Below are 56,869 nucleotides of genomic sequence, written 5' to 3'. Positions count from 1 at the left end.
GGTGATGCTCTACGACATCCCCGGCCGCTCCTCCATCCAGATTGCTCCCGAGACCATGATTGCCCTGGCCAAGCACCAGAACATCGTGGCCGTCAAGGACGCCAAGGCCGACTTCGCCGCCGCCACCCGCGTGATGGCCGAGACCGACCTCGTCTTCTACTCCGGGGACGACGGGCTGACGCTGCAGTGGATGGCGCTCGGTGCCGCAGGCCTGGTGGGGGTCACCACGCACGTGGCGACGCGCCGCTTCCGCGAGCTGATCGACGCGGTCAACGCGAACGACCTCGCCACGGCAAGGGCCATCAACTTTGAATTGGAGCCCGTGGTTCGCGCAACCATGACCCGGGTCCAGGGCGCAGTAGCCGCCAAGCAGATTCTCAAGTGGCAGGGAGTCCTGCCCAACTCGGTTGTCCGTTTGCCTCTCGTGGAGCCGGACCAGGCCGAGATCGACACCATCCGCGGGGACTTGGCGGAAGCTGGAATGGACTTCAACGTCTAGGACGGTTCCGCCGGAAAGTAGCTGAATATGACCCAAACCGCCCTTCCTGGACTGGTTACTCCGCCGAAGCTGCCGCAAGGCACGTTGCGGATTGTTCCGCTCGGTGGGCTGGGGGAGATCGGCCGCAACATGGCGGTCTTCGAGATCAACGGCAAATTGCTGGTTGTGGACTGCGGCGTGCTCTTCCCGGAAGAGACGCAGCCCGGAGTGGACCTGATCCTGCCTGACTTCTCGTACATCGAGGACAGATTGGACGACGTCGTGGGCGTGGTGCTGACGCACGGCCATGAGGACCACATCGGTGCTGTACCGTACCTGCTGCGCCTCAAGGCAGACATCCCGCTGATCGGTTCCCAACTCACCCTTGCCCTGGTGGAAGCCAAGCTGCAGGAACATCGGATCAAGCCGTACACGCTGACCGTGACCGAAGGGCAGGTTGAGCAGTTCGGCCCCTTCGAGTGCGAGTTCGTTGCCGTCAACCACTCCATCCCCGATGCCCTGGCCGTGTTCCTCCGTACTGAGGGCGGAACGGTCCTCCACACCGGCGACTTCAAGATGGACCAGTTGCCGCTCGATGGCCGGATCACCGACCTTCGGCACTTTGCCCGCTTGGGCGAAGAAGGCGTGGATCTTTTCATGGCCGACTCCACCAACGCCGATGTTCCCGGCTTCACCACGGCGGAGAAGGAGATCGGTCCCACGCTGGACAACCTCTTTGCCCAGGCGAAGAAGCGCATCATTGTGGCGTCCTTCTCTTCGCATGTGCACCGTGTCCAGCAAGTCCTGGATGCCGCGGCCAAGCATGGCCGCAACGTCGCCTTCGTGGGCCGCTCCATGGTCCGGAACATGGCGATTGCCGCCAAGCTCGGATACCTGGACGTACCGCCGGGCATCCTGGTGGACATCAAGAACATTGACGACCTCCCGGACAACCGGGTGGTCCTGATGTCCACCGGTTCCCAGGGCGAGCCGATGGCCGCGTTGTCCCGCATGGCCAACGGAGACCACCGCGTGGTGGTGGGGCAGGGCGATACCGTCATCCTTGCTTCCAGCTTGATTCCGGGCAACGAGAATGCCGTGTTCCGCATCATCAACGGACTCTTGAAGCTCGGCGCAGCGGTGATCCATAAGGGAACAGCGAAGGTCCACGTGTCCGGCCACGCTGCTGCCGGAGAATTGCTCTACTGCTACAACATCCTGGAACCGCTTAACGCGATGCCCGTGCACGGCGAAACCAGGCACCTGATCGCCAACGGCAGGATCGCCGAGGAATCCGGCGTTCCCACCGAGGGCATCATCCTCAGCGACAACGGCACGGTCATCGACCTCAAGGACCACAAAGCAGACATCGTGGGCCAGGTGGAAGTGGGCTTCGTCTACGTGGACGGCTCCAGCGTCGGGGAGATCACGGACGCGGACCTCAAGGACCGCCGCATCCTTGGTGATGAGGGCTTCATTTCCGTCATCACGGTCATCAACCGCACCACGGGCAAGATCGTCTCCGGCCCGGAGATCCACGCCCGCGGCGTGGCGGAGGACGATTCCGTGTTCGACGAGATCATTCCCAAGATCAATGCCGCCCTCGAGGAAGCCGTGCTGAGCCACGCCGACCACACCAACCACCAGTTGCAGCAAGTGGTGCGCAGGGTCATTGGCACCTGGGTCAACCGCAAGCTGCGTCGCCGCCCCATGATCATCCCGGTGGTCCTGGAGGCCTGACGTGCCGGCAACATGCACCCCGAAGAGGGCCTGAAATCCGCGGATTTCGGGCCCTCTTCGGGTAGCGTTGCGACTATGGCGACCCGTACTTCCTCCACGCCACGAGGCAGCTCCAGCAATAAATCCGGCACCGGCCGAGGCGGAGCTGCAAGCAAAAGCACCGCAGCCCGGAACAGCCGCGGCAGTTCCGCGCGGGGAAAGCAGGCCGCCGTCGAGCCCCATGCGCCGCTGCCGGTCCGGATGCTTTCCGGTGCCTGGCAGGGCATCGGCCACGTGGTGGGCGCCGGCGTGCGCCGCATCGGTTCGGACGTCAGCGATCTTGATCCCGGGGACCGCCGTGATGGCGCCGCGCTCTTCAACCTTGTCCTTGGCATAGCAATCGCCACCTTCGCGTGGTGGGGCTGGACAGGTTGGCTTCCGGACGTCGTTTACAGCGTGGTCAACGGCACCTTTGGCTGGATGTCATTGCTGCTTCCCTTCATGCTTTTTGTCTGCGCCTTCCGGCTGTTCCGCAAGCCGCAGGACGGGCGGGGCAACAACCGCGTAGGCATCGGCTTCATGGTCATGACATTGGCCGGTTCGGCCCTGGCCCACATCATAGGCGGCCAGCCCACGGTGGCGGACGGCTTTGACGGCCTGCGACGGGCAGGCGGAATGCTTGGTTTCCTCGCCGCGGCTCCGCTGGCGGCGATCCACGTGGCTGTTCCGGTCCTCATTTACAGCCTGCTGGCCTTCATTTCCTTGCTTATCGTCACGGCAACACCTTTTGGTGCCATTCCTTCACGGATCCGTACCGGGTACGAGCACCTCATGGGTGTGGACCTGGAAGAGGCCCGTGCCGGCCAGGACGCGCACGACCGCAGCTACCTCTATGGCGAGGAGCCGGCGGCGAAGCCCAGGAAGAAACGCACCCGGCTCTTTGGCAAGGATGACGAGTCCGAGGCCAAGCTTGAAGGCTACGTCGGAGACGAGGCCTTCGAACACGCAATAGTGGACGACGACGAGAATCCAGCGCCGTCCGCACCGCGCGTACCGCCGGGGGTGCGCCGCCCGACGCAGGCGGAGATCGCCGTCGGGAAGATCAAGGCAGCCCAGGGACTCGGCGCGGCACCTGGCCTGGACAATCCCACCGAAGCCATCCCGGTCCTGACACCGGAAATGACCACCCCCGTGGCCCAGGTACCGGCCAAGCCCGCCGGCGCGCCTTTGCCGCAGGCGCCCATCCCGCAGCGCACGGAACAGCTGTCGCTGGCAGGGGATGTGACGTACACCTTGCCTGCCTCGGATTTCCTGACGCCGGGGTCCATTCCGAAGGAGCGCACGGAGGCGAACGACGCCGTCGTGGCAGCCCTGACCGACACCCTGACGCAGTTCAATGTGGACGCCTCGGTGACCGGCTTCAGCCGCGGACCCACCGTCACCCGGTACGAGATCGAACTGTCTCCGGGAACCAAGGTGGAACGCGTCACGGCGCTGTCCAAGAACATCTCCTACGCCGTGGCGTCCAGCGATGTGCGCATCCTGAGCCCCATCCCGGGGAAGTCGGCCATCGGCATCGAGATTCCCAACTCGGACCGTGAGACCGTTTCCTTGGGCGACGTCCTGCGGAGCCAGAACGCCCGCCGAACGGACCACCCGATGGTCATGGGCGTCGGCAAGGACGTGGAGGGTGGCTACGTAGTGGCCAACCTCGCCAAGATGCCCCACCTTCTGGTGGCCGGCGCCACCGGTGCCGGTAAGTCGAGCTTCGTGAACTCCATGATCACCTCGCTCCTGATGCGCGCTACGCCGGACGAGGTCCGCATGGTCATGGTGGACCCCAAGCGCGTGGAGTTGACCGCATATGAGGGCGTCCCGCACCTTATTACGCCCATCATTACCAATCCCAAGAAGGCGGCCGAGGCCCTGCAGTGGGTAGTCCGGGAAATGGACGCCCGCTACGACGACCTCGCCAATTACGGCTACAAGCACATTGACGACTTCAACAAGGCCGTCCGTGCCGGCAAGGTCACACCGCCGGTGGATTCCAAACGGGTCATCAAGCCCTACCCGTACCTCCTGGTGATCGTGGACGAACTCGCGGACCTCATGATGGTTGCTCCGCGCGACGTCGAAGATTCGATTGTCCGCATCACGCAGCTGGCCCGTGCCGCCGGTATCCACCTGGTCCTGGCCACCCAGCGTCCGTCCGTGGACGTGGTCACGGGCCTCATCAAAGCCAACGTGCCCTCCCGCATGGCCTTTGCCACTTCCTCCGTCACGGACTCCCGCGTTGTGCTGGACCAGCCGGGTGCCGAAAAGCTCATCGGCCAAGGTGATGCCCTCTTCCTGCCGATGGGTGCTTCCAAGGCCATGCGCGTGCAGGGTGCCTGGGTATCCGAGTCGGAAATCCATAAAGTGGTGGAGCACGTCAAGGGGCAACTCCAGGCCGTCTACCGGGACGACGTCGCGGCCGACGCGCCCAAGAAACAGATCGACGACGACATCGGAGACGATCTCGAGGTCCTGCTCCAGGCCACCGAACTGGTGGTCACCACGCAATTCGGTTCCACCTCGATGCTCCAACGCAAGCTCCGTGTTGGCTTCGCCAAGGCGGGCCGGCTGATGGACCTGCTGGAATCACGGGGCGTCGTGGGTCCGTCCGAAGGATCCAAAGCCCGCGATGTCCTGGTCAAGCCGGACGATCTCGCTGCCGTCCTGGCGGCGATGAAGGGCCAGGAAGCACCTGCCGCGCCGGACGCGCAGACGGCGGCACTGAGCGATAACGCGAACGCGAACATCGCCGCGGGCGGGTACGCAGAGGACCTGGTAGCGGCGGACCTCGACAACCGGACGCAGGCGGTCGACTATTACGACGGCGCCGATGGTTCCGATGACGATGAAGGCGGCGAAGACGCCTGGTCGCTCACTGGCCGCTGATCTCCAGACGGTAGCCTAGAGGGGTGACTACAGCCGAGGGCGACAACGCCACGTCGAGCAGTTCCGATGTTTGGAACCTGCCTAACATCCTGACGATGCTCCGCATTGTCCTGGTTCCTTTCTTTGTCTGGTTCCTGCTTGCCGACGACGGTCAGCACGGATGGTGGCGCTGGGCGGCGGTGGCCGCGTTCGCCGTCGCGATCTACACGGACAAGCTCGACGGCGACATCGCCCGGGCGCGCGGCCTGATCACCAACTTCGGCAAGATCGCCGATCCCATCGCGGACAAGCTGCTCATTGGCTCCGCCCTGGTTCTGCTCTCCGTGCTGGGCGAGTTGCCCTGGTGGGTGACCATCCTGATCCTGGTGCGTGAGTGGGGGATTACCGCGCTGCGTTTCGTCGTGATCCGCTACGGCGTGATGCCTGCCTCCCGCGGCGGAAAGCTGAAGACGGTGGTCCAGACAGTGGCGATCTTCCTCTACACCCTTCCACTCAAGGCCATTGCGCCGTGGCTCGTCGATGTTGCCTTCTGGGTGATGATGGTCGCCTTGGCCATCACGTTGTGGACCGGCGTCGAGTACGTGGTCCAGGCACTGAAGCTCCGCGCCGCCGGACGCCGCGCATGAGTTCGGTCCCCACCGCGGCTGAAACCGCGACGGCGGCAGTCGCCGAAGCGATCGAACGGCACCTGACGGTGGCCACTGCCGAGTCCTTGACGGCTGGGATGGTGGCGGCCACGTTGGCAAACACGCCCGGTGCTTCCGGGATGCTCCAGGGCGGTGTGGTGGCTTACCAGAACACCGTCAAGGCGGGCGTGCTCGGTGTATCCCGGGAGTTGCTGGACGCAGCAGGTTCGGTGGACGGCGATGTTGCCGTGGCCATGGCCGAAGGAGCCCGCCGGGCTTGTGGCGCCGATGTGGGAATTTCCACCACGGGGGTGGCCGGGCCGGAACCGCACGACGGCAAGGCCGTCGGCACCGTCTTCATCGGGGTTGCCACGGAGACTGGCAGCCGATGGTTTGAATACTCCTTTTCGGGGGACAGGCAAGATATCAGGGAACAAGCGTGCGCGGGTGCCCTGGAGCGGCTGCTTGCGGCCGTACGTGGGCTTGGTTACCGTTCGTAAAGTAGCCGGGAACAAAAACTGATTGCCAATAGTTGTGTCATTGTGTCGCTTCGGAATGGCCGGGGCGCCTAGGATGTAGAAACCAACCCGGTCCGCCAGCCAGCGGACCGGAAGAACGAGGGAGCAAGGCGATACAGATGGTAAAGCAGCCCGTATCCGTGAACGGCGTTGTCCGCTGGAAGGATGTGGGCTTGGCTGATCAGGCACAGAGCGAACAGAAGGAGCGCAAAATGGTTGTACTACGCCACGAGATCGGTGATGTACTGCGCGATGTCCGCCAGCGTCAAGGCCGTACCCTTCGTGAGGTCTCACACAGCGCCCGCGTTTCACTGGGCTACCTGAGCGAGGTTGAACGTGGCCAAAAGGAGGCTTCTTCCGAGCTCCTGTCCTCGATCTGCACCGCATTGGACGTTCCGTTGTCCAGCATGCTCCGCGAAGTCAGCGACCGCGTTGCAGTTGCAGAGGGCGTCGCTGTTCCGGACACCGTTCCGCAGGAGTTCTCCCAGCGCTACGGCCGCGATCTCGATCTCACCGACGATTTCGGCCAGGGCATGCTCTCCGGAGCCCGGTAACCAAGCACCAAAGTCATTGGAAAAGGTCCCCAGCCGTTTGGCCGGGGACCTTTTCTTCGTCCTAGTCCGTGGCTTCGCCCGGCTCGTTGTCCTTGAGGGGAACCTCCCTGAGGAGGGGATCGCTGTAGACGGCGTTGAGGCGGCCCATGTAATCGGCCAAGGTCTTGACGTCTTCCAGCGGCCATTCGCCAAGCCTTTCGCGGAAGACCTGCCGGCGCGCGTCCTGCACCTGGTGCATTTTCTCTTCGCCCTTGTCCGTCAAACGGATGGACTGTGCCCTGCCGTCCTGCGGGTCAGCTTCCTTATAGACCAGGCCGATGCCTTCCAGGAAGGCGATCTGCCGGCTCACTGAGGGCTTTCCCACGCCAATGCAGGTTGCCAGGTCCGTCAGCCGGATGGGACCCTCGCGGCGGATGATGGTCAGCAGGCCGTAGGCAGCCGGCTCCATGTCCGGGTGGACTTGGCGGGACAATTGATGCGAAATCGAGCGGGCGCGGCGCCAGAGCAGGCTCAGCTGGTGTTCCACCTGCTGAAGGGCGTCGTCCACGTCGTCACTGGCAACGGCCGGTGCGGGCGCGCTGGGAAGAGGATTGCTCATGGCAACCATTCTAAGGTCCGGCAAGCATGAGAGACTCTATCCGTGAGGGCGAGTGACTTCTGGCGGTTGATGGACGACGAATTCGGCACGGGCTATTCCCGGGTCCTTGCAGGCTCCCTTGTCCTGGCCGGCGTCGGGGGACGGACTGCGGTGGATGCACTCGCCGCGGGTTTCCCTCCCCGGGAGGTCTGGATCGCGGTCTGCGATGTCCAGGACGTGCCCCTTGAGCGGCGCTTGGGCCGGGACATCAAACCCCTCAGCTAGCCGCACTTGACGGGTCCGGCCGGTGACACGCCGCCGCATTGTTCGAATATCTGTTCGGATGGGGATATGCTCCTGTGAGAGGAAAATTGATCCTGAGCGGCGATTTCCCAGGCAGTCCGCAGCTGTTTTCCACATAGGCAAAGCGGGCTGAGCAAAAATGTCAGGGCCCCGTAATAGCGTCAGACATGACAAGGAAAGCGGCCGTTCAGGCCACTCCACAGCGAGAAAGCATCAGAGGTGTGAACCATGGCGGCAACCCCGGATCGTGAGAAGGCGCTCGAAGCAGCGCTTGCCCAGATCGACAAGCAATTCGGCAAAGGCTCCATCATGCGCTTGGGTGACGATACCCGGGCTCCCATTGAGGTCATTCCCACCGGCTCCATCGCCCTGGACGTGGCGCTCGGCATTGGCGGGCTGCCCCGTGGCCGTGTCGTAGAGATCTATGGTCCGGAATCCTCGGGTAAGACCACCGTTGCCCTCCATGCCGTAGCCAACGCCCAGCGCAACGGCGGCATTGCAGCCTTCATTGACGCCGAACACGCCCTGGACCCTGACTACGCCGCAAAGCTTGGCGTGGACACTGACGCCCTGCTCGTTTCGCAGCCGGATACCGGTGAACAGGCGCTGGAAATCATGGACATGCTGGTGGGCTCCGGCTCGCTGGACATCATCGTCATCGACTCCGTGGCCGCTCTTGTTCCGCGCGCGGAAATCGAAGGCGAGATGGGTGACTCGCACGTCGGCCTCCAGGCCCGCCTCATGAGCCAGGCCCTGCGAAAGATCACCGGTCGCCTGAGCCAGACGAAGACCACCGCCATCTTCATCAACCAGTTGCGTGAAAAGATCGGTGTGTTCTTCGGGTCGCCGGAAACCACCACCGGTGGTAAGGCCCTGAAGTTCTACGCGTCCGTCCGCATTGATGTCCGCCGTATCCAGACGCTCAAGGAGGGCGCGGACTCGGTGGGTAACCGCACCAAGGCCAAGATCGTCAAGAACAAGATGGCCCCGCCCTTCAAAGTCGCTGAGTTCGACATCATCTACGGCCAGGGCATTTCCCGCGAGGGTGGCATCATCGACATGGGCGTTGAGCACGGCATCATCAAGAAGTCCGGCTCGTGGTTTACCTACGATGGCGACCAGTTGGGCCAAGGCATGGAGAACTCGCGCCGGTTCCTGCGCGACAACCCCGAGCTTGCCCAGGAACTGGAGCGCCTCATCAAGGAGAAGCTGGGCGTTGGCGTCAAGCCCGAAGAGGACACCCCGAAGCTGAAGGCCGTTGACGGATAGGTTCGGGCCGGACCCGGATTCCCCCGTCGCGGACGACCCCGAGCCTGACCCCAAATCCGTGGCGCGTGCCATCGTCCTGCGTCAATTGACCATGGCGCCGCGGAGCCGCCTTCAGCTTGCGCGCAAGCTGGCCGAGCGAAAGGTTCCCGAGGACGTCGCGGAAGCAGTCCTGGACCGCTTCGAAGAAGTGCAACTCATTGATGACGCGGAGTTCGCTCGCATGTGGGTCCGCAGCCGTTCGCAAAGCAAGAAGCTTGCCAAGGGGGCGTTGCGCCGGGAGCTTTCAGACAAAGGCATCGATCTGGATCATGCCGAAGAGGCCCTGTCCCAGCTCAGTGACCAGGATGAAGAGCGGGCTGCGCGGGAGCTCGTTGAGCGCAAGCTCAGGCCCGGACTTGACCTTGCGGACCGTGCCGAGCGCGACAAGTACACCCGGAGGCTTGCCTCCATGCTGGCCAGGAAGGGCTACGCGCCCTCCCTGGCGTTCAGGATCGTCGGTGAGGTACTGGACGAAGCCGGTACCCTTGAGTAGTGAGTTTGACCATTCCTTCCCCTTCAGCAGATTCAACGCAGCCCTCCCTTGAGCCACGGACCTATCAAGTCCGGACTTTTGGTTGCCAGATGAACGTCCACGATTCCGAGCGCATGGCCGGACTCCTGGAGGACGCCGGTTACGTGCCGGCTGAGGGTGAGCTTGCCGACGTCGTGGTGTTCAACACCTGCGCGGTGCGCGAGAATGCGGACAACAAGCTCTACGGGAACCTCGGACAGTTGCGCCAGGTCAAGGCCGCCAACCCCGGAATGCAGATCGCGGTCGGCGGGTGCCTGGCCCAGAAGGACCGCGAAACCATTGTCCGGAAGGCGCCATGGGTGGACGCCGTGTTCGGAACCCACAACGTCGGGGCACTCCCGGCTTTGCTGAACAGGGCACGCCACAACAATGAGGCCCAGCTGGAGATCCTCGAGTCACTCGATGTCTTCCCTTCCACGTTGCCCACCAAGCGTGATTCCGTGTATTCGGGGTGGGTTTCCATCTCCGTTGGCTGCAACAACACCTGCACCTTCTGCATCGTGCCGTCGCTGCGTGGCAAGGAGAAGGACCGCCGCCCCGGTGAAATCCTCGCGGAAATCCAGGCGCTGGTGGACGACGGCGCTGTTGAAGTGACGCTGTTGGGCCAGAACGTGAATTCCTACGGCGTGGAGTTCGGCGACCGCCTGGCCTTCTCCAAATTGCTCAGGGCATGTGGTGGCATCGAAGGCCTGGAGCGTGTCCGCTTCACCAGCCCGCATCCCGCCGCGTTTACCGATGACGTTATCGACGCCATGGCAGAGACAGCCAACGTCATGCCCCAGCTGCACATGCCGCTGCAGTCCGGCTCGGACAAGGTCCTCAAGGACATGCGCCGCTCCTACCGGTCCAGCAAATTCCTCGGCATCCTGGACAAGGTCCGTGAACGGATCCCCAACGCGGCGATCACGACGGACATCATTGTGGGATTCCCCGGCGAGACCGAGGAAGACTTCCAGGCCACCCTGGACGTCGTGGAACAGTCCCGGTTCGCCTCGGCCTTCACCTTCCAGTACTCCAAGCGGCCAGGCACCCCCGCTGCCGATCTTCCGGAACAGTTGCCCAAGGCCGTTGTCCAGGAACGCTACGAGCGGCTTACGGCCCTCCAGGACCGGATCGCTGCTGAGGAGAATGCCAGGCAGCTTGGCCGCAGCGTTGAAATCCTCGTGACAGCGCAGTCGGGTCGCAAGGCGGAGGAGACGCATCGGCTGTCCGGGCGTTCCAAGGACCAGCGGCTGGTGCACTTCTCGGTGCCCGAAGGCTCCGAGACACCCCGGCCCGGCGATTTCGTCACCGTAACCATCACCGAGGCCGCCGCCTTCCACCTTGTGGCCGATCCTGCTGGACCCACGGACTACGTCCTTCGCCGTTCCAGGGCCGGCGACGCATGGGACCGTGCGCAGGCTGACAGCTGCGGGGTTCCTGCCCCTGGCGCCGGCAGCGCGAAGACCGGCGTATCGCTGGGCATGCCGGCCATTCCTGTCCGCCGCTGAACCGGGTTCGGCGCATCATGCACCCTGAAGGGCCGGATACGTCCGCACTGCCCGTGATTGCGGTTGTTGGTCCCACCGGTTCGGGAAAGTCGGACCTTGGCGTTGAGCTTGCCCTCGCGTTGGACGGCGAAGTCATCAACGCCGATGCCTTGCAGTTCTACCGTGGCATGGACATCGGTACGGCCAAGATCACCATGGATGAACGCAAAGGCGTGCGGCATCATCTGCTGGACACCTTGGACGTCACCGAGGAAGCCAGCGTGGCCGGGTTCCAGGTTGAATGCCGGAGGACCATCCAGGACATCCATGCGCGCGGCAAGCGTGCCATCATGGTGGGCGGCTCAGGCCTGTATGTTCGGGCGGCACTGGACGTCCTCGAATTTCCGGGTACGGACCCCGTGATCCGCCAGCGGCTGGAAGCCGAGTGTGCGGCCACTGGCCTGTCCCCGCTCCGCGCGCGCCTGGAAGACGTCGATCCGGTCTCGGCGGCCAGGCTGGGTGACGCCCGGCGGGTGATCCGGGCCTTGGAAGTCCACGAACTCACCGGACGGCCCTTCAGTTCGTTCATGCCCCAACGCGAGTATTTCCAACCGGCAATCCAAGTGGGACTCTCAGTGGACCGGGACGTTCTCCGGGACCGGCTGGCGGACCGCGTCCACCGGATGGTGGAGGCGGGGCTCCTGAATGAGGTGAAGCGCTTGGATGCGGCAGGCCTGCGGCAAGGCAAGACAGCATCGCGGGCGTTGGGCTACGCACAGTTCCTGAAAGTCCTGGATGGCCAGGCGGGCATTCCCCAAGCGGCCGAGGAAACAATTGTGGCAACAAGGCAGTTCGCCCGGCGGCAATTGACCTGGTTCCGGGCGGACCCTCGGATCCACTGGCTCGACTGGCAGGACCCGGCCCTCGTTGCGAAAGCCGTGGCGCTCACCAAGGCCGCCTGATTTCTGGCCGAAGACCAGCGGCAGGTAGCCTAGATTCATGGATCAGACCACCGCAGTTTCCGCCCCGCAGCCCGGTGCGGCCGGGGCCACCTTGCCCGAAGCCGAGCTGTCAGGCCTGGCCTTCTCAAAGGGCCACGGAACCGGAAATGACTTTGTGCTGATCGCTGACCCCGGGGCCATTCACGAGATCACCCCGGACCAGGTGGCACAGTTGTGCGGCAGGCACCGCGGCATTGGAGGCGACGGACTGATCCGGGCCGTGCCGTCCCGCGATTTGCCCGAAGGCCGCGCCCTGCTGGAACAGGATTCCTCGGCCGAATGGTTCATGGACTACCGCAACGGCGACGGTTCATTGTCCGAGATGTGCGGCAACGGCGTTCGGGTCTTCGTCCACTTCCTTATCGACCAGGGCCTGGTTGAGCTTGGTCCCGGACAAGCCCTGACCATCGGAACCCGTGGCGGGATCAAGAAGATCGTCCGCTCGGACAACGGTTACGCCGTGGATATGGGCCCGTGGGAGTTCATCTTCCCGGCCGAAGCCACCTCCAAGGCCATGGACGCCCTGGTGAGCGCGGACGGACTGGAGGTGGCCCGCCCCGGCCTCTCGGTCAGCATGGGAAACCCCCATACCGTGGTGGCTCTGGCTGAGCTGTCTGAATTGTCAGCCACGCAGCTTTTCAAGGCTCCTGTGGTGGATCCGAAGCCTGCCAACGGCACCAACGTGGAGTTCGTCGTCCCCGCGGAGCCGCTGGTCCACGACGGCTTTGGATCCATCACCATGCGCGTTCACGAGCGTGGTGTAGGTGAAACCCAGTCCTGTGGCACCGGGGCGTGTGCAGCCGCCGTCGCCATTCGCCACTGGGCAGGGAGCACTGCGCCGAACGCGTGGCACGTCAACGTTCCCGGCGGCGTGGTGGACGTCAAGTTCTTCCCGGGGCCGGATGGCCGCGAGCATGTTGAACTCAGCGGGCCAGCCGTCATTGTGGCTAAAGGGACGCTTTCCTGACCCGAAGGATCCTGAAGGACTTGGAGGTGCTTTCACGGGACACCGTGAAGGACGTGTCCAATTCGGCAGCCAGCCATCGCTGCAGGGAGTCCGAGCCCAGGTTCTTCTGGACCACCAACCAGGCGTTGCCACCCGGCGCCAGCCTGGGCAGCCAGGTCAGCAGGAGTGAGTGAAGTTCGTCCTTGCCGATCCGGATGGGCGGGTTGGACCAGATGGTGGAAAACTCGACGTCGGCAGCTACCTCGTCGGGAAGGCTCGCCTTCACATTGCCGAGCCCGAGCGATGCTGCGTTCTCGTTGGTCAGCGCGATGCAGCGTTCGTTGACGTCCACGGCGTAGACCTGCGCCGACGGGGCCATCAGACCCATCGTCAACGCAATCGGACCCCAACCGCAGCCGATATCCAGCAGGTTCCCGCGGGGCGAAGGCGGCGGCACGTCCGAGAGCAGGATCGCTGTTCCCTTGTCTATGCCGTCCGGACTGAAAATCCCGGAGGAGGTCTGCAGATGCCGGGTAGCTCCGGCCAGTTCCACCGTCAAAGCCTTACGAGTGAAGGGACCGGCGGGTTGGGCGCTGAAATAGTGTGCAGACTCCATAATTTGCCAGATTAGTTGGCGATCGGCGCCTTGGGAAACTGCAGCCCGGAAGGGTCAGTTTGACACGGGATGCTACCGTGGAAGGCATGTTCTTGATCTTTGAGTAATCAGCCCATGGCTCTGCCCGCGATGCAGGACCGCGCTGCCGAATCACTTTCCGTGACCAGCGCCGCCCATTCCGCCCGGCAGGTTCCCCGGCTCGGTCCGCGTCCCCTTCCGGGGTTCGGGCGCTCAGAAGATCACGTCACCATCCGACCCCATGCTCCGTCGACCCGGCCTGGCTGCTTGCAGGCCTGACCGGCCTTGTGTGGGTGCGACCGGACAGCACGGACAGTCTTCAGCCGGACCGGACCTCTGCGCGGATCCGACCGCCACCACCCACCAGCCAGGCCAGCCGGACGCCATCCGGCTGCCGGCCACGCTCCAGGAGGCCCTTTTGGCCCAAGCACGTCAGCCCAGCGCGAATACCGACGCGCCGCACAGCAAACAGCATTATTCTGGAATTGCCGAACAGTCTAAGGAGACCATGACCACCCAGAAGCACTCCGGATCCGATTCCGACGCCCAGGACATGAGTCCTGAAGAGATCCAGGCCGTCATCGACCGGATTTTGTCCAAGGATGTCCCAGCGCAGGCATCCGGGGATCCTGACGCCAAGGGCGTTCTTGGCAAGGCCCAAGCGATCTCCACGCTTGACCAGGAGCACAGCATTTTCGACGGCGAGCAGGAAGACCTTGCTGAACGCCGCGCGCTCCGCCGGACGGCAGGCCTTTCCACGGAACTCGAGGATGTCACCGAGGTTGAGTACCGGCAGTTGCGCCTTGAACGAGTGGTCCTCGCAGGCCTCTGGACCGAGGGCACCTTGGCCGATGCCGAGAATTCCCTGCGGGAGCTCGCGGCGCTTGCTGAAACCGCCGGTTCGGAAGTCCTGGATGGGCTGGTCCAGCGCCGGACCAAGCCTGACCCTGGAACCTTCCTGGGGTCCGGCAAGGCCCAGGAGCTCAAGGCAATCGTCGCCTCCACCGGAGCCGACACGGTGGTTGTGGACACCGAGCTTTCGCCGTCCCAGCGGCGTGGCCTGGAGGACATCGTGAAGGTTAAGGTTGTTGACCGCACCACGTTGATCCTGGATATCTTCGCCCAGCATGCAAAGAGCCGTGAGGGCAAGGCCCAAGTGGAACTGGCCCAGCTGGAATACCTGCTCCCCAGGCTCCGCGGCTGGGGTGACTCCATGTCCCGCCAGGCCGGTGGGCAGGTGGGTGGCGCAGGCGCCGGCATGGGTTCCCGTGGTCCCGGTGAAACCAAGATCGAACTCGACCGCCGCCGCATCCGTACCCGGATGGCCAAGCTGCGTCGGGAGATCGCCGCGATGAAGCCGGCGCGCGAGACCAAGCGGGCCAACCGCCGTCGTCATGCCGTTCCTTCCGTCGCGATCGCCGGCTACACCAACGCCGGCAAGTCCTCACTGCTCAACCGCCTGACGGATGCCGGTGTCCTGGTGGAGAACGCGCTGTTCGCCACGTTGGATCCCACGGTCCGCAAGGCCCAAACGCCTGACGGTATCGGTTACACCTTGGCCGACACCGTGGGGTTCGTCCGCTCACTGCCCACACAGTTGGTTGAGGCATTCCGTTCAACGCTCGAGGAAGTGGCGGATTCGGACCTGATCCTGCACGTCGTCGATGCCTCGCACCCTGATCCCGAAGGTCAGATTGCGGCTGTGCGGACAGTCTTCAGCGAAGTCGATGCCCGGAAGGTTCCGGAAATCATCGTCTTGAACAAGGTGGACGTGGCGGATCCGTTCGTCGTTGAGCGCCTCAGGCAGAAGGAACCGCGCCACGCCGTCGTTTCGACCCGCACGGGGGAGGGAATTGCCGAACTCCTGGAGACCATCAGCCAGTCGATCCCGCGGCCGGGCGTCCGGCTGGAGGTGCTCATTCCCTACAACCGCGGCGAGCTGATCAACAAGCTGCATAACTCCGACGCCGAAATCCTTAGCCTTGAGCACGAGGAAGACGGCACGCGCGTGGTGGCGATGGTCCGCGAGGGCCTGGCCGCCGAGCTGGAGTCGTTCGTCAGCAATGGTTGAGAAGGTGGCGGCGGAACCCGCTGCGTCGGTGGGGGAGAAGTTCACCCTCGAGCTGTTGGACAAGGCTGTTGCAGGCATGGGCGGCCAAAGCCGCACTGGCCAGCATGAAATGGCCAAGCACGTTGCCCGGGCCATCGAGTCCGGGGAACACCTGCTGGTCCAGGCGGGAACGGGAACGGGTAAGTCGTTGGCTTACCTGATCCCGTTGATCGCCCATTCCATGGACAGCAACAAGCCCACGCTGGTGTCCACCGCCACCCTGGCCCTCCAGACGCAGATCGTGGGGAGGGACCTTCCCCGTCTGCTGGAGACCATCAACCCGGCCCTGGAACGGCCAGTGAATGTGGCGCTCGTCAAGGGCCGGGCCAACTACGTGTGCCTGCAAAAGCTCGAGGGCGGGTTTCCCAGCGAAGAACCCTCCGAGGGACAGCTTTTCTCCCTCGGAGAGGACACCAGCGTGCCGCACTTCGCCGCATCGCTGGGCGGGCCGTCGTCGCAACTGGGCAAGGAAGTAGTGCGGCTGCGCGAGTGGGCGGAGAAGACCGCCACGGGCGACCGCGACGAACTGATGCCGGGTGTGACAGACCGTGCATGGCGCCAGGTTTCAGTTACCTCGATGGAATGCCTGGGGGCGCAGAAGTGTCCCCTGGCGGAGGAGTGCTTCAGCGAGCAGGCACGCGCCCGGGCGGCGGAAGCCGATGTGGTGGTCACCAACCACGCGATGCTCGCCGTGAGCGCCTTTGAGGGACTGGCAGTCCTTCCGGAGTATGACGTGGTGGTGGTGGACGAAGCCCACGAACTCCAGGACCGGGTCACGGGAGCCGTGTCCGGCCAGTTGTCCGTGGCCATGATCCATGCTGCGGCCTCAAGCGCACGCAAGCACACGGCCATCACCGTCGATGCCCTGAACGCGGCCGCGGACAGGTTGGACATGGCCCTTGTTGGTGTTCCAAGCGGCTTGGTGCCCAACGGCCTCAACGACGAACAACTTGATTGCCTGGACCAGCTCCGGGACGCCACCAGGGCCGCCCTGTCCGATTCGAAAACGGATTCGTCGAACGCCGTGGACGGTGGACGCCAGTTGGCCCGTTCGCGGCTCATGCTCATTCTGGAACTATCGGAGCGGTTGCTGGCCGCGAAGGAAAATCGTGAAGTGGTGTGGTTCTCCAGGAACAGCACTTTCGATCCCCAGCAGGGCTACTCGCCGCCTGACGAAACAGCTCCCGCACTCATTAATATTGCTCCCCTGAGCGTGGCCGGACGCCTCCGGGAAGGGCTGTTTGCGGGCCACACGGTGGTTCTGACGTCCGCCACGCTGGCCATCGGGTCGGCGTTCGAGCCGGCCGCGGGCGGGCTGGGCCTGCTGGGGGACGGAGCTCCCAGCTGGACAGGCTTGGACGTGGGATCGCCCTTTGACTATCCGAAGCAGGGCGTCCTCTACGTGGCGAAGCACTTGCCCAAGCCCGGACGCGGCACCTCGCCCGAAGCCCTCGACGAGCTTGAGGACCTCATCCGTGCCTCCGGCGGCGGAGCGTTGTGCCTGTTTTCGTCCCGGCGGGCAGCCGAGGAAGCCGCGGAAGCCATGCGGCTGCGGCTCGATGTGGACATCCTGTGCCAAGGAGAATCCACCATGGCAGCGCTGGTGAAACAGTTCGCTGACGAACCCGATACGTGCCTTTTCGGCACCATGTCCCTGTGGCAGGGGGTGGACGTGCCGGGTGGCTCGTGCCGCCTGGTGGTCATTGACAGGATCCCCTTCCCACGGCCCGATGATCCCCTGATGACGGCAAGGTCGCGTGCTGTGGCTCAGTCCGGTGGAAACGGGTTCATGGCCGTCTCGGCGACCCATGCCGCAATCCGCCTGGCGCAGGGAGCAGGCCGGTTGATCCGGTCTACGGGAGACAAGGGCGTGGTGGCGATACTCGACTCGAGGCTTTCCACCGAAAGGTACGGCGGCTTCCTGCGGGCTGCCTTGCCGCCCTTCTGGGCCACGACCGACCGGAAGACCGTCCAGGGCGCCTTGCAAAGGCTGGCCCGGAGCGGGCGATAAGACGATTCTTCAGGGGTGCCCGCCACCGCTGGCGCGGGCACCCCTGAAGCAGTGTGTGCCGACGCGGGTCTTCGAACAGACCTTCTGGAGGATGGCCCTTAAAGGGAGCGCAACACCGACACGACTTTGCCCATGATGGTGGCTTGATCGCCGAGGATGGGCTCGTACTGGGTGTTCTGGGGGAGGAGCCAAGTGTGGCCGTCGCGTTGGCGGAATGTCTTGACCGTGGCCTCGTCGTCCAGGAGGGCTGCCACGATATCGCCGTTGATGGCGTCATTCTGCCGGCGGACAACAACCCAGTCGCCATCGCAGATGGCGGCGTCGATCATGGAATCACCGGCGACCTTCAGCATGAAGAGTTCGCCATGGCCCACCAATTGCCGCGGGAGGGGCAGGACGTCCTCCACGGTCTGGTCGGCCAGGATCGGGCCACCGGCAGCGATGCGGCCCACCAGGGGAACCATCGCGGTGTCGCTGGCACTTGCCAGCTCGGTGACGGCGAGGCCGCCGGTACTGCGCAACGTTGCGGGGGCTTCCACTCCCGGGATGGTGGCACCACCGTCAAGGGTCAGTGGCATGAGGACTTCCATGGCGCGAGGACGCTTGGGGTCCCTCCTGAGGTAGCCGAGTTTTTCCAGCTGGGACAACTGGTGGGTGACGCTCGAGAGGCTGGCCAATCCCACCGTATCCCCGATTTCGCGCATGCTGGGCGGGTAGCCGTTGTCATTGACGGAGCGCTGGATGGTCTCGAGGATCTTCTTCTGACGGACAGTCAGGCTTTTGGGACTTTTGGTGGGCTGTTGGCTCCGCAGGGGTGCCCCGCCGCCTGTGGCCTTCGCTGCCATGTTCGCCATTGCCCTTCCGTTCCGCCCGGCGGCGTTCTGAGTGCTGCCGGGATGTGGGTCAAAAATGTCAGACCCTCCTGATGCACTGCTTTTGTGCCTGTTTCTTCCCTCAAACGTAGGCCAGGCACCAGCGTTTATCAAACATTTGTTCTAGCGAGTCTCGACACCGTTCGTTGATAAGTGCTAAAAATGTCATAGCAAGGTTCGAATATGTGTTCTAGTAATCCGGATCGAAGCCGAGATGTTCGAAGGAAGTGTTCGAATATCGCGGCGAGACCAACGAACACAAGGTATTGGCAGCAGGGTCCTGGTTCCCCGGGACCAGGCAATCGCTCAGAAGGGCTCAGCTCATGTCCGCAGTCACAACGTTCCACGAGTTCCGCAACGCGCCGGTACCCACCCGCATCCGGCTCACCCGGCGCGGGCGGATCGTTTTCTTTGGCATCCCGGCCATGTTGCTCGTGGCCGCGCTGCTCACGTTTGCGGGCTTCCTGAACTCGCCGGCCAAGGCCTCGGATTCCCCGTCGCAACTGCAACCGCCAGTCGCCGTCAGTGTCACCGTGCAGCCCGGTCAGTCCCTGTGGGGCATTGCAGGGGCTGCCGCACCCGAGCGTGACCCGCGGGACGTCATCACGGAGATCATCCAGCTGAATGATCTCCGTGGCGGACGCATCACCCCCGGTCAGCAATTGTTTGTTCCTGCCAAGTAGTCCATACGGACGGTGGCGCGGATCCTCTCCGGCGTCACAGTTACAGGGCACTCACCGGCGCACCTTAAACTGGTGGGGTGACTGACCAGCTTGAGCGACTCGACCGACTTCCCCTCCGGACCAACCTGCGTGGACTGAGCCCCTACGGCGCACCGCAGCTTGACGTTCCGATTCTGCTCAACGTCAACGAGAACACCCATGGAGTGCCCGCCGATGTCCAGGCCGCGATCACCGAAGCCGTGGCCGCAGCGGCCACCGGACTGAACCGTTACCCCGACCGCGAGTTCACTGAATTGCGGGAGGCGTTGGCGGAATTCCTGGGCCACGGCCTCAGTCCTGCGAACATCTGGGCTGCCAACGGATCCAACGAGGTTCTCCAGCAGATCCTCCAGGCTTTCGGTGGTCCCGGCCGCAAGGCCCTTGGGTTCCCTCCCACGTATTCCATGTACCCCCTCCTGGCCAGCGGCACGGACACTGAGTACGTCCGTGGTGTTCGTGGCGGGGATTTCAGTTTGGACGCCGCGTCTGCCGCCGCGCAGGTGGCTGAGGCGGGCGCAAATATCGTCTTCCTGTGCTCGCCCAACAACCCCACCGGAACGGGTCTTGGCTTGGACGTCGTGGAGGCTGTCTATGAAGCAGGAGAGGCCAGCCAGGCGATCGTGATCGTGGACGAGGCTTACCACGAATTCGCCCACGACAACACTCCCAGTGCCCTGACCTTGCTGCCGGGCCGGGAACGGCTCATTGTTTCCCGCACCATGAGCAAGGCTTTCGCACTTGCCGGTGCGCGGTTGGGCTACATGGCTGCGGCGCCCGAGGTCACCGATGCCATCCGCCTGGTCCGGCTGCCGTACCACCTCTCGGCGGTAACGCAGGCGACCGCCCTGGCAGCCCTGCAGCACCGCGAGGCCCTGATGGCCGACGTCGAGGACATCAAGGTCCAGCGTGACCGCATCGTCACTGAATTGCTGCGGATGGGCCTCAAGCCGGCGGCCTCGGACTCCAATTACGTGTTCTTTGGTGGCTTGGAGAACCCGCAAGTCATCTGGCAGGGCCTGCTGGATGCTGGAGTACTGATCCGCGATGTTGGGATCCCCGGGCACTTGCGTGTCACTGCCGGTACCGAACAGGAGACCACAGCGTTCCTGGAAGCTCTTGAAGCGCTGCTGGCCGGCGAGGCCGGTGTTGCTCCACGGCTCGGTTAAGAAGCCACCCACTTAGACTTGTCCCTAGATCCATTTCCCTTTTCGTGTTAAGGACGTTCCCCAGATGAGCGAAACCGGCGCCACGCCGTCCGCTGCCCGTACCGCGCGCATGGAGCGCACCACCAGTGAGTCTTCTGTCCTGGTGGAGATCAACCTGGACGGTTCGGGTGTCTCGGACATCAGCACCTCGGTCCCGTTCTACGACCACATGCTGACTGCGCTGTGCAAGCACTCCTTGATCGACATGACGGTCAAGGCCACGGGGGACACCCACATCGACGCCCACCACACCGTTGAAGACGTGGCCATCACCTTCGGCGAGGTCCTGCGGACGGCGTTGGGAAACAAAGCCGGTATCCGTCGCTTCGGCGAGGCCACCGTTCCCCTGGATGAGGCTTTGGCCCACGCAGTTGTGGACGTTTCCGGCCGCCCCTACCTGGTGCACGGCGGGGAGCCCGCCGGACAGGAGTACCACCTGATCGGGGGACACTTCACTGGTTCACTGACGCGGCACGTCTTCGAAGCCATCACGCTGCACGCAGGTATCTGCCTGCACATGAATGTTCTGGCAGGACGCGACCCCCACCACATTGTGGAGGCACAGTTCAAGGCATTCGCCCGGGCGCTCCGCGCGGCCGTTGAATCCGATCCCCGCGTGGAGGGTATTCCGTCCACCAAGGGAGCACTATGAGCAACCAGATCCTCAAAGACGGTGCGGTGACTGACGCATCGGCTTCCGCAAAGCCCGAATCGCCCGAGGGCAAGCCCACGGTTACGGTGCTGGATTACGGCTCGGGAAATGTGCGTTCGGCGGTGCGGGCACTGGAGCGCGCAGGCGCCCACGTCGTGTTGAGCGCCAAGCCGGAAGACGTGCTGAACGCTGACGGACTGGTGGTTCCCGGGGTCGGTGCGTTCGAGACTGTCATGAAGGAGCTCAAGGCCGTTGATGGCATCCGCATGATCGGGCGCCGCGTTGCCGGAGGCCGGCCGGTCCTCGCCATTTGTGTTGGCCTTCAGGTGATGTTCGAGGCCGGAGTGGAGCACGGTACCGAATCCGAAGGAATGGCCGAATGGCCAGGCAAGGTAGAGCTCCTGCCCGCTCCCGTGGTTCCGCACATGGGGTGGAACACCGTGGACGTTCCGGAGGGGTCCAAGCTCTTCGCCGGAGTGGAGGACGAGCGTTTCTACTTTGTGCACTCCTACGGCGTTCAGGAATGGAACTTCGACGTTGTCCAGCCCCGGATGGCTCCGCCCATGGTGACGTGGTCCGAGCACGGAGCCCGTTTCATCGCCGCGGTGGAAAACGGCCCGCTGTGCGCTACGCAATTCCACCCGGAGAAATCGGGTGATGCCGGTGCCAGGCTGCTGCGCAACTGGGTGGACGGCCTCCGGAAACCTGAAGGCGCCGCCTGAATGTGGTCCGTAGTGCTCATGGGGCTCGCCGGCCTCCTGGTAGGTGGGGGCATCTCCTTCCACCAGCAGAAAAAGCCCCTCTGGGTTTCCATTTCCTTCTACGTGCTGGCCGGGATGTCCCTCCTGGCCGCCTACCTCCTGACGCTTCCGGGCAAGTAACCCGGCGTTCCCATCAACTGCAAGGACACACATGACCACGCCCGCACAGTCCGTTCTGGAACTTCTTCCCGCCGTCGACATTGTTGACGGCCAGGCGGTCCGCCTCCTCCAAGGAGAGGCGGGCTCGGAAACGAGCTATGGCACGCCCCTTGAAGCAGCCCTGAACTGGCAGGAAGCCGGCGCTGAGTGGGTGCACATGGTGGACCTCGACGCCGCCTTCGGCCGGGGCAACAACGCAGACCTGATCAGCGACGTGGTTTCCCAGCTCAACGTGAAGGTGGAGCTGTCCGGCGGGCTTCGCGACGATGAGTCGCTGGAACGCGCCCTGGCCCTCGGCGTAGCCCGGGTGAACCTCGGTACGGCTGCGTTGGAAAACCCGGAATGGACCCGCCGTGCCATCGAGCGCTTCGGCGACAAGATCGCCGTCGGTCTTGACGTCCGCGGAACCACGCTGGCCGGCCGCGGTTGGACCAAGGAGGGCGGCGATCTCTGGGAGGTCCTGGCCCGTCTTGAGGACGCCGGCTGCGCCCGTTACGTGGTCACCGACGTGACCAAGGATGGCACGCTGCAGGGACCCAACGTCGAACTGCTCCGCCAGATGGTGGAGAAGACCGGTAAGCCCGTGGTGGCGTCGGGTGGTATTTCCAGCCTTGAGGACCTCCGCGTGCTCCGTGAGTTGGTTCCGCTGGGCGTCGAGGGTGCGATCGTGGGCAAGGCGCTGTACGCCGGTGCCTTCACGCTCCCCGAAGCGCTGGACGTCGCCGGCCGCCGCTGATGGCAGGGCACCAGGAACACCGCCGGGAGCTTCCCGGGCACATTGCCGCCGCCCTGGCGGGTGCCGGCGGGCCCACCGATTCCGCCGGGCAGCCGTGGGCGGGGCGCAGCCTGGACGGCGACGCCGCCAAAATCCACAACTTCGAGGACGACGACGGTTCGGCCGATTCGGGATACCTCGCCGCAGTAGCGGCCTTGCTGGACGGCAATGGCAGCGAAGCCGATGTGGTGTCGGCGCTCGCCACGGCCAGGGTCTTCGTGCCCGTGGTTGCGACGCTCGCCGAAGAGGCCGAAGGCGTGGACGGGCTCCATGCCGACAAGCAGGCTGATATGGCGTTGGTCACTCTCAAGGCTCCTGACGGAAGGACGGCCATGCCCGTCTTCACTTCCGCGGATGCCCTGGAGCGATGGCATCCGGGGGCCCGGCCTGTTGCTGTTTACGCGGCCAGGGCGGCACTTTCCGCCGTATCCGAGGGTGCACAACTGCTGGTCCTGGACCCGGGTTCGGATTACACGTTCGTGGTGCGCCGCCCGGCCATGTGGGCTCTTGCCCAGCAGAAGGACTGGACGCCGTCCTACCTTGATGATCAACTGGAGGCTGCTCTCGCTTCCACGGTTTCTGGTTTCCGCACGGTCCGCAGGCTTGAGACGCAGCCCGGTGCGGGCGTTGCGTCCCTGACGGCCGATGGCCGCCAGGTACCTGGCGGCGGAGCGGGGCCGGAGTTGCGGGTAGTGCTGTTCCTTGAGGACGGGCTGGACGCCGTAGCGGTCCAAGCGCTCGTGGCCCAATTGAACGAGGCCTGGGCAAGGATGGATTCCTTTGCCGAGGGCGTTGATTCCATTGAAGTAAAACTGCAGCGTGCAGCACAGGAGCCCGCGCAGCATTAACGGCAGCACCCGTTCCCCGGGGCTGCCTTGGGGAACAAGAGGAAACTGGCTGTGAATTTCGCTCTCTATAAGGAGATGCTGTCCATCCGCCCTGTGCGGCGGTTGCTGTTGGTGGGCATGGTGGCCCGCATCCCGCATTCGGCGGCCGGCGTCCTGTTGACGCTGCACATAGTCCTGACTTTGGGGGAGGGGTACGCCGCAGCGGGGGCTGCTGCGGCAGTCATGACCATCGGGATCGCGCTGGGAGCTCCTTGGCGCGGACGCCGGGTAGACATGGTGGGCTTGCGTAGGGCCCTTATTCCTTCCGTCGTGTCCGAGACCGTGATCTGGTCGATCGTGCCGCACGTTTCCTATCAATGGCTCCTGCCCCTGGTGTTCGTGGGCGGCCTGTTCACGCTGCCCATCTTCAGCGTGGTCCGGCAGTCGCTGGGTGTGATGGTGGATGGTGAACAGCGTCGCGGCGCCTTCGCCCTGGATTCGATTGCCACCGAGCTCGTGTTCATGATCGGACCGGCCATTGGTGCCATTGTCGCCACGAGCGGTTTCTCGGCGCTGGGCTTGACTGCCGTGGGAGTGTCGGTTTCCGTGGCGGGCCTGTTCCTGATCTGGTTCAATCCTCCAACGAGGAGCGAGGATCCCTGCTCGGCCGAGGAGTCCGCGGAACGTGCCGCGGCCGATCTTTCAGCCGCCGAGGCTGCCATGGTTGCTTCCGCACCCGGCCATGTCCAGGAGGCTGCCTCCGAAATGGCGCCTTCGGCGTCCAAGGGTGGCCTGCGGAGCCGCGTTGCCCGCAATTTCACGTGGTTCACCGTCTCAGTAGCTGCGCTGTTCGCCGTTGCGGCGGGCTCCGGAATGGTGCTCAGTGGTTCGGACGTGAGCATCGTTGGCTTGCTGGAACGGGGAGGCCACCAGAACCAGATCGGCATAGTCTTCTTCTTCTGGTGTGCTGCCTCGGTGGTCGGTGGACTTGTTTACGGCGCCATGAACCGCCCGGTCTCGCCCATGCTTCTCCTGTTGGGCATGGCCGCGCTGACTATTCCCATGGGCTTTGCACGGGACACATGGACGCTGGCCTTCCTGTCGATCCTCCCCGGCCTGCTGTGTGCGCCCGTGCTGTCCGCGTCCTCGGAGAAGGTTGCCGACCTTGTGGACGAGGAACGTCGTGGTGAAGCGATGGGCTGGTACGGTTCGGCGCTGACGGCCGGTGTGGCCCTTGGTGCGCCGCTGGCGGGGGTGTTCATCGACAACGTGGGACCGTCCGGGGGCTTCGCTGCGGTGGGTTCTGCCGGCGTCGTCCTGTGCGTTGCAGGTTTCGTCCTGATGTCCTTGCGCCGCCGCGCCGCCCGCGTCTGAGGCGCCTTGGGCCTTAACAACGATGGCGACCCGAACCGAAAGGTTGGGTCGCCGTCGTCGTTTGCTGCTTGGGCTTGCCGCTAGTTCACCGGGCCGGTGAACTTTTCGCCCGGACCCTTGCCCGGTGCGTCCGGGATGAGGGAAGCCTCGCGGAATGCCAGCTGAAGGGACCGCAGGCCATCGCGCAAAGGACCGGCATGCTGGGAGCCGATCTCCGGGGCGGCCGCCGTGACCAGGCCGGCCAGGGCGGTGATGAGCTTGCGGGCCTCGTCAAGGTCCTTGAGGTCTTCCGCGTGGGGATCGTCGGCCAGGCCAACCTTGACCGCTGCGGCGCTCATGAGGTGCACGGCGCCGGTGGTAATAACCTCGACGGCGGGAACTTCGGCGATGTCGCGGATCTGCTGGGAGACTCCGGTGTCTGCCGCGTCTCCGCCGAAGGAGTTACGGTGATTGCTGTCTTCAGTGCTCATACTGGTAAGCTTGTCACAGACCGACTGGAAGTCGTTATTTCTACGTTTAGTGGAACTGCAGTCTGTGCCCGCCGTGTGAATGTGCGCTTGGCGGGTTATTTCTGTAGACTTGATTTTCAGTTTGCAAGCGGAGTTCTCTCCCACCCGCGTCAGCCGCTTCCCTCACGGGACTTGAAGGTTGCCGGGTAACCTGGTCGGACGCTTCACGGCATTGCCGGAAGTGCAGTTGGCTCCCTTCGTGGGGCTGCGCCGATCTTCGAGGCCTTCGATTGCACCAGCAATTGGAGGCCTTCTCTTTTTGCCGGTGAAACTCACCACAACCACAGGAGCTTTAACATTAGCGAGCCAAGAATCAATGAGCGTATCCGCGTCCCCGAGGTGCGGCTGGTCGGCCCTGCCGGCGAACAGGTAGGAATTGTCCGCATTGAGGACGCCCTGCGTCTTGCTGCCGAGTCCGATCTCGATCTCGTTGAAGTTGCCCCGCAGGCTAAGCCTCCTGTTTGCAAGTTGATGGACTTCGGCAAGTACAAGTACGAGGCCGCAGTCAAGGCGCGCGAAGCCCGCAAGAACCAGACCAACACGGTTCTGAAGGAAATCCGCTTCCGCCTGAAGATCGACAAGCACGACTACGAAACCAAGCGTGGACACGCCCTCCGCTTCCTCGGTGCCGGTGACAAGGTCAAGGCCATGATCCAGTTCCGTGGCCGCGAGCAGCAGCGTCCCGAAATGGGCATCCGCCTCTTGCAGCGCTTTGCCGAAGACGTTGCCGAGGTTGGCGTTGTCGAGTCCAGCCCGCGCATCGATGGCCGCAACATGGTCATGGTGATCGGTCCGCTCAAGAACAAGGCCGAGGCCAAGGCCGAAGCCCGCCGCGCAGCACAGCGTGCCGAAGCCAAGGCCCAGAACGAGGCCAAGGCGGCAGCACGTGTGGACACCTCGGGCGACCAGGGTCCCATGACCCAGTCCCTCGCGGATCTCCTTCCTGCCGGCCTCACGGCTGCCGGGGAAGAGGCCACTCAGGAAACCGAAGCTCCCGTAGTCGAGGAAGCCACGCAGGCGGCAGCCGAGGAAGCTCCCGCCAGCGAAGCACCCGCGGTTGCGGAGGCTCCGGAGGAAACGCCGGTTGCCGAGGAAGCCCCGGTTGCCGAGGAAGCCGCTGTTGCTGAGGAAGCTCCGGCTCCCGCTCCCGTGGCGGCACCTGCACCGGAAGCGCCGAAGCCTGCTGTCCCGTCCGCTCCGAAGCCTGCCGTTCCGGCGGTTCCGAAGCCGATGGCCAAGCCTGCAGCTCCCAAGCCGGGCGCACGGCCCGCGGCCCCCAAGGCCGCGCCGAAGCCTGCATCACGCAAGACCAACTAGTTCGACGCCCAAGGAGCTCCGCTCCGAACGGCAAGCAACCAGCACGCCGGCCCTTGGAGGCAGGCTGCACGAAAGAACTGCGGACATTGTCCGTGGATACGTAAGGAGATCGGTTCCCATGCCGAAGATGAAGACCCACAGCGGTGCTAAGAAGCGCTTCAAGCTGACCGGCACCGGCAAGCTGAAGCGCCAGCAGGCCAACCGCCGCCACTACCTGGAGCACAAGCCCACCACCCTGACCCGTCGCCTCGCCGGCGACAAGATCGTCTTCAAGGGCGACGCCAAGGTCATCAAGAAGATGCTGGGCGTCTAAGTTCCAAGCTCTAAGGTTGCCGCCGTCCGGCGGGGACCGACTACACCAAAAGCCTTCTCAGGCCGGCCGGAGATCCGGCAGTAGCAGCTTGGGATAAAGATTTCTGAAGGAGTACGCACGTGGCACGTGTGAAGCGGGCGGTCAACGCCCACAAGAAGCGCCGGGTTGTCCTCGAACGCGCAAAGGGTTACCGCGGTCAGCGTTCGCGCCTTTACCGCAAGGCAAAAGAGCAGCTGCTGCACTCGTTTGTGTACAGCTACGGCGACCGCCGCAAGCGCAAGGGTGACTTCCGTCGCCTCTGGATCCAGCGCATCAACGCTGCATCCCGCGCCAACGGCCTCACCTACAACCGTCTCATCCAGGGCCTGAAGGCTGCTGAGGTTGAGGTTGACCGCCGCATGCTCGCCGAACTGGCTGTTTCCGACGCCAACGCTTTCACCGCCCTGGTGAACGTTGCCAAGGCTGCCCTCCCGGCTGACACGTCTGCTCCGGCCAAGGCCGAAGCTGCTCCGAAGGCTGCCAAGGTTGCTTCCGCTGCTGCCACGGCCACCGCTGTCAAGGCTGTCGTTTCCGACAAGCCCGCCATCGACGGTGCCATCGCAGCCGTCGAGGGTGAGGGTGCTCCCGAAGGCCACGCCATCAAGGGCAACGCCGAGTCCAAGAAGTACCACGTTCCGGGTTCCACCTGGTACGAGAACACTGCTGCTGAGTACTGGTTCTCCACCGTTGAGGCTGCCAAGGCCGCAGGCTTCGAGCCCGCAGGTGGCGAAGCCCGCCAGCAGATCAAGAACTAGTCGCAACTGCCACTAAAGTTCTTTATATGAACGAAACCGGGCGCCCGCAAGAAATAACGATGACCAACCCCCGAGCTGATCGGGTGAGGGATGTCGCCAAACTTGCCGGGCGCCCGGCGCGTTTAAAGCGCGGCCGGTTCCTCGCTGAAGGACCGCAGGCCGTGCGGGAGGCGCTGACCCTCCACCGTGAGCGGCTCGCGGCCGGAGGTGCCGCCGTCGTCCATGAAGTCTTTGCCAGCGAAGCGTGCCTGGACAGGCTTCCCGAACTTGCGGACCTGGCCCGTGGCACGCAGCTCCGGCTGGCCAGCGATGATGTGTTGGCCGCCATGGCGGACACCGTCAACCCGCAGGGCGTCGTGGCCGTGTGCAGCTTTGTGGACGTCAGCCTTGAGAGCGTGCTCGACGCCGGTCCCCGCCTTCTTGCCGTGATGTGCCAAGTGCGCGACCCCGGTAACGCGGGAACCGTACTGCGGGCCGCCGACGCAGCGGGCGCGGACGCTGTGGTGCTGACCGGCAGCAGCGTGGACATCTACAATCCGAAGGCCGTACGCTCCACGGCTGGCTCCCTCTTCCACCTTCCTGTTGTCCTTGGGGCTGATGTCGAGGAACTCGTGGCGCTCTTTAAGGCGCGTGGGATTGGCGTCCTTGCAGCGGACGGCTACGGCACCGTGAACCTGGACAAGCTGCAGGACGAGAACGCCGCCCGGCGGCTCGGCAACGGGGATGTTGCTTCGGACTACGCTCTGGAAGCGCCCACGGCCTGGCTCTTCGGCAATGAGGCGCAGGGTCTCTCCGATGCGGAACTCGGCCTGGCCGACCATCGGGTGGCTGTGCCCGTCTACGGTTCAGCCGAAAGCCTCAACCTGGGAACGGCGGCCACGGTGTGCCTGTACGCCAGTGCCCGGTCCCAGCAAGGATCGGTATTCACCAGCGCTCAGGCCGGCGGAGATGCATAAGTAAGTAGTTACGTTCCGGGTGCGGTGTTGCTGGTGGCCTCGAAGATCACCATGGGTGCCGCATACCGGCCAGGACAAAGCAAAAGCGATCGGCTCCGCACTGCGGAGCCGATCGCTTTTTGGTTCTGCAACTGTCAGGCCAGGGGCTTCCTGCTTTCCACCAAGCCGCTGACCACAGCGACACCCAGGCCGAGCACGGCAAGGACAGCGCCTACCAGCGCCGGAGCAACGTAACCCCAACCCCAGGCGATCACGGTTCCGCCGAGGAATGCTCCGAGGGCGTTGGCTATGTTGAGGGCCGAATGGTTCAAGGAGGAAGCCAGCGAAGCCGCGCCGGGAGCCGCGTCCAGGAGGCGGGTTTGGAGCGCGGGTGTCAGCATGGAGCCGATTCCGCCGACGACGAAAGCCATGAGGAAGGCGGACCAGGCCCAGTGCGCAGCAATCGCATACACCACCAGGGCTACGGCGATGCCGGGCATCACCAGGTAGATGGTGCCCATGACGGAACGGTCCGCGATCCTGCCACCGATGATGTTGCCCACCACCATGCCAACGCCGTACAGGGCCACGACCGCCGGAATGAGGCTCTCCGGGATACCGGCCACGCTGGTCATCGTGTGGGCGATGTAGGTGTAGACGGCAAAAAAGCCGCCAAAGCCAATGATGCCGATCAAGAGTGCAAGCCAAACCTGGAGACGCTTGAGGGCGCCCAGTTCGCGCCTGATGCTCGCCTCCGGATGGACCGGCTCGAAGGGTACGAACTTCCAGACCATCGACACGGTGACCAGGCCGATCGCACCGACGATCACGAAGAGGAGCCGCCATCCGAACGTTTGTCCCACCCAGGTGGCCAGGGGGACGCCGATGACGTTGGATACGGTGAGTCCGGCCATGACCATGGAAATGGCCCAGCCGCGTTTGGTGGGTGCCACGAGGCTGGCGGCGATGACCGCGGCAACACCGAAGTAGGCGCCGTGGGGGAGGCCTGATGCGAACCGGGACAACAGCATGAGTCCGTAATCAGGTGCGATGAAAGAGGTCAGGTTGGCGATGGACAGGAAGAGCATCAGTCCCAGCGCCAGGTGCTTGCGGGGGAGCTTGGCCCCGAAGGCCGCGAAGACCGGCGCGCCGATGACCACGCCCAGTGCATAGGCCGAAATCAGGTTCCCGGCCTCGGGCGTGCTGATGCGAAGCCCGTCCTCTACCTCTTTCAGAAGCCCCATCATGGCGAACTCGGTGGTTCCGATCGCAAACCCACCCATGGCCAGCGACAGGATGGCCAAACCAAGGTGGCGCCGCGTGGGACGGGAGGTGGGTGGGGACATGGTGGTAGTCATAAGCCTGCTTCGTGAGGGTGTCCCCGGGGCCGGGGTAGGAAGAAAAACCGAGATCAAGTTTAGTGGCCAGCGGCCTGCGGGGCTTTGTTTTGTGATGATGCCCATGGTCCCGCCACCCCTAGACTTATCCAGTGACTGCATTGATCAACGTGGTGGGCGCGGCTGTGGTCGATTCCCTTTCAGCTCCTGCCCTCCTCCTGGCCGCCCGCCGTACCGCGCCTCCCCAGTTCGCGGGGATGTGGGAGTTCCCTGGTGGGAAGGTGGAAGCCGGGGAGTCGGCGGAATCGGCACTCCAACGGGAGCTCATGGAGGAACTGGGCGTCACTGTCCGCCTGGGCGAGGAAGTGCAGTCCGGCAGCACCTCCGGCTGGACCCTGAATGAGCGGGCCGCGATGCGGGTGTGGTTCGCTGAACTGACCGGCGGAGAGCCCCGTCCCTTGGAAGACCACGACGAACTGCGGTGGGTATCCCTCGACGGGAACGAAGTCCTGGAGCTCGAATGGATCCCCGCCGACTTTCCCATCGTGCGGGCGTTGCTGGAGCGCGTGGCCACCTCCGCGCTGTAGGGGCCTGTCTTAGAACAAGGTCTCCTGGCCCGCCTCGGTGGCCCCCGCAGGATGGGCGGCGTCGTGCGCCGGTTCCGTAGTCCGGGGCCGGGCGTTTCTGTGGCTGAACCCGTGCGTACCCGCGAAGCCATATTTGGCCTTGAAGTGATTGACCCGCCCCGCCAGCCATGTCCGGTATTCCTTGGGCGCGTAGGAGCCCTTCCCGTAGAGCCGACGGTACCTGCCCACGAGTTCCGGATGGTTATGGGCCAGCCATTCCATGTACCACTCGCGGGTTCCGGGCTTGAGGTAGAGCGCCCCGGCGGTGACCCCCGTGGTGCCTGCCGCGGCGAGTTCGGAGAACAACGAGTCCAAGGCCTCATCCGAGTCAGTGAGCCACGGCAGGATGGGCATGGCCATGACGCCGCAGCCGAGCCCCGCGTCGCGAAGCCTGGCAATCAACTTCAACCGGGCTTTGGGGGAGGGCGTCCCTGGCTCCATGAGCTCCGCGAGGTCCTGGTTGGTCATGGCCAACGAGATTCCAAGGTCTACGGGAACCATGGTGGCTGCGTGCTTGAGCAAAGGGATGTCCCGGGACAACAGGGTGCCTTTGGTCAGGATGGAAAACGGGGTTCCGGAGTCTGCCAGGGCGCGGATGATTCCCGGCATGAGGGAGTAGCGGCCCTCGGCGCGTTGGTAGGGGTCCGTATTGGTGCCCAGCGCCACGGGGTGGTGTTGCCATGAGGGTTTGGCCAGCTCTTTGCGCAGGACCTCGGCCACGTTGATCTTGACCACCACTTGGGAGTCGAAATCGCGGCCGGAATCAAAGTCCAGATAGGTGTGGGTTTTCCGGGCGAAGCAATAGACACACGCATGGCTGCAGCCGCGATAAGGATTCACGGTCCACTCGAACGGCATCTGGGAACCGGCAGCCACCTTATTGAGCACTGACTTGGCGGTGACCTCATGGAAGGTGACTCCGGAGAATTCGGGTGTTGAGATGGAACGCACCAACCCGGAGAGCGGCAGCAGGGCATCCACAACCGGGGCAGGGCCGGGAGCTGTGCCGGCACCGGATCCGGGTACGCGTTCACGGCTTGGTGAAAGTGCTTGTGCGTCCCATCTCATGACTTCCATTCGAAGGTATGTTCGAATTTAAGTCAAGTGCTTCGAAGCCGGTTCCGGGCGTTGCTAAGGTTGGCCCATGATCCTGCTGACTGGATTCGAACCCTTTGGCGGCGATGCCACCAATCCGTCGTGGACCGCTGTGCTGCAGGCCGCCCGGATACTCCGCGCCGAGGGCCTGACGGTGGGGACGGTCGAGCTGCCCTGTGTCTTTGGCGAATCGGTTGATGTGTTACGGCAGGCCATTGAGGCCCACCAGCCGGAACTGGTCCTCAGTGTTGGCCTGGCCGGTGGCCGCAGCAGGATTTCCTTGGAGCGCGTGGCCATCAATTGCGACGACGCCCGCATCCCCGACAACAAGGGCAACCGTCCCATCGACCAGGAAGTAGTGCCCCGGGGTCCTGCCGCCTACTTCACCACCCTGCCCATCAAGGCGGCCTTGCGGAGCCTTCAGATTGAAGGCATCAAAGGAGAAGTCTCCCAATCCGCCGGAACCTACGTTTGCAACCATGTTTTCTACGCGCTGATGCACGCTTTGAACGACCGGTCCGGGGCCAGGGGTGGATTTGTCCACGTGCCGTACGCCACGGAGGATCTCGTTCAGGGCAGCACGGCACCGTCCATGCCCCTCGAATCAATGGCGAGGGGCATCGCCGTCCTTATTCGTACCGCGGCCCAAACCGGCACCGATGCCAAGCTGTCCGCAGGCGCCATCCACTGACCTGGGCTTAGCCCGCCAGGAGCTCCCACTCCACCGTGACGCTTGCCGTCACCGATGACTCTCCCGCTTCAACGGGCATGGCTTCGGCCGCGTAGGCCCTGGCCATGCCACCCACCGGAACCGGGGCGCCCGGCGTCGGCTGCTGGGAAACGGTCACCACGCTGCCCAGCCGGGCTCCCGCCAACTGGGCATACTGCTGTGCCCTGCGCTCGGCGTCGGCCCACGCCGCCTCCTGTGCGGCGGCGGTCACGCGGGAAGCGTCGGAGAAGCCCTGCCCAATGCCATTGATCCGGATGTCGTCTCCACCGGCGGCCACCGCCGCGGCAAGGGCGGCAGGCGCGTCGGCTTGCGAGCGGATGGCCACCAGCAGGTTCGTGGATGCGATGTACCCCGAGACCTTTTGTCCCTGGCCCTCCACCCACACCAGGTCGGCGCGCAGGCTCAAGCCGCTGGTCTGCAGGTCGACGTCCGCCACGCCGGCTTGGCGCAGGCTGGCCGCTACAGCACCCGCGGCGTGTCCGGCGTCGGAATAAGCCTGCGCTGCCGAGTCCCGGCGGGTTTCGACACCCAGAGTCAGCGTCACCAGGTCCGGCGCAGCCTTTGCGCTCGCCGTACCTGTGACTGTGATGGTTCGCTTCATACCGCCTCGCTTCGCTTGCGGGCTGGAACGCCCGGCCTTTGTTGGTCAATGTAACCGCCGGCTTCCAATCCGGCATGGCGCTCGAAGATGTTGGCCAAGCCGGGGCTCCCGGTCCGCAGCATGGACCACGCTGCGGCCACTCCGTACAGGGGAAGGAACGGGAGCCCCAGGCACCAGGCGTACTGTGTGCTGTGCCGTTCCTCGTGGGCCAGCAACCTCTCATTGGCGCCGGCAACACCGTGGGGCGACCGGTACACAATGACGTTCCCCAGCGTGAACGCCCCGGCATGCGGGATCTTCCAGTGGTAGCCGGCCGCGATGAGCAGGCCGCGCGGTCCTTTCGACAACCGGGACCGTGAGGCCGCCGCAACCAGCAAGCCCAACGGCGTACTGAGATTGACGGCGTTGGCGATCTGTCGCAGGCGCTGCCCGGGAGTCATGAAGCCATGCTAGCCCGGCGTACCCCGCGCCGCGCCGGCCGCGGGTTACGCTGATCCAGCACCCACCCAGTCCACGTCACCATTTGGGGGAAGAAGAAATGAAAGTGAAGCGCGCTGCAGGCGTCCTTGCCGTACTGGTCGCCGTCATGCTGGCTCTGACCGGCTGCGTCAAGCTCAACATGTCCGTCAAGGTCAACAGCGAGAAGAGCGTCGACTATGAAGTGGTCTACGCAATCCAGAAGTCCGTTCTGGGGGAGAAGTCCTTTGACGAGTTCATGAAGTCCAACGGCACGGGCAGCCAGGAGATGGATATCCCCGAGGGATCCACGGTGGTGGACTACGAGGACGAAAAGTACAAGGGCAAGAAGATCACCGCCACCAACCTTGATCCGGCGAAGCTTGCGGAGTCCTCCAGTTCAGAGAACCCCTTCGAGCTCAAGAAGGAAGGCGACTTCTACGTCCTCTCCATGGGCGGCGTCACGGGGACCGACTCCAGCGACCCGTCCTCGGCCGGCATGGCCAGGTCGATGTTCGACGAAGCCTCGGTCCGCTTCACTTTCCCCGGCAAGGTAGTCGAGGCCAAGGGAGCCACTGTCGATGGGAACACCGCAACGTTCGACATGCTGTCCATCAGTGAATCCACCGTCCAGGTCAAAGCCGAGGCCAACGCCGGGTTCCCGCTGTGGATCATCTGGTTGGTCGTGGGTGTCGCCGTGGTGGCTGCTGCCGTTGTGCTGCTGTTCGTACTCCTGAGGCGTCGTGCGCCGAAGCCCGTTCCGGCCTCCGCTCCGGCCGCACAGTACGGGCAGGCGCAGTATGGACCTGGACAGAACGGACCCGCGGGATACGCGCCACAGCAGGATTGGGCGGGCCAGGGCTACACTCCCGGCCAGGCTCCGCAGCCAAGGAACGACGGCGGACCCACACCGCCGCCGCCCGCCGCACCTCCGGCCCCCTGAAGACCCGGTAGGGAAGGTTCTACTAGACTGGAAGGCAGTGTTCGCCACGGCGGACACTGCCTCTTGTTTTGCAGGCCAGCCATGCCGGCCGTTCCCGACTCGTAGCTAAGAACAGTAGATGACTGACACTTTGCCAGGCGCTGCCATCCCGAATCCGCTGGATGAGGCCGCCATCACCGCCGCCGTTGAGGACGCCGTCGCCGCCATTGCGGCCGCATCCTCCCTCGAAGAACTCAAGGCCGTCCGCCTCGCCCACACCGGCGAGAAGTCGCCGCTCAGCCTCGCCAACCGTGAAATCGGTGGCCTGGCCAAGGAGCACAAAGCGGCAGCCGGCAAGCTGATGGGTTCATCGCGTGGCCGGGTCAACCAGGCGCTCGCAGCGCGCACGCAGGTTCTCGAAGCGGAGAACGACGCCCGGATCCTCGTGGAGGAAACGGTGGACGTCACGGCGGCCCCGCGTCGCCGCCGCGCCGGTGCCCGCCACCCGCTGTCCACGTTGCAGGACCGCGTTTCGGACATCTTCGTGGGCATGGGCTGGGAAATCGCCGAAGGCCCGGAGGTCGAGTCCGAGTGGTTCAACTTCGACGCCTTGAACTTCAAGCCGGACCACCCTGCGCGTGAAATGCAGGACACGTTCTTCGTGGAACCGCCCGAGGCGCACCTGTTGATGCGAACCCACACATCACCCGTGCAGGTTCGTTCCATGCTTGAGCGCGAAGTGCCCATCTATGTCCTGTGCCCGGGCAAGGTATTCCGCACGGACGAACTGGATGCCACGCACACGCCGGTGTTCCACCAGTTCGAGGGCCTGGCCATCGACAAGAACCTGAGCATGGCGGACCTCCGCGGCACGCTGGAGCACTTCGCGCGCCAGATGTTCGGCGACGAAGCGTCCATCCGCCTGCGCCCCAACTACTTCCCGTTCACCGAGCCGTCCGCCGAGCTGGACATCTGGCACCCCGGTGCCAAGGGCGGTCCGCGTTGGATCGAATGGGGTGGCTGCGGCATGGTCAACCCCAACGTCCTCAGGGCGGCCGGCATTGATCCGGATGTCTATTCAGGTTTTGCCTTCGGCATGGGCATTGAGCGCACGCTCATGTTCCGCAACGAGGTCGGCGACATGCGCGACATGATCGAGGGCGATGTACGTTTCAGCGAGCACTTCGGGATGGAGATCTAACAGTGCGTATCCCACTTTCCTGGCTGCGTGAGTTCGCGCAGGTACCGGCCGACGCAACGGCCGAAGACGTCATGGCCGATTTGGTCAAGGTCGGTTTCGAAGAAGAAGAAGTCCACCGTCCCACGGATGCCCTGAAGGGGCCCGTCGTGGTTGGCCAGGTGTTGAGCCTCGTCAAGGAGCCGCAGACCAACGGCAAGACCATCAACTGGTGCCAGGTCCGCGTCGTTCCGGAAGGACAGGAACAGACCCTCACGGGCAAGGGCATCGATCCCTCCGGCGTGCAGGGCATTATCTGTGGTGCCCACAACTTCGTGGAAGGCGACAAGGTAGTGGTGACGCTTCCTGGTGCCGTGCTCCCCGGAGACTTCCACATCTCGGCGCGCAAGACGTACGGCCACTTGTCTGCCGGCATGATTGCCTCCGTGCGGGAACTGGGCATCGGCGAGGACCACGATGGCATCCTGGTGCTGTCCAGCATTGGCCTCGACCCCGAAATTGGCACGGATGCCATGGAACTCCTGGGTCTCTATGACCAGGCTGCGGAGATCAACGTGACCCCGGACCGCGGGTACGCGTTCTCCATCCGTGGTGTCGCCCGCGAATACGCCCACGCCACAGGGACTGTCTTCACCGACCCCGCCTCCAAGGTGAGCGCGCCGGCCAGCCTGCAGGGCGGTTACGGCGTCAAGCTCAACGACGACGCACCCATTTATGGCAAGCCCGGGTGCGACCGCTTCGTGGCCCGCACGGTCCGGGGCGTCGATCCCTCGCGTCCCACCCCGCCGTGGATGTCCTCCCGGTTGCGCCTTGCGGGCATCCGGAGCATCTCGCTGCCGGTGGACATCTCCAACTACGTCATGCTGGAACTCGGACAGCCGAACCACTGCTACGACCTTGACAAGCTCTCGGGCGACGTCGTGGTGCGCCGTGCCGTGGCGGGGGAAAAGATCACCACCCTCGATGACAAAGAGCGCACGCTCGACGTCGAGGACCTCCTGATCACCGACGACTCCGGCGCCATCGGCATCGCAGGCGTCATGGGCGGTGCCCACACCGAGGTTTCGGACTCCACCACCAACATCCTGGTGGAAGCCGCGCACTTCGACGAGGTCTCGATCGCCCGTTCACGTCGTCGCCACAAGCTTCCCTCCGAGGCGTCCAAGCGCTTCGAGCGTGGCGTCGACTGGCACATCGCCAACATCGCGGCGCAGCGCGTCGTGGACCTGTTGGTGGAGCTGGCCGGTGGCACGGCCGACGAAGCCGGAACCGACGTCGGGACCGCGCCGGACGCCGTCACCATCGAACTGCCCGGTGACTTCGCGTCCAAGCGCATTGGCATCGACTTCACCGAGGAACAGATCACCACGTCGCTGGCAGACCTCGGTGCCTCCGTGGAGAAGACCGCTTCCGGCTACACCGTGACGGCACCGAGCTGGCGGAACGACCTCGAAACCAAAGAAGACCTCTCCGAGGAAATCGCCCGACTTGTGGGTTACGACAACATTCCGGCCACCCTTCCGGTAGCGCCTCCGGGCCGCGGTTTGAGCCGCACGCAGCAGCAGAAGCGTCGCGTGGTGCAGGCGCTGGCGGACGCCGGCCTCACGGAAGTCCTGTCCTACCCGTTCGTCTCCAAGGCGGCCAACGACACCTTCGGCGTGGCCGCGGAAGGTGCGCAGCGCCCGGCTCTGAAACTCGCCAACCCGATCAGCGAGGAACACGGCTACCTCCGTACGTCCATCCTTCCCGGGCTGATCGAGGTTGTCCGCCGCAACCAGTCGCGCGGTTTCCGCGACCTCGCCCTGTACGAGGCCGGCTCGGTCTTCCTGCCGGGCGACCGGTTGGGGACTGAGTCCATCCCTCCGCTGGGCATCAAGCCTTCGGATGAGGTTCTTGAGGGACTGTTCGACGGCGTTCCGCACCAGCCGCTGCACATCGCCGCTGTCCTCACGGGCCACGATTCACCGGCCGCTGCGACCCACACGCCCCGGGCGTGGGATTGGGCTGACGGACTGGATGTTGCACGTCTCATCGGAGACGTCGTGGGCGTCGAGCTGGTGGTAAGCCAGGGCAGCCACCAGGCGTTCCACCCCGGCCGGGCGGCCCAGCTGGCCCTCCGGAACGGAGACGTGGTGGGCTACGCGGGCGAACTCCACCCCAAGCTCCTCGCTGCGCACGACATGCCGGCGCGGTCCGTGGCCATGGAGATCGACGTGGACGCGCTGTTCGAAGCAGCGGCCGACGTGATCGTGGCCAAACACATTTCCGGGTTCCCCGTGGCAACCCAGGACGTGGCCTTGGTGGTTCCGCAGGATGTGCCTGCTGACCAGGTTCTGGCCGCACTCCGCGAAGGTGCCGGAGAGCTCCTCGAAGACGTCGCGCTGTTCGATGTCTACGTGGGTCCGGGCATCGAGGAAGGCAAGAAGTCGTTGGCCTTCGGCCTTCGTTTCCGGGCCGCTGACCGCACCCTGACCGCGGACGAGGCCTCCGAAGCCCGCGCTGCCGCCGTTGCCGTTGCCGCAGAGCGGTTCGGAGCAGTCCAGCGCTAGTCCAGACCGAACAACGCGGGGTCACTTGCAGCCCATTCCGAAGGGATTATTGGGCCGAAAGTGACCCCGCGTTGCTCTAAGAGGGGGAGACTTGGAGCCGGTTTTGAGGCTGGTCCAGCTGGGGGAGGTGGCGCTCCCTGACACTCCGCGTGCCATGGTTTTGGGCAGGGCGGCGGAACGGCGTGCGGCGCGTTTCGCATCCGCGCGGGACCGGGATGAATTCGTCGCGGGGCGTATTGCCTTGCGTCGGTTCGCTGCGGAGCTATTGGCGGTGGATCCGTCCAGGCTCACGCCGGATTACAGCTGTCCCCAGTGCGGTCCCGGCCAGGATCACGGGCGGCCCGGGTTCATGCTCGACGGCGGTCCGGCGCCTTTGGTGCTCAGCGCCTCCCGGGCGTCGGGCTGGGTGCTGCTGGCCGGCGTCGTGCATCCAGCGGAAGGCCTCCGGCTGGGAGTGGACCTTGAAGCGGTAAGCCGGGTTGGCTTCGAAGGCTTTGACGACGTTGCCCTGACCGCGGGGGAACGCAGGCTGATCGACGCGGCGCCGGAAGAGGAGCGCGACGCCCAGAGGGCACGGCTCTGGGCACAGAAGGAAGCCTGGCTCAAGATGACCGGCGACGGGCTTCGCCTGGACCCGACTGCCGTGGATGTGGTGAACCGTCCGGGCATACAAGACTTAGGCGCCGTGGGTGGACGCCCGCTACCGGATGGTCTCGTGGCAGCTCTGGCACTCGGCTAGCGCGCGGACGGCAGAGGGGGAAGCGCGGCGTCGTAGAGCCACGGGCGCAGGACGGAACCGGCGTCCAGGCCTGGTACGAAGGCGTTGGCGGCTTCGATGAACGACTCCGTGGACACCGAACAGTGGCGGTTGGCCGCGGTCCAGTGCTGGAGGAAGCCGAAGAAGGCTTCGTCTCCCACCTTGACGCGGAGGGCGTGCACGGCCAGGGCACCACGCTTGTAAACCCGGTCGTCGAACATCAGCTCCGGGCCGGGATCGCCCACCAAAAGGTCCTGTGGACCGCCGTCGAGCTTCTTCCACGCTGCCAGCGCCCGGGCGGGAACGCCCATGGTTCCCGACTCCTCCGACCACAACCATTCGGCGTAGCATGCGAAGCCCTCATGCAGCCAGATGTCCTTCCAGCTGCTGACCGTCAGTGAGTTCCCGAACCACTGGTGCGAGAGCTCGTGGGCGATCAGGCGTTGGGCTTCCCACGTGTCCCGCATGTGGTTGCGGCCAAAGATGGACACGGTCTGCGCCTCAAGGGGAATCTCCAGCTCGTCTTCCGTGACCACCGAGGTGTACTCGGCAAAGGGGTAGGGACCGAAACAATCCTCGAAGGTCCGCATCATGTCCGGCTGCCGGCGCAGGCCCATCCGTGCGTCCTCGGCCAGGCCCGCCGGAACAGCCGCGAATTGGGGAACGCGTTGGTGGGTGTCGTTGGCGTTCAGTGGAATCAGGCCGTAACGTCCGATCTGCACGGTGGCCAGGTACGTCGCCATGGGCTGGACATGTTCATAGACCCAGGTCTCGCGGCTCGATTTCCGGGTGCGGGACACTAACCGGCCATTGCAGACCGGACGGTAATTGTCGTCCGTGGTGACGGAAATCAGGAAGCTCGACTTGCTCCGTGGGTGGTCGTTGCAGGGAAACCAGGACGCGGCGCCGTTCGGCTGGCCCGCCACCAGGACACCATCGGTGAGTTCCTCCCAGCCGACTTCGCCCCAGAGCCCCCTCCGGGGCTGGGGGTTGCCTTCGTAGCGGATATCCAGGACGAACTGCTGGCCGGACTCAATCGGAGCCTGGGCAGCGATGACCAAGTGCTCACTGCGCTGGCTGAACTTCTGGACCTTCTTGCCGTCCAGCTGGATCTTTGATGCCCGCAGGCCTACCAAATCCAGAATGACCTGGCTCATGGTTTCCAACGCGGTACACCGCAGGACGGCCCGCCCGATCAACCTGTTGCTGCCGAGCCGAACGTCGAGGTCAAGCTCGTACCTGTCCACGCGGTAGCCCGTGCTCCCGTGGTCCAGCGTGTAGGGGTCGGCGGCGGTGTTTGTGGTCGCTGCGGTCATAAAGTGCGGTGGCCTCAATCCTGGTTTTCCTGCTGTTGCCGTGTGCCCAATCTACTTGAGTCTCGCGGACTGTGCGGCCGGACCTTCCCAGGGGCTGACGGGATTTCCCATCCAATAGGTTCCGGCCGGTACGGTCTCGCCCCTCATGACCAACGACGCCGGTCCAACGGTTCCGCCGTCGCCCACACGTGCGGCGGGGAGGATGACGCCGTGCGGACCCATGGTGGCGCCGGCGCCGAGCGTCACGGTGTCGATGCTCATGACGCGGTCGTGGAACAAGTGGGTTTGGACCACGCAGCCGCGGTTGACGGTGGAGTTCTCACCGAGGGTCACAAGGTCAGCCTCCGGAAGCCAGTAGCTCTCGCACCAGGTTCCGCGCCCGATCTTGGCGCCCAGCCCACGGAGCCACCACACCAAGGCCGGAGTTCCCGCCGCCGAGCGCGCGAACCAGGGTGCGCTGACCATCTCGATGAAGGTATCCACTACCTCGTTCCGCCAGATGAAGGAACTCCAGAGCGGGTGCTCGCCAACGCGGATGGTACCCACCAGCACCCACTTGGCGACGATTGCGCTCATTGCGGCTACCGCGCCCGCAGCCAACATGACGACGCCACCGAGAAGGGCGGCCGCCCAGTAACCCCAAAGTTGCGCGATCGCGTTGAAGGCCAGCATGGAGCCCGCGGCGATGGCTACGGTGAGAATGACCGGGACGAACCTGCACAGCTCCCACAGCGCGCGGGCGAGCTTGAGCTTGAACGGTGGACGGAAGGTGCGCGTCTGGTCGGCGTCCACGGCCGTCCTGCGCAAGCGGACGGGTGGGCTGCCCAGCCACGAGGTTCCGGACTTTGCTTTTGCCGGGGTCGCGGAGAGAACTGCCACCAGCGAGTTCTTGGGAACATTGCGTCCGGCAGCGGTCATCCCGGAGTTGCCGAGGAAGGAGCGCTTGCCAATTTTGGCCGGGGCGATCTTCATCCAGCCGCCGCCCAGTTCATAGGAGGCCACCATGGTGTCGTCCGCCAGGAAGGCGCCGTCCCCAATGGTGGTCATCCGGGGGACCAAGAGGACCGTGGACGCTTCCACGTTCTTGCCCACTTTGGCGCCGAGCAACCGGAGCCAGATCGGTGTGAACAGGCTCGCGTAAATGGGAAAGAGAAGGTCGCGGGCCATGTCCAGGAGGCGTTCGGTGGCCCAGACCTGCCACCCGACGCGACTCCGGACGCGGTAGTAGCCTTCCTTGAGGCCCAAACCCAGGAGGCGGGCCACGACCAGGATGAGGAGGAGATTCGCAAAGAACCATGCCAACGCGGCCAGCGGGAGGGCTGCGAGGATCTGGGGAACGGCACTTTCGAGGGATTCGTGGCCCCGGATGAAGGCGAGGATCACCAGTGCACCAACGAAGGCCGAGACGTAGGGGATCAGCGCAAGCAACGCAGAAGCTCCGGCAAAGGCCGAGAACCAAAGCCTGTCGCCCAGGGTCCGCTGATGCACCACGTCGGGCCATTCGTGCTTGGCCTTGCCCCGCCGCTCAGCAGGTGAGCCGGCCACGAGATGCCCGGACTTGACCTTGCCCAACACGGCCGAGCCGGCTTCGACGTGTGCGCCCGCCCCGATGGTGGCGCCCGGCATCAGGGTGCTGCGGGAGCCCACTACTGCTCCGGCCCCCACGTGGATCTGCCCGATGTGGACGGAATCGCCATCCACCCACCAGCCGGACAGGTCCACTTCGGGTTCAATGTTTGCGCCGCTGCCCAAGGACAGGAGTCCCGTCACGGGAGGCAGCGAATGCAGGTGGACGTCGCGTCCGATCTTCGCTCCGAGGGCCCTGGCATAATACGGAACGAACGGTGCGCTGGCCAGGCCGATGGCGCCGGACAGGTCCTGGATCTGCTCCGCGAGCCAAAGCCTCAGGTGGGTTTTCCCGGAGCGCGGGTAGGTGCCGGGTTGGACTCCGTGCAGGAGCAGCCGGGCAGCTGCCACGGAGATCGCCATGCGGCCCAAGGGGCTGACGAAGACCAGCCACGAAGCAGCAATCCACCACCACGAGACCACCGGTGCCGCAGCGAACCCCGCGTAATCGGCAAGGAGGCGGTTGGCGGCCATCAGGTAGGTCAGCCAGCGCATGCCCACCAGGATGTGCAGCGGGACGCCCATGAGGACCTGGAAAATCTGTGACTTCAGGGCGGTGGGACGCACGGTGCGCTCAGCAGCGGGACCGGGTGTACCGCCGTCGGGAATCGACTGCCGGGCGGCGTCGATGAGCGCCCCGACCCGCGGCGTGGCGTAGATGTCGGCCACCGTGATGGTGGGGTACCGGACGCGCAACGCGGAAACCAGCTGGGCCGCCGCGAGCGAGCCCCCGCCATAGGCGAAGAAATCTGCATCGAGGGAGCCCACGGCGCTGCCCAGCACGGACTCCCACTGCTCCACCACCCAGCGCGCGTCGTCGGGCAGGTTCAATGGAGCATCGCCGGGCTCGGCAGCGGCAGCCGCGCCAGCCAACGGCCAGGGCAGTGCATGGCGGTCAACCTTGCCGCTGGTTTTGGTGGGCAACGTGTCGACCGTCGTGAGCAGGGGAATCAAGGCTGCGGGCAGGTTTTCGCCGAGTGCCTTCCGGGCGTCGTCCAGGTCCAGGCTGACGCCGTCGGAGGCGGCGAGGTAGCCCACCAGGATCTGGTTGCCGGCGGCCGTTGTCTGCACGGCCGCCGCTGCGCCGGCCACACCCGGCAGGGCTTGGAGGGCGGCATCGACTTCGCCAAGTTCGATCCGCCGGCCACCGAGCTTGACCTGTTCATCGGCCCTTCCCATGAAGATGAGGCCCTCGGCCTCGAAACGGACCAGGTCTCCCGAGCGGTAAGCCCGCTCCCAGCCCAGCGTGTGCATGGGTGCGTACTTCTCCGCGTCCTTGGCGGGGTCGAGGTAGCGGGCCAAGCCCACGCCACCGATGATCAACTCGCCGACGTCGCCTTCGGCTACCGGAACGCCTGCGGAATCCACGACGGCCAGGTCCCACCCGTCCAGGGGCAGTCCGATCCTGACCGGACCCGGACCTCCCAAGGGTGCGGCGCAGGCAACGACCGTGGCCTCCGTAGGGCCATAGGTGTTCCAGACTTCACGGCCGTCGACGGCGAGCCTTTCGGCCAGTTCGGGCGGGCAGGCTTCGCCGCCGAAGATCAGGAGGCGGACGTTTTCCAGGGCTTCGGCGGGCCAGAGGGCCGCGAGGGTTGGCACCGTGGAGACCACCGTGATGCCGTGGTTGATCAGCCACGGACCCAGGTCCATGCCCGTCCGGACCAAGGCACGGGGAGCCGGGACCAGACACGCACCATGTCTCCAGGCGAGCCACATCTCTTCGCAGGAGGCGTCGAAGGCGACGGACAATCCGGCCAGGACGCGGTCCTGGGGTCCGATCGGTTCGGGTTGCAGGAAGATGCGGGCTTCTGCGTCCACAAAGGCAGCGGAGGAGCGGTGCTTGACCGCCACGCCCTTGGGTGTGCCCGTGGAACCGGAGGTGAAGATGATCCAGGAATCGTCATCCAACCCTGGCTTGCTCCCACCCCGGATGGGTCCGCGCGAGGTATCCGTTGCTTTGACGGACAGGCCCGCGCCGATGACTGCGCCCACCTTGGCTTCGCCAAACACCAGCTTGGCGCGTTCCTCGGGATCGTCGGCGTCGACCGGAACGTAGGCTGCACCGCACATGAGGATGCCAAGGATGGCGATGTAGAGCTCATTGGTGCCCGACGGAATGCGGACACCCACCTTGTCCCCGCGGCCGAGCCCCGCCTCGTTCAGGGCCCGCGAGAAAGTGCGGACCGCGGCCAGCAGCTCGGTGTAGCTCAGTGACTTCTGGCCGTCGTCCAACGCTGATGCTTCGGGGAAGGACTGTGCAGTCTCCTCCAGGATGTCCACGAGGGTGCGTTCGGCGGGTGCTGCTGACGCCCCCGGGAACTGGGGGCGGTAGGCGGCCACGGCAGGTGAAACCGTGGCCGCGCCAGGATGATCTATGCTCACCGGCCCAGCTTTACCCAGGAAGGTGAACAATAGGTGTCTGACGTTTCCTGCTCGTCACAATGTGTTGCACAGGGGTTCGCCTGGCGGCAACCGAACGTTTCCCTGCAGCTAGGGAAGCAGCAGCACCTTACCGGTGGTCTTGCGGCCTTCCAGATCCCGATGGGCCTGGGCGGCTTCCGCGAGCGGATAGCTGGCGCCAATCCGTACCGAGAGGGTTCCGTTCGCTGCAGCTTCGAAAATTTCGGTGGACCGCCACCGGCGCTCATGGGTATTTTGGACAAAGTGGCCCATGGTGGGGCGGGTGACGGAGAGGGATCCGCCCGCGTTCAGGCGCTGGGGATCGAACGGTGGGACCGGGCCGGAGGCTGCTCCAAAAAGCACCAGCGAACCCCGGATGCGCAGGCTCTTCAGCGAATCATCGAACGTGTCTTTCCCGACGCCGTCGTAAACAACATTGACGCCTTCGCCGTCGGTGAGTTCGCGGACCCTTTCCGCGAACCCGTCGTAGCGCAGCACTTCGTCTGCGCCGGCCAATGTTGAGAGGTCTGCCTTTTCGTCGGAGGAAACGGTGGTGATGACCCTCGCGCCCCTGGCCTTCAGGAGCTGCGTCAGCAGCAGTCCCACGCCGCCCGCGCCCGCGTGCAGGAGGACGGTGTGCCCCGGCTCCACGCGGAAGGAGGAATTCATGAGGTAGTGGGCGGTGATGCCCTGCAGCGGTAGCGCGGCTGCCGTGTGGTCATCCACCTTGTCCGGAACGGGCAATGCCTTCGCGGCGTCCACCAAGGCGTACTCGGCGTAGGTCCGGGAGGCCTCGGCGGTTGCCACGCGGTCGCCGACGGCAAAGTCCTCCACGCCGTCGCCCACGGCTTCCACGGTTCCGGCGGCTTCTGCACCCGGGGTGAAAGGGTATTCAACTTTGTAGATGCCGCTTCGCTGGTAGGTCTCGATGAAGTTGACCCCTGCGGCGGCAACCTTGATGAGCAACTGTCCGGGACCGGGCTGCAGTGGCTCAACGGCGGTGTACTCAAGAACCTCGGGCCCTCCGGGCTGCTGGGCAACGATCGCGTGCGTCATGGTGGCTCCTTAATCCGGGACGGTCCTTCCGGTGCCCGGTTCCAGATTCCATCCTAGGGAGCAAGCCACCCATGGTGTCGAACGGCTAGCGGCGTCCGTGCGTCGAAGCAACCGGGCAGTCGAAGCCGCGCCCGGCTGCAAGGCCGACGTCGTTGAGGTAGCTGACCACGATCCCGTAGGACTGCATCAGTGATGTTTCGGTGTAGGGAATGGAGTGTTTGGCGCAGAATTCGCGCACTATTCCCGCGGCCTTGTGCAGGTGTGGCCTCGCCATGTCAGGGAACAAGTGATGCTCTACCTGCCGGTTCAGGCCACCCAGGAGGAAGTCCATGAAGCGCCCGCCCGAAATGTTGCGGGAGGTGAGGATCTGCCTGTTGAGGAAGTCCACGCGGCTGTCCTTGGGCAGGACGGGCATCCCCTTGTGGTTTGGTGCGAAGGACGCCCCCATGTAAAACCCGTAGACCATGATCTGAACTCCGAGGAAGGCAAAGGCCATGCCGATGGGAAGGAAGGTGAACGCCAGTACCGGCAGGGCCACGAGCCGGGCCACCAGGATGGGCGTCTCAACCCAACGGTGCCGCACCTTCTGCTTTCCGAAGACGAAGCGCAGGGAATCGAACTGGAGGCTCAGGCCCAGGAGCGTCAGGAGCGGGAAGAAAAACCACCCTTGCCTCCGCGTCAGGAAGGCCAGGCGCCCCTTGCGCTCGGCTGCCGCGTCCTCATGGAAGACCAGGGCATTGTTCCGGATGTCCGGGTCCTTGGAGATGACGTTGGGATGGTTGTGGTGGGCGCCGTGTTTCTGCTCCCACCAGGAGTAACTGATGCCGGCTACACCAGTGGCCAGCAGGCGCGCGGACCAGTCGTTGGCACGCCTGGACGCGAAGATCTGCTTGTGCCCGGCCTCGTGCGCAAGGAAGCTCAGCTGTGTGCAGAGAATGCCCACGGCGGCGGCGATGAGGAGTTGGTACCACGACTCGCCCAGGAGGGCGAAGCCGAGCCAGGTACCTGCCATCAGCAGAACCAGGGCCACGAACACCCAAAGGTAAAAGCCGCTGCGGCGCTCGAGGAGTCCGGCTTTCTTGACGCTCTTAAGGAGCTCTGAATAGCTCTGTACGACGGGATTCGGCTGAATTGCGCGCGGTTTGGGGCGCTCAGCGGTGGATGTGGGTGCCATGGAATGTGCCCCGTATCGATAACGGGCAACGCTGCAGCCGACGTTCGGTCTGCACGGTCTGGATCACCCTTCAACAAGCATACGGGGCTGCACCAAATAAGGTTCTCCCGAGGCGTGCATAAATATCAGCAAGTATGAATAACTTTGCTGTATGCTGGAGCCATGACTATTTCTGTTGCCGTCTCCGGTGCCAGCGGCTACGCCGGGGGAGAAGTGCTGCGCCTGCTGGCGAACCATCCCAACGTCACCATCGGCGCGATCACCGCGCACAGCAACGCCGGTTCCAGACTAGGGGAGTTGCAGCCGCATCTCCATGGTTTGGCCAGCCGGATCCTCGAAGACACCACCGTCGAGAACCTGACGGGTCACGACGTCGTCTTCCTCGCCTTGCCGCACGGCGCGTCAGCGGAGATCGCTGCCCAACTGCCGGAGGGCACGGTAGTCATCGACGCCGGCGCGGACCACCGCTTGCAGGACGCCGCGGCATGGGAAAAGTTCTACGGCTCGGCCCATGCCGGCACGTGGCCTTACGGCCTGCCCGAACTACCGGGCCAGCGCGAGGCGCTCAAGGGCGCCAAGCGCATCGCCGTACCCGGCTGCTACCCGACGTCGGCCCTGCTCGCCTTGACGCCCGGGTTCGCCAACAACCTGCTCCTCACGGACGACGTCGTCATTGTGTCAGCCTCCGGTACCTCGGGTGCCGGCAAGGCCGCCAAGGTCAACCTGATCGGTTCCGAGGTCATGGGGTCCATGAGCCCCTACGGCGTGGGTGGCGGTCATCGCCACACGCCGGAGATCGAACAGGGTCTGTCCAACGCTGCGGGGGAGCCGGTGACGGTTTCCTTCACGCCCACGTTGGCTCCCATGAGCCGGGGGATCCTCACCACGGCGACTGCCAAGGTTGGCCACGGTGTCACCGCGGTGGAGCTGCGGCAGGCCTGGGCAGATGCGTACGACGACGAGCCGTTCGTGCACCTGCTGCCCGAGGGCCAGTGGCCCACCACCAAGTCTGTCCAGGGCTCCAACCACGCAGTGATGCAGTTGGCCTTCGATGCCCACACCGGCCGCGTGATCGTCACGTGCGCCATCGACAACCTCACCAAGGGAACTGCCGGCGGCGCCGTGCAGTCCATGAACATTGCCCTCGGCCTGGATGAAACCGCCGGCCTGAACCTGCAGGGAGTTGCACCGTGACCATTACCGCCCCCAAGGGATTCCGCGCTGCAGGCATCAAGGCCGGCATCAAGGCCTCGGGAAACCCGGACCTTGCCCTCGTCGTCAACGACGGCCCGCTCACGTCAGCTGCGGCGGTGTTCACGTCCAACCGCGTCGCGGCGGCGCCCGTGCACTGGTCCCGCCAGGTAGTCAGCGATGGTCGGGTCGACGCCGTCGTCCTGAACTCCGGTGGCGCCAACGCCTGCACCGGTCCGCAGGGCTTCCAGAACACCCATGCCACGGCAGAGAAAGTGGCAGAAGTGCTGGGAGTCTCGGCTTCCGACGTCGTGGTGTGCTCCACCGGCCTGATCGGTGAGCAGCTGCCCATGGACAAGATCCTCCCCGGCGTCGAAGCAGCCTTTAAAGAGCTTTCCGAGGACGGCGGCGCGGCCGCGGCAACTGCCATCATGACCACGGACAGCGTGTCCAAGGAAGCCGTCTTCACGGGCAAGGACGCCGAAGGCAAGACCTTCACCGTTGGCGGCATCGCGAAGGGCGCCGGCATGCTGGCCCCCGGGCTGGCCACCATGTTGGTGGTCCTCACCACCGACGCCGAAGTGCCCGCGAATGAGCTCGACGTCGTCCTCCGGGATGCCACGCGTGTCACCTTCGACCGCGCCGACTCCGATGGTTGCATGTCCACCAACGACACCGTGGTGCTGCTCGCCTCGGGTGCCTCAGAATCGCTCCCGTCGGCGGAGCAGCTGAGCGAGGCGGTCACGACGGTGTGCGCTGAACTGGCCCGCAAGCTGATCGGCGACGCCGAGGGCGCCAGCCACGACATCGCCATCCGCACCTTCAACGCCGCCAGTGAACGCGATGCCGAAATTGTTGGCCGGTCCGTGGCCCGGTCCAACCTCTTCAAGGCTGCGATCTTCGGCAAGGACCCGAACTGGGGCCGGGTGCTCTCCGCAGTCGGCACCACCGACGCTGTCTTCGAGGCCGACCAGCTCAACGTTTCCATGAACGGTGTCCAGATCTGCCGCAATGGAAGCATCGGCGACGACCGCAACCTGGTGGACCTGGAACCCCGCGAAGTGTTGGTCGAAATCGACCTGCAGGCCGGCGAGGCCGAGGCGACCATCTGGACCAACGACCTCACGCACGACTACGTGCATGAGAACAGCGCGTACTCGAGCTAGGGATGACCATGACCGCACATACGCGCGAGAACACCTCCATGAGTGCCGCCCAGGACAAAGCCGGGACCTTGATCGAGGCCCTGCCCTGGATCCAACGCTTTGCCGGAACCACCATGGTGATCAAGTACGGCGGCAATGCCATGGTGAATGACGATCTTCGCCGGGCCTTCGCCGAGGACATCGTGTTCCTCCACCACGTTGGCATCCATCCCGTGGTGGTCCACGGCGGCGGCCCCCAGATCAACTCCATGCTGGGCCGCCTCGGCATCGAGTCCGAATTCAAGGGCGGCCTCCGCGTCACTACGCCCGAAGCGATGGACGTAGTCCGTATGGTCCTCACCGGCCAGGTGGGCCGCGAGCTCGTTGGCCTGATCAATTCCCACGGGCCCTACGCCGTGGGGATGTCCGGCGAGGATGGCGGGCTGCTCCGCGCTGTTCGTACCGGGACTGTGGTTGACGGCGAGGAAGTGGACCTTGGCCTGGTGGGCGAGGTTGTCGGCGTCGATCCTGCGGGGATCAAGGACATCCTCGACGCCGGTCGCATCCCCGTGATTTCCACGGTCGCCCCGGAGATCACCGACGAAGGCAACGGCTACCAGACCACAGGCCAGGTGCTCAACGTCAATGCGGACACAGCCGCAGCCGCAGTGGCCTCTGCGTTGGGGGCCTCCAAGCTGGTGATCCTGACGGACGTGGAAGGCCTGTACGCCAACTGGCCGGACAAGTCCTCGCTGATCTCCTCCCTGACGGCATCCGAACTCCGGGACATGCTGCCTCGCCTGGAATCCGGCATGATCCCCAAGATGGCCGCCTGCCTTAAAGCCATCGACGAGGGCGTTGAGCGTGCGCACATCGTGGACGGCCGCCTGCCGCACTCCATGCTGTTGGAGACCTTCACGACGGCCGGCATCGGCACCCAAGTAGTACCTGACGAGGAAGTGAACGCATGAGCACCAACGAAGCAGCAGTGGTCGAAACTCCGGCCGACGCCATCACCGGGCACAGCAGCGGCGCGGACTGGCTGGCCCGCTACTCCAGCTCGCTGATGGGCGTTTTTGGCACGCCGCAGCGTGTCCTCGTGCGCGGGGCCGGCTGCCTGGTCTGGGATGCCGACGGCAAGGAATACCTTGACCTCTTGGGCGGGATCGCCGTGAATGCACTGGGCCATGCCCACCCGTTCGTCACCTCGGTCATTTCAAGCCAACTGGCAACCCTTGGTCACGTCTCCAACTTCTTCACCAGCCCCACCCAGATCGCGCTCGCTGAAAAGCTGCTTGCCATCAGCAACGCACCTGCCGGTTCCAAGGTGTTCTTCGCCAACTCCGGCACGGAAGCCAACGAGGCCGCCTTCAAGCTGGCCCGCCGGAACAGCGGCGACGGCGAGCGGACCAAGATCGTTGCCCTTGAGGGCGCCTTCCACGGCCGCACTATGGGCGCCCTGGCGCTGACGGCCAAGGAAGCCTACCGGGCGCCTTTCGAGCCGTTGCCCGGTGGCGTGGTCCACATCCCGTTCGGCGACATCGAAGCCCTTCGTGCCGCCGTCGACGATTCCACGGCGGCAGTGTTCCTGGAGCCGATCCAGGGCGAAGCCGGCGTGCGTCCGCTGAGCGCCGAATACCTGCAGGCCGCCCGCGAAGCCACCACGGCTGCGGGTGCTCTCCTGATCCTCGACGAGGTCCAGACCGGCATCGGGCGGACCGGGAAGTGGCTTGCCAGCGAGGATGCGGGCATCGTTCCCGACGCCATCACCCTCGCCAAGGGACTGGGTGGCGGCTTCCCCGTGGGCGCCTTGCTCACCTTTGGAAGCACGACGTCGGCCCTGCTCACCGCCGGGCAGCACGGCACCACCTTCGGGGGAAACCCGGTAGCAACGGCCGCCGCGTTGGCTACGCTGCACGCCATCGAAAGCCAAGGCGTCCTCCAGAACGTGCAGGTCGTGGGCCAGCACCTCCGTGGACGCCTTGCCGCCGTCGAGGGCGTCACCGAAGTCCGCGGCGAAGGCCTGCTGATCGGCTTCGACGTCAACGCAGACATTGCCCCGGCGATGGTCATGGCAGCACTGGACGCCGGTTTCATCATCAACAGCCCGGGTCCGCGGACCATCCGCCTGGCCCCGCCGCTTATCCTGACCACCGAACAGGCTGACCGTTTCCTGGCTGCCCTTCCTGCCCTGATCGCTACGGCCACCGCCACTACCGCCAAGGACGCACAGTGACAACTTCCACCCGGCATTTCCTCAAGGACACTGACCTGACTCCTGCCGAGCAGGCCGAAGTACTGGAACTTGCGGCCCGCATGAAGGCCCAGCCGTACAGCGTCCAGCCGTTCGCCGCGGACGGAAACGGTCGCAAGACCGTCGCCGTCATCTTCGACAAGACGTCCACCCGGACCAGGGTCTCCTTTGCCACGGGCATCGCGGACATGGGCGGTAACGCCCTCATCGTTAACCCCGGTGAGGCCCAGATCGGTCACAAGGAGTCCGTCGAGGACACCGCCAAGGTCCTGGAGCGCATGGTCTCCACCATTGTGTGGCGGACCGGAGCCCACGCCGGGTTGGTTGCCATGGCGGAAAACTCCAAGGTCCCCGTGATCAACGCCCTGTGCGACGATTACCATCCGTGCCAGCTCCTCGCCGACCTCCTGACCGTCAAGGAGCACAAGGGTGAGTTGAAGGGGCTGACGATGGCCTACTTGGGTGACGCCGCCAACAACATGGCCAACTCGTACCTGCTGGCTGGTGTCACCGCAGGAATGCACGTCCGCATCTCGGGACCCGAGGGCTACCTGCCGGCCGCGGAGATCGTGGCCGCAGCGCAGGAGCGTGCTGCCGAAACCGGTGGTTCGGTGCTGATCACCAGCGATGCGGCGGAGGCCCTCAAGGGTGCCGACGTCGTTGCCACGGATACCTGGGTGTCCATGGGCCAGGAAGCCGAGAAGGAAGCCCGGATGCAGCTCTTCCGCGAGTACTCCGTGGATGAGTCCGCCATGGCTCAAGCCGCACCTGACGCCGTGGTGCTGCACTGCCTCCCGGCCTACCGCGGTTATGAGATCTCCGCGGGTGTGATCGACGGTCCGCAGTCGATCGTCTGGGACGAAGCGGAGAACCGCCTGCACGCCCAGAAAGCACTCATGGCCTGGCTCATGCACCAGTCCGGGCTCGCGTTCGTCGACGGACTTGCCCCCGTCGAAGGAACCGGCGAGAGCACGTTCTAGTGTCCACCAATCCTTCGGTGCCGGGCGCGAGCCCGGCCACCAAGACCGCCCGCCAGGCGCGCATCACGGCCATCCTGACAGGCGAGTCCGTCCGGTCGCAGGCAGAGCTCGCGGCCCTGCTGGCGGACGACGGCGTCCAGGTCACCCAGGCGACGCTGTCGCGCGACCTGGTGGAACTGGGCGCTGTACGGGTTCGCGGTAAGGACGGTGCGCTGGTCTATGCGGTTCCCGGCGAAGGGGGAGACCGGAACGCCAAGAGTGGCGTCACCCAGGAAATCCTGGATGCCCGGTTGACCCGGCTGTGCGGAGAACTGCTGGTGACGGCGGAGGCTTCTGGCAACATTGCGGTGCTTCGGACGCCTCCAGGAGCGGCCAACTTCCTGGCGCTGGCGATCGACCACTCCGTGATGCCGTCGGTATTGGGTACGATCGCAGGCGACGACACTGTGATGTTGGTGTCCCGGGATCCTGACGGCGGGGCGGAACTCGCTGCCCGCTTCCTGCGGTTGGCCGAAGAAGCCGGTCCGGGCAACTGACGTAATTTTTTCAAGCATTAGATACAAACAAGCAACACACAAAGGAGCACTCTCGTGACTGAGCGCATTGTTCTGGCCTACTCCGGTGGCCTTGATACGTCCGTAGCCATCGGCTGGATCGGTGAAGCCACCGGCGCCGAGGTCATCGCCGTCGCCGTTGACGTTGGACAGGGCGGCGAGTCCCTGGAGACCATTCGCCAGCGCGCCCTGGGCTGCGGCGCTGTTGAGGCCTACGTTGCGGACGCCCGCGACGAGTTTGCCAACGAATATGCCATGCCCACCCTCAAGGCCAACGCCCTCTACCAGGGCCACTACCCGCTGGTCTCGGCTATTTCCCGCCCGGTCATCGTCAAGCACCTGGTCAAGGCCGCCCGTGAATTCGGCGCAACCACCGTGGCACACGGCTGCACCGGCAAGGGCAACGACCAGGTCCGCTTCGAAGTGGGCATCCAGACCCTCGGTCCGGACCTGAAGTGCATCGCACCCGTCCGCGACCTCGCCCTGACCCGTGACAAGGCCATCGCGTTCGCCGAGGAAAAGGGCCTGCCGATCGAGACCACCAAGAAGAACCCGTACTCCATCGACCAGAACGTCTGGGGACGCGCCGTCGAGACCGGTTACCTCGAGGACATCTGGAACGCTCCCACCAAGGACATCTACGACTACACCGCTACCCCGGAATTCCCCCCGGCACCGGATGAGGTCACCATTTCCTTCCAGGCCGGTGTCCCGGTAGCGATCGACGGCGTGAAGGTCACCCCGCTGCAGGCCATCCAGGAACTGAACCGCCGCGCAGGCGCCCAGGGCGTTGGCCGCATCGACGTCGTTGAGGACCGCCTGGTGGGCATCAAGTCCCGCGAAATCTACGAAGCCCCGGGTGCCATGGCGCTGATCACCGCGCACAAGCACCTGGAGGACATCACCATCGAGCGCGAGCAGGCCCGCTTCAAGGCAACGGTCGGCCAGCGCTGGGCAGAGCTCGTCTACGACGGACAGTGGTTCTCCCCGCTGAAGCGCTCCCTGGACGCTTTCATCGAGGACACCCAGAAGTACGTTTCCGGCGATATCCGCATGGTCCTCCACGGTGGCCAGGCCATCGTCAACGGCCGCCGCTCCGAGACCTCGCTCTACGACTTCGACCTCGCCACCTACGACACCGGCGACACCTTCGACCAGTCGATGGCCCGCGGCTTCATCGAGCTGTGGGGCATGTCCTCGAAGGTTGCCTCGGGCCGCGACCTCCGGGTTGCTGAGTGAGTCCTCAGCAGGGCCCACGAACGCCGGGGTCCCCGGCCGAGCGCAGCGAGGTTGGGGAGCGTTCGGGGACAAATGAAGGTGCACTGTGGGGAGGCCGGTTCGCCGGCGGCCCCGCGGACGCGCTGGCCGCACTGAGCAAGTCCACGCACTTCGACTGGCGGCTGGCCCGCTACGACATTGCCGGTTCCAAGGCGCACGCCCGCGTGCTGGCCAAAGCCGGACTGCTGGACGACGCTGAGCTTGAGGGCATGCTTGCCGCACTCACCCAGTTGGATGAAGATGTCGCGAGCGGCGCCTACCTTCCGGCCGAGAGCGACGAGGACGTTCACGGTTCGCTGGAACGTGGCCTCATCGAGCGTGCTGGGGTCCAGCTTGGCGGCAAGCTCCGTGCCGGACGGTCCCGCAACGACCAAGTGGCAACCCTTGGCCGGATGTTCCTGCGTGACCACGCACGGATCATCGCGCAGGGAGTCCTGGCCACCATCGATGCGTTGGTTGAGCAGGCAAAGGCGCACCCGGGTGTGGCCATGCCTGGCCGCACGCACCTGCAGCATGCCCAGCCTGTGCTGTTGAGCCACCACTTGCTGGCCCACGCCTGGGCACTGTTGCGCGATGTGCAGCGCCTCCAGGACTGGGACAAGCGTGCCGGTGTTTCGCCGTACGGTTCGGGCGCCTTGGCGGGTTCTTCGCTCGGCCTGGATCCTGAGGCGGTTGCTGCCGACCTCGGTTTCTACTCGGCAGTGCACAACTCGATCGACGGCACCGCTTCCCGCGATGTCTTCGCCGAGTTCGCCTGGGTGTCTTCAATGATCGGCGTGGACCTGTCCCGGATCTCCGAGGAAGTGATCTTCTGGGCCACCAAGGAGTTCTCCTTCGTGACCCTGCATGATTCCTACTCCACGGGGTCCTCGATCATGCCGCAGAAGAAGAACCCGGACGTCGCCGAACTGGCGCGTGGCAAGGCGGGGCGCCTCATCGGCAACCTGACCGGATTGCTGGCTACGCTCAAGGGCCTGCCGCTCGCGTATAACCGTGACCTGCAGGAGGACAAGGAGCCGGTCTTCGATGCTGCCGACACGTTGGAACTTCTCCTTCCGGCCGTCTCCGGCATGATCGCCACGCTGAAGTTCAACACCGAACGCATGGAATCCTTGGCCCCGCAGGGCTTCGCTTTGGCCACGGACATTGCCGAGTGGCTTGTCCGCCAGGGCGTGCCGTTCCGCGAAGCGCACGAACTCTCCGGCGCTGCCGTCAAGCAGGCCGAGAGCCGCAATGTGGAACTGTGGGACCTGACGGACGAAGAATATGCCGCGATCTCGGAGCACTTGACACCCGAAGTCCGGTCTGTGTTGAGCACGGAAGGTTCGCTCAACAGCCGCAACTCGCAAGGCGGAACGGCGCCAGCCGCCGTCGAACGCCAGCTTGCGGCCCTCGAAGCGGAACTGGACGCTGCACGCGCCTACGCGTCCTAGCGATTCTCCACCCGGAGCGGGATGGTGCCTCGTGGCGCCATCCCGCTCTGCGTTTAACGGTGCGTTAGCATGGCGCTATGACCCAGATCACCCCTGAAACGCTGCCCGCAGAGCTTCACAAAGCCGCCGGCACCGTCACGCGCCTCCTCACCAAAATGGACGAATCGTCCATAGCTGAGGCCTCGGAACTTCCCGGCTGGACGCGCGGCCACGTCCTTGCCCATATCAGCGGAATCGCCAAGGCCATGGCCCGGCAACTGGAGTACGCCCGGCGCGGCGAAAAGATCGAACTGTACGACGGCGGCATGGAAGGCCGTACCAAGGCGATCGACTTGGCGGCGGGACACAGTCTCGCGGACCATGCAGCGTCGGTCACTACAGCAGTGGACGCGGCTGTTGCCGCGTTCGACGCCCTGGGGCCCGCCGGGTGGGACGCCCCTATCACCTACCGGGACGGCACAGTGTTCGACGGCGGCCTGGCACTGTGGCGTGAACTCACCATCCATGCCTCGGACCTGGGGCTGGGCTACGGGCCCGAGACATGGAGCAGACCGTTCTGCGAACACCTTTTCGGCTTCCTTGCCGCACGGGTGCCGGAGCAGTACAGGTTTGTCCTCCAGCCCACGGGACTTCCCCCGCAGACCATCGGGAACGGTGGAACCTCCATTGCCATCACCGGAATGCTGACGGACATCGCCGCCTGGCTTGCCGGCCGCGAACCAAGCCTTGGTTCGCTCCGCGCGACGGCAGCAGCGGATGGCGTGGACCTGCCCGAGCTCCTGCCCTGGCCCGCCGGCGTCCCCGCCCAGCCCCAAACCCCGGCCCGCTAACCCCACCCCCGTTAACCCCAGCGCCCCGTTGCCCCCACCCTTACGTCCCCAACGCTCTCTCCCGTAGTCGCTCTTTTCGGGGATCGCTCTCTCACCTAATCGCCCTTTTCGGGGATCCCTCTCTCCCGTAGTCGCTCTTTTCGGGGATCGCTCTCTCACCTAATCGCTCTTTTCGGGGATCCCTCTCTCCCGTAGTCGCTCTTTTCGGGGATCCTTCTCTCACGTAGTCGCTCTTTTCGGGGATCGCTCTCTCCCGTAGTCGCTCTTTTCGGGGATCCTTCTCTCACGTAATCGCCCTTATCGGGAATCCTTCTCTCATTGAGGGTCTGTCCGATATACGGTGTGTGGGTTCCGGCGGTTTTCATTAGTTGGTGGTTCTTTCGAACCGTCCGGCGAACGTGATGGCGAACGCGTTGA

The 56,869-nt window shown here is 64.7% G+C and carries 53 protein-coding genes (1 of these 53 cut by a window edge); 41 read left to right on the top strand and 12 right to left on the bottom strand.

Annotated features, from left to right (window positions below):
• The 6 genes from dapA to ACIQT2_RS04160 form a co-directional block, all read left to right on the top strand.
• Positions 1-499, top strand: the 3' portion of a protein-coding gene (gene dapA / locus ACIQT2_RS04185) for a 4-hydroxy-tetrahydrodipicolinate synthase (RefSeq protein WP_402943863.1). Its footprint begins 413 nt before the window's first position; only the last 499 of its 912 coding nucleotides appear in the window; its start codon lies off the left edge, out of view; it ends in the stop codon at positions 497-499.
• A gap of 27 nt (positions 500-526) precedes the next feature.
• The gene (locus ACIQT2_RS04180) at positions 527-2,218 is read left to right on the top strand and encodes a ribonuclease J (RefSeq protein ID WP_397324015.1); all 1,692 of its coding nucleotides are present in this window, start codon (positions 527-529) and stop codon (positions 2,216-2,218) included.
• A gap of 75 nt (positions 2,219-2,293) precedes the next feature.
• Positions 2,294-5,137 (top strand): DNA translocase FtsK, encoded by a 2,844-nt coding sequence (locus ACIQT2_RS04175; RefSeq protein ID WP_402943860.1) that lies wholly within the window; start codon positions 2,294-2,296, stop codon positions 5,135-5,137.
• Between the two features lie 23 nt (positions 5,138-5,160).
• Complete coding sequence (gene pgsA / locus ACIQT2_RS04170) at positions 5,161-5,763, top strand: CDP-diacylglycerol--glycerol-3-phosphate 3-phosphatidyltransferase (RefSeq protein ID WP_400331502.1); 603 nt, start codon at positions 5,161-5,163, stop codon at positions 5,761-5,763.
• A complete protein-coding gene (locus tag ACIQT2_RS04165; RefSeq protein ID WP_402943858.1) occupies positions 5,760-6,263 on the top strand; it encodes a CinA family protein in 504 nt (167 codons plus the stop codon). The genes pgsA and ACIQT2_RS04165 overlap by 4 nt, the downstream gene beginning before the upstream one ends.
• 137 nt (positions 6,264-6,400) lie before the next feature.
• Complete coding sequence (locus tag ACIQT2_RS04160) at positions 6,401-6,835, top strand: helix-turn-helix domain-containing protein (RefSeq protein WP_021472656.1); 435 nt, start codon at positions 6,401-6,403, stop codon at positions 6,833-6,835.
• A gap of 61 nt (positions 6,836-6,896) precedes the next feature.
• Here ACIQT2_RS04160 and ACIQT2_RS04155 read toward each other — a convergent pair whose 3' ends face one another.
• Entirely contained in the window at positions 6,897-7,433 is a 537-nt protein-coding gene (locus tag ACIQT2_RS04155) for a MarR family winged helix-turn-helix transcriptional regulator (RefSeq protein WP_400271310.1), read from the bottom strand.
• Between the two features lie 69 nt (positions 7,434-7,502).
• Here ACIQT2_RS04155 and ACIQT2_RS04150 point away from each other — a divergent pair, with 69 nt between their 5' ends.
• From ACIQT2_RS04150 to dapF, 6 genes are all read left to right on the top strand, one after another.
• Positions 7,503-7,697, top strand: a complete 195-nt coding sequence (locus ACIQT2_RS04150; RefSeq protein ID WP_400331664.1) for a DUF3046 domain-containing protein — start codon at positions 7,503-7,505, stop codon at positions 7,695-7,697.
• Positions 7,698-7,943: 246 nt separating this feature from the next.
• On the top strand, positions 7,944-8,984 hold the full coding sequence (gene recA / locus ACIQT2_RS04145; protein ID WP_364160281.1) for a recombinase RecA: 1,041 nt from the start codon (positions 7,944-7,946) through the stop codon (positions 8,982-8,984).
• Complete coding sequence (locus tag ACIQT2_RS04140) at positions 8,974-9,516, top strand: regulatory protein RecX (protein WP_402943854.1); 543 nt, start codon at positions 8,974-8,976, stop codon at positions 9,514-9,516. Before recA ends, ACIQT2_RS04140 begins: the two co-directional genes overlap by 11 nt.
• Complete coding sequence (gene miaB, locus ACIQT2_RS04135) at positions 9,516-11,045, top strand: tRNA (N6-isopentenyl adenosine(37)-C2)-methylthiotransferase MiaB (protein WP_402943851.1); 1,530 nt, start codon at positions 9,516-9,518, stop codon at positions 11,043-11,045. Before ACIQT2_RS04140 ends, miaB begins: the two co-directional genes overlap by 1 nt.
• Positions 11,046-11,062: 17 nt before the next feature.
• Complete coding sequence (gene miaA, locus ACIQT2_RS04130) at positions 11,063-11,986, top strand: tRNA (adenosine(37)-N6)-dimethylallyltransferase MiaA (protein ID WP_402943849.1); 924 nt, start codon at positions 11,063-11,065, stop codon at positions 11,984-11,986.
• Positions 11,987-12,023: 37 nt separating this feature from the next.
• A complete protein-coding gene (gene dapF, locus ACIQT2_RS04125; protein WP_402943846.1) occupies positions 12,024-12,992 on the top strand; it encodes a diaminopimelate epimerase in 969 nt (322 codons plus the stop codon).
• On the opposite strand, the gene ACIQT2_RS04120 is transcribed toward dapF, so the two are convergent.
• Positions 12,973-13,587, bottom strand: a complete 615-nt coding sequence (locus ACIQT2_RS04120) for a class I SAM-dependent methyltransferase (protein ID WP_400331514.1) — start codon at positions 13,585-13,587, stop codon at positions 12,973-12,975. The two genes, dapF and ACIQT2_RS04120, sit on opposite strands and share 20 nt — an antisense overlap.
• 526 nt (positions 13,588-14,113) lie before the next feature.
• On the opposite strand from ACIQT2_RS04120, the gene hflX reads away from it, so the two are divergent.
• Positions 14,114-15,676 (top strand): GTPase HflX, encoded by a 1,563-nt coding sequence (hflX, locus tag ACIQT2_RS04115; RefSeq protein WP_402943844.1) that lies wholly within the window; start codon positions 14,114-14,116, stop codon positions 15,674-15,676.
• Positions 15,669-17,726 (top strand): ATP-dependent DNA helicase, encoded by a 2,058-nt coding sequence (locus ACIQT2_RS04110; protein WP_400331520.1) that lies wholly within the window; start codon positions 15,669-15,671, stop codon positions 17,724-17,726. The genes hflX and ACIQT2_RS04110 overlap by 8 nt, the downstream gene beginning before the upstream one ends.
• 98 nt (positions 17,727-17,824) lie before the next feature.
• Here ACIQT2_RS04110 and lexA read toward each other — a convergent pair whose 3' ends face one another.
• Complete coding sequence (gene lexA, locus ACIQT2_RS04105; RefSeq protein WP_400331666.1) at positions 17,825-18,571, bottom strand: transcriptional repressor LexA; 747 nt, start codon at positions 18,569-18,571, stop codon at positions 17,825-17,827.
• Positions 18,572-18,921: 350 nt separating this feature from the next.
• Between lexA and ACIQT2_RS04100 the strand changes: the two genes are divergently transcribed.
• The 8 genes from ACIQT2_RS04100 (at position 18,922) to ACIQT2_RS04065 (ending at position 25,073) form a co-directional block, all read left to right on the top strand.
• Positions 18,922-19,281 (top strand): LysM peptidoglycan-binding domain-containing protein, encoded by a 360-nt coding sequence (locus tag ACIQT2_RS04100; RefSeq protein WP_400331523.1) that lies wholly within the window; start codon positions 18,922-18,924, stop codon positions 19,279-19,281.
• 77 nt (positions 19,282-19,358) lie between these two features.
• Positions 19,359-20,486: a histidinol-phosphate transaminase gene (locus ACIQT2_RS04095; RefSeq protein ID WP_402943841.1), complete on the top strand. Its 1,128-nt coding sequence runs from the start codon at positions 19,359-19,361 to the stop codon at positions 20,484-20,486.
• A gap of 64 nt (positions 20,487-20,550) precedes the next feature.
• Positions 20,551-21,177: an imidazoleglycerol-phosphate dehydratase HisB gene (hisB, locus tag ACIQT2_RS04090; protein ID WP_089594411.1), complete on the top strand. Its 627-nt coding sequence runs from the start codon at positions 20,551-20,553 to the stop codon at positions 21,175-21,177.
• Complete coding sequence (gene hisH, locus ACIQT2_RS04085) at positions 21,174-21,899, top strand: imidazole glycerol phosphate synthase subunit HisH (protein ID WP_400271300.1); 726 nt, start codon at positions 21,174-21,176, stop codon at positions 21,897-21,899. Before hisB ends, hisH begins: the two co-directional genes overlap by 4 nt.
• Complete coding sequence (locus ACIQT2_RS04080; protein ID WP_400331527.1) at positions 21,900-22,058, top strand: hypothetical protein; 159 nt, start codon at positions 21,900-21,902, stop codon at positions 22,056-22,058.
• 31 nt (positions 22,059-22,089) lie between these two features.
• Positions 22,090-22,833, top strand: a complete 744-nt coding sequence (gene priA, locus ACIQT2_RS04075) for a bifunctional 1-(5-phosphoribosyl)-5-((5-phosphoribosylamino)methylideneamino)imidazole-4-carboxamide isomerase/phosphoribosylanthranilate isomerase PriA (RefSeq protein WP_400331529.1) — start codon at positions 22,090-22,092, stop codon at positions 22,831-22,833.
• The gene (locus ACIQT2_RS04070) at positions 22,833-23,720 is read left to right on the top strand and encodes an SseB family protein (RefSeq protein WP_400331530.1); all 888 of its coding nucleotides are present in this window, start codon (positions 22,833-22,835) and stop codon (positions 23,718-23,720) included. The genes priA and ACIQT2_RS04070 overlap by 1 nt, the downstream gene beginning before the upstream one ends.
• Before the next feature lie 51 nt (positions 23,721-23,771).
• Positions 23,772-25,073: an MFS transporter gene (locus tag ACIQT2_RS04065; protein ID WP_400331533.1), complete on the top strand. Its 1,302-nt coding sequence runs from the start codon at positions 23,772-23,774 to the stop codon at positions 25,071-25,073.
• A gap of 80 nt (positions 25,074-25,153) precedes the next feature.
• Here the strand turns inward: ACIQT2_RS04065 and ACIQT2_RS04060 are convergent, their stop codons facing one another.
• Positions 25,154-25,543 carry a DUF1844 domain-containing protein gene (locus tag ACIQT2_RS04060; RefSeq protein WP_400331535.1) on the bottom strand — a complete coding sequence of 130 codons (390 nt, stop codon included), beginning with the start codon at positions 25,541-25,543 and terminating at the stop codon, positions 25,154-25,156.
• 378 nt (positions 25,544-25,921) lie between these two features.
• Here ACIQT2_RS04060 and infC point away from each other — a divergent pair, with 378 nt between their 5' ends.
• The 4 genes from infC (at position 25,922) to ACIQT2_RS04040 (ending at position 28,962) form a co-directional block, all read left to right on the top strand.
• The gene (infC, locus tag ACIQT2_RS04055; protein WP_402943837.1) at positions 25,922-26,899 is read left to right on the top strand and encodes a translation initiation factor IF-3; all 978 of its coding nucleotides are present in this window, start codon (positions 25,922-25,924) and stop codon (positions 26,897-26,899) included.
• A 118-nt stretch (positions 26,900-27,017) separates the two neighbouring features.
• Positions 27,018-27,212 carry a 50S ribosomal protein L35 gene (gene rpmI / locus ACIQT2_RS04050; RefSeq protein ID WP_347110628.1) on the top strand — a complete coding sequence of 65 codons (195 nt, stop codon included), beginning with the start codon at positions 27,018-27,020 and terminating at the stop codon, positions 27,210-27,212.
• Positions 27,213-27,331: 119 nt separating this feature from the next.
• On the top strand, positions 27,332-28,006 hold the full coding sequence (gene rplT, locus ACIQT2_RS04045) for a 50S ribosomal protein L20 (protein WP_400331540.1): 675 nt from the start codon (positions 27,332-27,334) through the stop codon (positions 28,004-28,006).
• Between the two features lie 26 nt (positions 28,007-28,032).
• Positions 28,033-28,962 (top strand): TrmH family RNA methyltransferase, encoded by a 930-nt coding sequence (locus ACIQT2_RS04040; protein WP_402943834.1) that lies wholly within the window; start codon positions 28,033-28,035, stop codon positions 28,960-28,962.
• A 134-nt stretch (positions 28,963-29,096) separates the two neighbouring features.
• Here ACIQT2_RS04040 and ACIQT2_RS04035 read toward each other — a convergent pair whose 3' ends face one another.
• A complete protein-coding gene (locus tag ACIQT2_RS04035) occupies positions 29,097-30,299 on the bottom strand; it encodes an MFS transporter (RefSeq protein WP_402943832.1) in 1,203 nt (400 codons plus the stop codon).
• Positions 30,300-30,430: 131 nt separating this feature from the next.
• Here ACIQT2_RS04035 and ACIQT2_RS04030 point away from each other — a divergent pair, with 131 nt between their 5' ends.
• Positions 30,431-30,865 (top strand): (deoxy)nucleoside triphosphate pyrophosphohydrolase, encoded by a 435-nt coding sequence (locus tag ACIQT2_RS04030; RefSeq protein WP_402943830.1) that lies wholly within the window; start codon positions 30,431-30,433, stop codon positions 30,863-30,865.
• Between the two features lie 9 nt (positions 30,866-30,874).
• Here ACIQT2_RS04030 and ACIQT2_RS04025 read toward each other — a convergent pair whose 3' ends face one another.
• A complete protein-coding gene (locus ACIQT2_RS04025; protein ID WP_402943827.1) occupies positions 30,875-31,972 on the bottom strand; it encodes an Rv2578c family radical SAM protein in 1,098 nt (365 codons plus the stop codon).
• Positions 31,973-32,048: 76 nt separating this feature from the next.
• Here ACIQT2_RS04025 and pcp point away from each other — a divergent pair, with 76 nt between their 5' ends.
• Positions 32,049-32,690: a pyroglutamyl-peptidase I gene (gene pcp / locus ACIQT2_RS04020; protein WP_402943825.1), complete on the top strand. Its 642-nt coding sequence runs from the start codon at positions 32,049-32,051 to the stop codon at positions 32,688-32,690.
• A gap of 7 nt (positions 32,691-32,697) precedes the next feature.
• Here the strand turns inward: pcp and ACIQT2_RS04015 are convergent, their stop codons facing one another.
• Both ACIQT2_RS04015 and ACIQT2_RS04010 read right to left on the bottom strand, forming a co-directional pair.
• The gene (locus tag ACIQT2_RS04015) at positions 32,698-33,330 is read right to left on the bottom strand and encodes an SIMPL domain-containing protein (protein WP_402943823.1); all 633 of its coding nucleotides are present in this window, start codon (positions 33,328-33,330) and stop codon (positions 32,698-32,700) included.
• The gene (locus ACIQT2_RS04010; protein ID WP_402943820.1) at positions 33,327-33,770 is read right to left on the bottom strand and encodes a hypothetical protein; all 444 of its coding nucleotides are present in this window, start codon (positions 33,768-33,770) and stop codon (positions 33,327-33,329) included. Before ACIQT2_RS04010 ends, ACIQT2_RS04015 begins: the two co-directional genes overlap by 4 nt.
• 98 nt (positions 33,771-33,868) lie before the next feature.
• Between ACIQT2_RS04010 and ACIQT2_RS04005 the strand changes: the two genes are divergently transcribed.
• The 4 genes from ACIQT2_RS04005 (at position 33,869) to ACIQT2_RS03990 (ending at position 39,194) form a co-directional block, all read left to right on the top strand.
• Positions 33,869-34,729 carry an LppM family (lipo)protein gene (locus tag ACIQT2_RS04005; RefSeq protein ID WP_400331562.1) on the top strand — a complete coding sequence of 287 codons (861 nt, stop codon included), beginning with the start codon at positions 33,869-33,871 and terminating at the stop codon, positions 34,727-34,729.
• Positions 34,730-34,847: 118 nt separating this feature from the next.
• Positions 34,848-35,909, top strand: coding sequence for a phenylalanine--tRNA ligase subunit alpha (gene pheS / locus ACIQT2_RS04000; RefSeq protein WP_397324055.1), 1,062 nt, complete (start codon positions 34,848-34,850; stop codon positions 35,907-35,909).
• Between the two features lie 2 nt (positions 35,910-35,911).
• A complete protein-coding gene (gene pheT / locus ACIQT2_RS03995) occupies positions 35,912-38,455 on the top strand; it encodes a phenylalanine--tRNA ligase subunit beta (protein WP_402943816.1) in 2,544 nt (847 codons plus the stop codon).
• 103 nt (positions 38,456-38,558) lie between these two features.
• The gene (locus ACIQT2_RS03990; protein WP_402943814.1) at positions 38,559-39,194 is read left to right on the top strand and encodes a 4'-phosphopantetheinyl transferase family protein; all 636 of its coding nucleotides are present in this window, start codon (positions 38,559-38,561) and stop codon (positions 39,192-39,194) included.
• Here the strand turns inward: ACIQT2_RS03990 and ACIQT2_RS03985 are convergent.
• The 4 genes from ACIQT2_RS03985 to ACIQT2_RS03970 all read right to left on the bottom strand — a co-directional run bounded on the left by ACIQT2_RS03985 (position 39,191) and on the right by ACIQT2_RS03970 (position 46,787).
• On the bottom strand, positions 39,191-40,528 hold the full coding sequence (locus tag ACIQT2_RS03985) for a M1 family metallopeptidase (RefSeq protein WP_402943812.1): 1,338 nt from the start codon (positions 40,526-40,528) through the stop codon (positions 39,191-39,193). The two genes, ACIQT2_RS03990 and ACIQT2_RS03985, sit on opposite strands and share 4 nt — an antisense overlap.
• A gap of 51 nt (positions 40,529-40,579) precedes the next feature.
• A complete protein-coding gene (locus ACIQT2_RS03980; protein ID WP_402943809.1) occupies positions 40,580-44,539 on the bottom strand; it encodes a Pls/PosA family non-ribosomal peptide synthetase in 3,960 nt (1,319 codons plus the stop codon).
• A 108-nt stretch (positions 44,540-44,647) separates the two neighbouring features.
• Positions 44,648-45,613: a quinone oxidoreductase family protein gene (locus tag ACIQT2_RS03975; protein ID WP_402943807.1), complete on the bottom strand. Its 966-nt coding sequence runs from the start codon at positions 45,611-45,613 to the stop codon at positions 44,648-44,650.
• 85 nt (positions 45,614-45,698) lie between these two features.
• Positions 45,699-46,787 (bottom strand): fatty acid desaturase family protein, encoded by a 1,089-nt coding sequence (locus ACIQT2_RS03970; protein WP_402943805.1) that lies wholly within the window; start codon positions 46,785-46,787, stop codon positions 45,699-45,701.
• 162 nt (positions 46,788-46,949) lie between these two features.
• Between ACIQT2_RS03970 and argC the strand changes: the two genes are divergently transcribed.
• The 9 genes from argC (at position 46,950) to ACIQT2_RS03925 (ending at position 56,452) form a co-directional block, all read left to right on the top strand.
• A complete protein-coding gene (gene argC, locus ACIQT2_RS03965; RefSeq protein ID WP_402943803.1) occupies positions 46,950-47,981 on the top strand; it encodes an N-acetyl-gamma-glutamyl-phosphate reductase in 1,032 nt (343 codons plus the stop codon).
• On the top strand, positions 47,978-49,144 hold the full coding sequence (argJ, locus tag ACIQT2_RS03960; protein ID WP_402943800.1) for a bifunctional glutamate N-acetyltransferase/amino-acid acetyltransferase ArgJ: 1,167 nt from the start codon (positions 47,978-47,980) through the stop codon (positions 49,142-49,144). Before argC ends, argJ begins: the two co-directional genes overlap by 4 nt.
• An 8-nt stretch (positions 49,145-49,152) precedes the next feature.
• Complete coding sequence (gene argB, locus ACIQT2_RS03955; protein WP_400331589.1) at positions 49,153-50,094, top strand: acetylglutamate kinase; 942 nt, start codon at positions 49,153-49,155, stop codon at positions 50,092-50,094.
• A complete protein-coding gene (locus tag ACIQT2_RS03950; RefSeq protein ID WP_402943797.1) occupies positions 50,091-51,359 on the top strand; it encodes an acetylornithine transaminase in 1,269 nt (422 codons plus the stop codon). Before argB ends, ACIQT2_RS03950 begins: the two co-directional genes overlap by 4 nt.
• Entirely contained in the window at positions 51,356-52,357 is a 1,002-nt protein-coding gene (gene argF, locus ACIQT2_RS03945) for an ornithine carbamoyltransferase (protein WP_402943794.1), read from the top strand. Before ACIQT2_RS03950 ends, argF begins: the two co-directional genes overlap by 4 nt.
• Positions 52,357-52,893, top strand: a complete 537-nt coding sequence (locus ACIQT2_RS03940; protein WP_397324071.1) for an arginine repressor — start codon at positions 52,357-52,359, stop codon at positions 52,891-52,893. Before argF ends, ACIQT2_RS03940 begins: the two co-directional genes overlap by 1 nt.
• Positions 52,894-52,947: 54 nt before the next feature.
• Complete coding sequence (locus ACIQT2_RS03935; protein ID WP_402943790.1) at positions 52,948-54,150, top strand: argininosuccinate synthase; 1,203 nt, start codon at positions 52,948-52,950, stop codon at positions 54,148-54,150.
• On the top strand, positions 54,147-55,622 hold the full coding sequence (argH, locus tag ACIQT2_RS03930) for an argininosuccinate lyase (RefSeq protein ID WP_400331601.1): 1,476 nt from the start codon (positions 54,147-54,149) through the stop codon (positions 55,620-55,622). The genes ACIQT2_RS03935 and argH overlap by 4 nt, the downstream gene beginning before the upstream one ends.
• 77 nt (positions 55,623-55,699) lie before the next feature.
• A complete protein-coding gene (locus ACIQT2_RS03925) occupies positions 55,700-56,452 on the top strand; it encodes a maleylpyruvate isomerase family mycothiol-dependent enzyme (RefSeq protein ID WP_402943787.1) in 753 nt (250 codons plus the stop codon).
• The last annotated feature ends 417 nt before the right edge of the window (positions 56,453-56,869 follow it).

Source organism: Paenarthrobacter sp. NPDC090522 (genome assembly GCF_044769225.1).
In the GTDB taxonomy this organism is placed as follows: domain Bacteria; phylum Actinomycetota; class Actinomycetes; order Actinomycetales; family Micrococcaceae; genus Arthrobacter.
This window is presented reverse-complemented; position numbering and strand designations above follow the sequence as displayed.

Coding starts and splice junctions, on each gene's coding strand:
- ACIQT2_RS04025 (WP_402943827.1), bottom strand. CDS start 31,972: ATGAGATGGGACGCACAAGCACTTTCACCAAGCCGTGAACGCGTACCC.
- ACIQT2_RS03970 (WP_402943805.1), bottom strand. CDS start 46,787: ATGGCACCCACATCCACCGCTGAGCGCCCCAAACCGCGCGCAATTCAG.
- ACIQT2_RS04120 (WP_400331514.1), bottom strand. CDS start 13,587: ATGGAGTCTGCACACTATTTCAGCGCCCAACCCGCCGGTCCCTTCACT.
- ACIQT2_RS04060 (WP_400331535.1), bottom strand. CDS start 25,543: ATGAGCACTGAAGACAGCAATCACCGTAACTCCTTCGGCGGAGACGCG.
- ACIQT2_RS04165 (WP_402943858.1), top strand. CDS start 5,760: ATGAGTTCGGTCCCCACCGCGGCTGAAACCGCGACGGCGGCAGTCGCC.
- ACIQT2_RS04080 (WP_400331527.1), top strand. CDS start 21,900: ATGTGGTCCGTAGTGCTCATGGGGCTCGCCGGCCTCCTGGTAGGTGGG.
- ACIQT2_RS04150 (WP_400331664.1), top strand. CDS start 7,503: ATGGACGACGAATTCGGCACGGGCTATTCCCGGGTCCTTGCAGGCTCC.
- argC (WP_402943803.1), top strand. CDS start 46,950: ATGACTATTTCTGTTGCCGTCTCCGGTGCCAGCGGCTACGCCGGGGGA.
- ACIQT2_RS04015 (WP_402943823.1), bottom strand. CDS start 33,330: ATGAAGCGAACCATCACAGTCACAGGTACGGCGAGCGCAAAGGCTGCG.
- miaA (WP_402943849.1), top strand. CDS start 11,063: ATGCACCCTGAAGGGCCGGATACGTCCGCACTGCCCGTGATTGCGGTT.
- recA (WP_364160281.1), top strand. CDS start 7,944: ATGGCGGCAACCCCGGATCGTGAGAAGGCGCTCGAAGCAGCGCTTGCC.
- hflX (WP_402943844.1), top strand. CDS start 14,114: ATGACCACCCAGAAGCACTCCGGATCCGATTCCGACGCCCAGGACATG.
- ACIQT2_RS04110 (WP_400331520.1), top strand. CDS start 15,669: ATGGTTGAGAAGGTGGCGGCGGAACCCGCTGCGTCGGTGGGGGAGAAG.
- ACIQT2_RS04160 (WP_021472656.1), top strand. CDS start 6,401: ATGGTAAAGCAGCCCGTATCCGTGAACGGCGTTGTCCGCTGGAAGGAT.
- ACIQT2_RS04070 (WP_400331530.1), top strand. CDS start 22,833: ATGGCAGGGCACCAGGAACACCGCCGGGAGCTTCCCGGGCACATTGCC.
- ACIQT2_RS04175 (WP_402943860.1), top strand. CDS start 2,294: ATGGCGACCCGTACTTCCTCCACGCCACGAGGCAGCTCCAGCAATAAA.
- ACIQT2_RS04180 (WP_397324015.1), top strand. CDS start 527: ATGACCCAAACCGCCCTTCCTGGACTGGTTACTCCGCCGAAGCTGCCG.
- pcp (WP_402943825.1), top strand. CDS start 32,049: ATGATCCTGCTGACTGGATTCGAACCCTTTGGCGGCGATGCCACCAAT.
- dapF (WP_402943846.1), top strand. CDS start 12,024: ATGGATCAGACCACCGCAGTTTCCGCCCCGCAGCCCGGTGCGGCCGGG.
- argB (WP_400331589.1), top strand. CDS start 49,153: ATGACCGCACATACGCGCGAGAACACCTCCATGAGTGCCGCCCAGGAC.
- hisB (WP_089594411.1), top strand. CDS start 20,551: ATGAGCGAAACCGGCGCCACGCCGTCCGCTGCCCGTACCGCGCGCATG.
- hisH (WP_400271300.1), top strand. CDS start 21,174: ATGAGCAACCAGATCCTCAAAGACGGTGCGGTGACTGACGCATCGGCT.
- ACIQT2_RS03925 (WP_402943787.1), top strand. CDS start 55,700: ATGACCCAGATCACCCCTGAAACGCTGCCCGCAGAGCTTCACAAAGCC.
- ACIQT2_RS04035 (WP_402943832.1), bottom strand. CDS start 30,299: ATGACTACCACCATGTCCCCACCCACCTCCCGTCCCACGCGGCGCCAC.
- pheS (WP_397324055.1), top strand. CDS start 34,848: ATGACTGACACTTTGCCAGGCGCTGCCATCCCGAATCCGCTGGATGAG.
- ACIQT2_RS04100 (WP_400331523.1), top strand. CDS start 18,922: ATGTCCGCAGTCACAACGTTCCACGAGTTCCGCAACGCGCCGGTACCC.
- ACIQT2_RS04005 (WP_400331562.1), top strand. CDS start 33,869: ATGAAAGTGAAGCGCGCTGCAGGCGTCCTTGCCGTACTGGTCGCCGTC.
- ACIQT2_RS03985 (WP_402943812.1), bottom strand. CDS start 40,528: ATGACCGCAGCGACCACAAACACCGCCGCCGACCCCTACACGCTGGAC.
- priA (WP_400331529.1), top strand. CDS start 22,090: ATGACCACGCCCGCACAGTCCGTTCTGGAACTTCTTCCCGCCGTCGAC.
- rpmI (WP_347110628.1), top strand. CDS start 27,018: ATGCCGAAGATGAAGACCCACAGCGGTGCTAAGAAGCGCTTCAAGCTG.
- ACIQT2_RS03975 (WP_402943807.1), bottom strand. CDS start 45,613: ATGACGCACGCGATCGTTGCCCAGCAGCCCGGAGGGCCCGAGGTTCTT.
- lexA (WP_400331666.1), bottom strand. CDS start 18,571: ATGGCAGCGAAGGCCACAGGCGGCGGGGCACCCCTGCGGAGCCAACAG.
- ACIQT2_RS04155 (WP_400271310.1), bottom strand. CDS start 7,433: ATGAGCAATCCTCTTCCCAGCGCGCCCGCACCGGCCGTTGCCAGTGAC.
- ACIQT2_RS03950 (WP_402943797.1), top strand. CDS start 50,091: ATGAGCACCAACGAAGCAGCAGTGGTCGAAACTCCGGCCGACGCCATC.
- ACIQT2_RS04040 (WP_402943834.1), top strand. CDS start 28,033: ATGAACGAAACCGGGCGCCCGCAAGAAATAACGATGACCAACCCCCGA.
- ACIQT2_RS04010 (WP_402943820.1), bottom strand. CDS start 33,770: ATGACTCCCGGGCAGCGCCTGCGACAGATCGCCAACGCCGTCAATCTC.